Origin of the sequence: Bradyrhizobium liaoningense, from assembly GCF_018130955.1 — a bacterium.
Classification (GTDB): domain Bacteria; phylum Pseudomonadota; class Alphaproteobacteria; order Rhizobiales; family Xanthobacteraceae; genus Bradyrhizobium; species Bradyrhizobium liaoningense_C.
In genome coordinates, this window is record NZ_JAFCJM010000052.1 from 1 (window position 1) to 46,700 (window position 46,700).

The 46,700-nt window shown below is 64.6% G+C and carries 42 protein-coding genes; 17 read left to right on the forward strand and 25 right to left on the reverse strand.

Annotated features, from left to right (window positions below; translation table 11 throughout):
• Positions 1 to 265: 265 nt before the first annotated feature.
• The 3 genes from JQ632_RS29860 to JQ632_RS29870 are packed head-to-tail and all read right to left on the reverse strand — an operon-like array spanning position 266 to position 2,300.
• Positions 266 to 901 carry a GNAT family N-acetyltransferase gene (locus tag JQ632_RS29860; protein ID WP_212406231.1) on the reverse strand — a complete coding sequence of 212 codons (636 nt, stop codon included), beginning with the start codon at positions 899 to 901 and terminating at the stop codon, positions 266 to 268.
• A 21-nt stretch (positions 902 to 922) separates the two neighbouring features.
• Entirely contained in the window at positions 923 to 1,573 is a 651-nt protein-coding gene (locus tag JQ632_RS29865) for a 3-oxoacid CoA-transferase subunit B (RefSeq protein ID WP_212406232.1), read from the reverse strand.
• A gap of 19 nt (positions 1,574 to 1,592) precedes the next feature.
• The gene (locus JQ632_RS29870; protein ID WP_212406233.1) at positions 1,593 to 2,300 is read right to left on the reverse strand and encodes a CoA transferase subunit A; all 708 of its coding nucleotides are present in this window, start codon (positions 2,298 to 2,300) and stop codon (positions 1,593 to 1,595) included.
• Between the two features lie 259 nt (positions 2,301 to 2,559).
• On the opposite strand from JQ632_RS29870, the gene JQ632_RS29875 reads away from it, so the two are divergent.
• From JQ632_RS29875 to JQ632_RS29895, 5 genes are all read left to right on the forward strand, one after another.
• Positions 2,560 to 4,494: an AsmA family protein gene (locus JQ632_RS29875; protein WP_212406268.1), complete on the forward strand. Its 1,935-nt coding sequence runs from the start codon at positions 2,560 to 2,562 to the stop codon at positions 4,492 to 4,494.
• 157 nt (positions 4,495 to 4,651) lie between these two features.
• Positions 4,652 to 6,037, forward strand: coding sequence for an ABC transporter substrate-binding protein (locus tag JQ632_RS29880; RefSeq protein ID WP_212406234.1), 1,386 nt, complete (start codon positions 4,652 to 4,654; stop codon positions 6,035 to 6,037).
• Positions 6,038 to 6,112: 75 nt separating this feature from the next.
• Entirely contained in the window at positions 6,113 to 6,985 is an 873-nt protein-coding gene (locus tag JQ632_RS29885; RefSeq protein ID WP_212406235.1) for a carbohydrate ABC transporter permease, read from the forward strand.
• Entirely contained in the window at positions 6,982 to 7,833 is an 852-nt protein-coding gene (locus JQ632_RS29890) for a carbohydrate ABC transporter permease (RefSeq protein WP_212406236.1), read from the forward strand. The genes JQ632_RS29885 and JQ632_RS29890 overlap by 4 nt, the downstream gene beginning before the upstream one ends.
• A 199-nt stretch (positions 7,834 to 8,032) precedes the next feature.
• On the forward strand, positions 8,033 to 9,025 hold the full coding sequence (locus JQ632_RS29895; protein WP_212406237.1) for a hypothetical protein: 993 nt from the start codon (positions 8,033 to 8,035) through the stop codon (positions 9,023 to 9,025).
• On the opposite strand, the gene JQ632_RS29900 is transcribed toward JQ632_RS29895, so the two are convergent.
• The 6 genes from JQ632_RS29900 to JQ632_RS29925 all read right to left on the reverse strand — a co-directional run bounded on the left by JQ632_RS29900 (position 9,026) and on the right by JQ632_RS29925 (position 16,957).
• The gene (locus JQ632_RS29900) at positions 9,026 to 9,523 is read right to left on the reverse strand and encodes a DUF6622 family protein (RefSeq protein ID WP_212406269.1); all 498 of its coding nucleotides are present in this window, start codon (positions 9,521 to 9,523) and stop codon (positions 9,026 to 9,028) included.
• A 31-nt stretch (positions 9,524 to 9,554) separates the two neighbouring features.
• Positions 9,555 to 10,367, reverse strand: a complete 813-nt coding sequence (locus tag JQ632_RS29905; protein WP_212406238.1) for an ABC transporter permease — start codon at positions 10,365 to 10,367, stop codon at positions 9,555 to 9,557.
• 4 nt (positions 10,368 to 10,371) lie between these two features.
• Positions 10,372 to 11,283: an ABC transporter permease gene (locus JQ632_RS29910; RefSeq protein WP_212406239.1), complete on the reverse strand. Its 912-nt coding sequence runs from the start codon at positions 11,281 to 11,283 to the stop codon at positions 10,372 to 10,374.
• Positions 11,280 to 12,431, reverse strand: a complete 1,152-nt coding sequence (locus JQ632_RS29915) for an ABC transporter ATP-binding protein (protein WP_212406240.1) — start codon at positions 12,429 to 12,431, stop codon at positions 11,280 to 11,282. Before JQ632_RS29915 ends, JQ632_RS29910 begins: the two co-directional genes overlap by 4 nt.
• A gap of 232 nt (positions 12,432 to 12,663) precedes the next feature.
• Positions 12,664 to 14,124, reverse strand: a complete 1,461-nt coding sequence (locus JQ632_RS29920) for a glycerol-3-phosphate dehydrogenase (RefSeq protein ID WP_212406241.1) — start codon at positions 14,122 to 14,124, stop codon at positions 12,664 to 12,666.
• A gap of 142 nt (positions 14,125 to 14,266) precedes the next feature.
• Positions 14,267 to 16,957: an EAL domain-containing protein gene (locus tag JQ632_RS29925; protein WP_212406242.1), complete on the reverse strand. Its 2,691-nt coding sequence runs from the start codon at positions 16,955 to 16,957 to the stop codon at positions 14,267 to 14,269.
• 205 nt (positions 16,958 to 17,162) lie between these two features.
• Here JQ632_RS29925 and JQ632_RS29930 point away from each other — a divergent pair, with 205 nt between their 5' ends.
• Positions 17,163 to 18,266, forward strand: a complete 1,104-nt coding sequence (locus tag JQ632_RS29930; protein WP_212406243.1) for an NAD(P)/FAD-dependent oxidoreductase — start codon at positions 17,163 to 17,165, stop codon at positions 18,264 to 18,266.
• Positions 18,267 to 18,375: 109 nt separating this feature from the next.
• Here JQ632_RS29930 and JQ632_RS29935 read toward each other — a convergent pair whose 3' ends face one another.
• Positions 18,376 to 18,561 (reverse strand): YdcH family protein, encoded by a 186-nt coding sequence (locus JQ632_RS29935; RefSeq protein WP_212406244.1) that lies wholly within the window; start codon positions 18,559 to 18,561, stop codon positions 18,376 to 18,378.
• Between the two features lie 332 nt (positions 18,562 to 18,893).
• Between JQ632_RS29935 and JQ632_RS29940 the strand changes: the two genes are divergently transcribed.
• The 3 genes from JQ632_RS29940 to JQ632_RS29950 all read left to right on the forward strand — a co-directional run bounded on the left by JQ632_RS29940 (position 18,894) and on the right by JQ632_RS29950 (position 19,821).
• Positions 18,894 to 19,100, forward strand: coding sequence for a YdcH family protein (locus JQ632_RS29940; protein WP_140982229.1), 207 nt, complete (start codon positions 18,894 to 18,896; stop codon positions 19,098 to 19,100).
• 210 nt (positions 19,101 to 19,310) lie between these two features.
• Positions 19,311 to 19,556: a hypothetical protein gene (locus JQ632_RS29945; protein ID WP_249152633.1), complete on the forward strand. Its 246-nt coding sequence runs from the start codon at positions 19,311 to 19,313 to the stop codon at positions 19,554 to 19,556.
• A gap of 13 nt (positions 19,557 to 19,569) precedes the next feature.
• Positions 19,570 to 19,821 (forward strand): hypothetical protein, encoded by a 252-nt coding sequence (locus JQ632_RS29950; protein ID WP_212406245.1) that lies wholly within the window; start codon positions 19,570 to 19,572, stop codon positions 19,819 to 19,821.
• Between the two features lie 84 nt (positions 19,822 to 19,905).
• On the opposite strand, the gene JQ632_RS29955 is transcribed toward JQ632_RS29950, so the two are convergent.
• The gene (locus JQ632_RS29955; RefSeq protein ID WP_212406246.1) at positions 19,906 to 20,610 is read right to left on the reverse strand and encodes a GGDEF domain-containing protein; all 705 of its coding nucleotides are present in this window, start codon (positions 20,608 to 20,610) and stop codon (positions 19,906 to 19,908) included.
• Positions 20,611 to 20,753: 143 nt separating this feature from the next.
• Between JQ632_RS29955 and purE the strand changes: the two genes are divergently transcribed.
• Together purE and JQ632_RS29965 are read left to right on the forward strand one after the other, a co-directional pair.
• Complete coding sequence (gene purE / locus JQ632_RS29960; RefSeq protein WP_212406247.1) at positions 20,754 to 21,242, forward strand: 5-(carboxyamino)imidazole ribonucleotide mutase; 489 nt, start codon at positions 20,754 to 20,756, stop codon at positions 21,240 to 21,242.
• Entirely contained in the window at positions 21,239 to 22,342 is a 1,104-nt protein-coding gene (locus tag JQ632_RS29965; RefSeq protein ID WP_212406248.1) for a 5-(carboxyamino)imidazole ribonucleotide synthase, read from the forward strand. Before purE ends, JQ632_RS29965 begins: the two co-directional genes overlap by 4 nt.
• 146 nt (positions 22,343 to 22,488) lie before the next feature.
• Here the strand turns inward: JQ632_RS29965 and aqpZ are convergent, their stop codons facing one another.
• The gene (aqpZ, locus tag JQ632_RS29970; protein WP_212406249.1) at positions 22,489 to 23,211 is read right to left on the reverse strand and encodes an aquaporin Z; all 723 of its coding nucleotides are present in this window, start codon (positions 23,209 to 23,211) and stop codon (positions 22,489 to 22,491) included.
• A 263-nt stretch (positions 23,212 to 23,474) separates the two neighbouring features.
• On the opposite strand from aqpZ, the gene rpsU reads away from it, so the two are divergent.
• Together rpsU and JQ632_RS29980 are read left to right on the forward strand one after the other, a co-directional pair.
• Positions 23,475 to 23,777 carry a 30S ribosomal protein S21 gene (gene rpsU, locus JQ632_RS29975; protein ID WP_212406250.1) on the forward strand — a complete coding sequence of 101 codons (303 nt, stop codon included), beginning with the start codon at positions 23,475 to 23,477 and terminating at the stop codon, positions 23,775 to 23,777.
• A gap of 128 nt (positions 23,778 to 23,905) precedes the next feature.
• A complete protein-coding gene (locus JQ632_RS29980; protein WP_212406251.1) occupies positions 23,906 to 24,565 on the forward strand; it encodes a tetratricopeptide repeat protein in 660 nt (219 codons plus the stop codon).
• A gap of 20 nt (positions 24,566 to 24,585) precedes the next feature.
• Here JQ632_RS29980 and JQ632_RS29985 read toward each other — a convergent pair whose 3' ends face one another.
• The 10 genes from JQ632_RS29985 to JQ632_RS30030 form a co-directional block, all read right to left on the reverse strand.
• Positions 24,586 to 25,524, reverse strand: a complete 939-nt coding sequence (locus tag JQ632_RS29985; protein ID WP_212406252.1) for a hypothetical protein — start codon at positions 25,522 to 25,524, stop codon at positions 24,586 to 24,588.
• 89 nt (positions 25,525 to 25,613) lie between these two features.
• Positions 25,614 to 25,898 carry a cupin domain-containing protein gene (locus JQ632_RS29990; protein ID WP_212406253.1) on the reverse strand — a complete coding sequence of 95 codons (285 nt, stop codon included), beginning with the start codon at positions 25,896 to 25,898 and terminating at the stop codon, positions 25,614 to 25,616.
• 88 nt (positions 25,899 to 25,986) lie between these two features.
• Positions 25,987 to 27,084: a calcium:proton antiporter gene (locus JQ632_RS29995; protein WP_212406254.1), complete on the reverse strand. Its 1,098-nt coding sequence runs from the start codon at positions 27,082 to 27,084 to the stop codon at positions 25,987 to 25,989.
• 64 nt (positions 27,085 to 27,148) lie between these two features.
• The gene (locus JQ632_RS30000; RefSeq protein ID WP_212406255.1) at positions 27,149 to 27,949 is read right to left on the reverse strand and encodes an alpha/beta hydrolase; all 801 of its coding nucleotides are present in this window, start codon (positions 27,947 to 27,949) and stop codon (positions 27,149 to 27,151) included.
• Between the two features lie 228 nt (positions 27,950 to 28,177).
• Complete coding sequence (locus JQ632_RS30005) at positions 28,178 to 29,575, reverse strand: NAD(P)(+) transhydrogenase (Re/Si-specific) subunit beta (protein WP_212406256.1); 1,398 nt, start codon at positions 29,573 to 29,575, stop codon at positions 28,178 to 28,180.
• A gap of 39 nt (positions 29,576 to 29,614) precedes the next feature.
• Positions 29,615 to 29,932: a proton-translocating transhydrogenase family protein gene (locus JQ632_RS30010; protein ID WP_011089862.1), complete on the reverse strand. Its 318-nt coding sequence runs from the start codon at positions 29,930 to 29,932 to the stop codon at positions 29,615 to 29,617.
• An 11-nt stretch (positions 29,933 to 29,943) separates the two neighbouring features.
• Positions 29,944 to 31,071 carry a Re/Si-specific NAD(P)(+) transhydrogenase subunit alpha gene (locus JQ632_RS30015; protein ID WP_212406257.1) on the reverse strand — a complete coding sequence of 376 codons (1,128 nt, stop codon included), beginning with the start codon at positions 31,069 to 31,071 and terminating at the stop codon, positions 29,944 to 29,946.
• Positions 31,072 to 31,209: 138 nt separating this feature from the next.
• Positions 31,210 to 31,362: an aa3-type cytochrome c oxidase subunit IV gene (locus JQ632_RS30020; protein ID WP_212406258.1), complete on the reverse strand. Its 153-nt coding sequence runs from the start codon at positions 31,360 to 31,362 to the stop codon at positions 31,210 to 31,212.
• Positions 31,363 to 31,518: 156 nt separating this feature from the next.
• Positions 31,519 to 34,545 (reverse strand): patatin-like phospholipase family protein, encoded by a 3,027-nt coding sequence (locus JQ632_RS30025; RefSeq protein ID WP_212406259.1) that lies wholly within the window; start codon positions 34,543 to 34,545, stop codon positions 31,519 to 31,521.
• Between the two features lie 74 nt (positions 34,546 to 34,619).
• A complete protein-coding gene (locus tag JQ632_RS30030) occupies positions 34,620 to 35,324 on the reverse strand; it encodes a TetR/AcrR family transcriptional regulator (RefSeq protein ID WP_212406260.1) in 705 nt (234 codons plus the stop codon).
• A gap of 86 nt (positions 35,325 to 35,410) precedes the next feature.
• Between JQ632_RS30030 and JQ632_RS30035 the strand changes: the two genes are divergently transcribed.
• Positions 35,411 to 36,193, forward strand: a complete 783-nt coding sequence (locus JQ632_RS30035; protein ID WP_212406261.1) for a sterol desaturase family protein — start codon at positions 35,411 to 35,413, stop codon at positions 36,191 to 36,193.
• Positions 36,194 to 36,206: 13 nt separating this feature from the next.
• On the opposite strand, the gene JQ632_RS30040 is transcribed toward JQ632_RS30035, so the two are convergent.
• Positions 36,207 to 38,102, reverse strand: a complete 1,896-nt coding sequence (locus JQ632_RS30040; protein ID WP_212406262.1) for a M3 family oligoendopeptidase — start codon at positions 38,100 to 38,102, stop codon at positions 36,207 to 36,209.
• A 139-nt stretch (positions 38,103 to 38,241) separates the two neighbouring features.
• Here JQ632_RS30040 and JQ632_RS30045 point away from each other — a divergent pair, with 139 nt between their 5' ends.
• The 3 genes from JQ632_RS30045 (at position 38,242) to JQ632_RS30055 (ending at position 44,196) form a co-directional block, all read left to right on the forward strand.
• A complete protein-coding gene (locus tag JQ632_RS30045) occupies positions 38,242 to 39,747 on the forward strand; it encodes a sigma-54 dependent transcriptional regulator (RefSeq protein ID WP_212406263.1) in 1,506 nt (501 codons plus the stop codon).
• A 345-nt stretch (positions 39,748 to 40,092) separates the two neighbouring features.
• Entirely contained in the window at positions 40,093 to 42,282 is a 2,190-nt protein-coding gene (locus tag JQ632_RS30050) for a murein L,D-transpeptidase (RefSeq protein ID WP_212406264.1), read from the forward strand.
• A gap of 309 nt (positions 42,283 to 42,591) precedes the next feature.
• On the forward strand, positions 42,592 to 44,196 hold the full coding sequence (locus tag JQ632_RS30055) for a DUF882 domain-containing protein (RefSeq protein ID WP_212406265.1): 1,605 nt from the start codon (positions 42,592 to 42,594) through the stop codon (positions 44,194 to 44,196).
• 40 nt (positions 44,197 to 44,236) lie between these two features.
• Here JQ632_RS30055 and JQ632_RS30060 read toward each other — a convergent pair whose 3' ends face one another.
• On the reverse strand, positions 44,237 to 46,003 hold the full coding sequence (locus tag JQ632_RS30060; RefSeq protein ID WP_212406266.1) for an adenylate/guanylate cyclase domain-containing protein: 1,767 nt from the start codon (positions 46,001 to 46,003) through the stop codon (positions 44,237 to 44,239).
• Positions 46,004 to 46,160: 157 nt separating this feature from the next.
• Complete coding sequence (locus JQ632_RS30065) at positions 46,161 to 46,583, reverse strand: DUF1801 domain-containing protein (protein WP_212406267.1); 423 nt, start codon at positions 46,581 to 46,583, stop codon at positions 46,161 to 46,163.
• Positions 46,584 to 46,700 lie beyond the last annotated feature (117 nt).

The window sequence follows — 46,700 nt, forward strand, 5'->3', positions numbered from 1 at the left end:
CCGTACAGAAGCAAGTACCCGGCGAGAGGATGACGCAAAAAGGGATTGACTAACCAAGGCCCGTTACAGAAGCCCGGGTGACAAGCGCGCTAACCTATCACCGTCACCCTGAGGTGGCCGCTTCTTCAGCGGCCCTCGAAGGGCGACGGCCCGGCTGCATCTCGGCCGTTCATCCTTCGAGGCTCCCCATGCGGCGCATCGCGCCGCACGCATCGCACCTCAGGATGACGGTTCTGGCAGTTCACATCGTTGTGGAGAACGACCATCAAATCGCTCGCGCAAACATGCGAAAGCCGGGTGAGCCGACCAAAGCCTCGAACGCTTCGTCGCGCCTCTCGTCCGCGAAGGTAAAACCGGCCTTGGCATAGGCGCGCTCGGCCGGCTCGTTGCCGATCAGGAAGGAGATCGTCGCGCGGCGGAAGCCGGATGCCCTTCCCTTTGCCAGCGCGGATTCGATCAACGCCTGCACCAGGCCACGGCCGCGATAGTTGGGATCGGTTGCGACGTGCTCGATCATCCAGTCGCCCTCGCCGCCCTGAACCCAGCAATTCCGGACATAGGCACCGCGTCTGCGGATCGCCTCAAGCTCTGACGCGGTCAGCCCGGTCGCTGCGCCGACCTCCTCGATCGCAGCCCAGGCCGCGGGGCCGGTGCCGGCCGCCGGCAAAGCGCAGAGCGCGGCGGCGGGTTGGCCATCGCATTCGGCGATCAGGAAATTTGAATGGTGCCAAATCGACACCGCCTGCGCGGTCGCGATCGCTGCGATGAAGTCGCGGCACTGCTCTTCCGGCCAGCCGAGCGCGATGTCGAACCAGCCGCGCGGCCGATAGCCGCGCTGCGATGGCAGGATAGTTCTTGCGATGAAACCGGCGTCCTCGGGACGCGCCGACCGGATCGTCATGCGCGCCCCATTGTGACAGCCTCAGGTATTCTTCAGCGCGACGCGAAACTCGGCTTCGGTCTTTTCCTTGACCTCGTCGAGCGTGACGCCGTCGGCGAGTTCGATCAGGGCCATGCCGCCGTCGCCATGCTTGTCGATGGTGAAGACCGCGAGATCGGTGACGACCATGTCGACCACGCGCTCGCCGGTCAGCGGCAGGTTGCACTTCTTGAGCAGCTTTGCGCCGTCCTTGGCAGAATGCTCCATCACGACGACGACGCGCTTGACGCCGGCGACGAGATCCATCGCGCCGCCCATGCCCTTGACCATCTTGCCGGGGATCATCCAGTTGGCGAGATCACCGTTCTGGGCCACCTGCATGGCGCCGAGGATCGAGAGATCCATGTGGCCGCCGCGGATCATGCCGAAGGAGTCGGCGCTCGAGAAATAGGAGGTCGAGGGCAGCTCGCTGACCGTCTGCTTGCCGGCGTTGATGAGGTCGGCGTCGACCTCGTCCTCATAGGGGAACGGGCCCATGCCGAGCATGCCGTTCTCGCTCTGCAGGCTGACGTCCATGCCGTCAGGGATGTAGTTCGAGACCAGCGTCGGGATGCCGATGCCGAGATTGACGTAGAAGCCGTCGCGCAATTCCTTTGCGGCACGCGCAGCCATTTGTTCACGGGTCCAGGCCATGTGAATCTCCTGATTACGCTTAAGCGGCGGTACGCGGGCGGGTGTTGCGGAATTCGATGCGCTTCTGGGCGTTGCCGACCTCGATGATGCGCTTCACGAAGATGCCGGGCGTGTGGATGTGGTCGGGATTGAGCTCGCCCGCCGGCACCAGATGCTCGACCTCGGCCACCGTAATCTTCGCAGCGGTCGCCATCATCGGGTTAAAGTTGCGCGCGGTCTTGCGGTAGATGAGGTTGCCGGCAGTGTCGCCCTTCCAGGCGTGGACGATGGCGAGGTCGGCGAACAGGCCGCGCTCCATCAGATACTTCTCGCCGTCGAACTCCTTCACTTCCTTGCCCTCGGCGATCAGCGTGCCGACGCCGGTCTTGGTGTAGAAGGCCGGGATACCGGCGCCGCCGGCGCGGATGCGCTCGGCCAGCGTGCCCTGCGGATTGAATTCGAGTTCCAGTTCGCCCGCGAGGAATTGCTGCGCGAACAGCTTGTTCTCGCCGACATAGGACGAGATCATCTTCTTGATCTGGCGGGTTTCCAGCAGGCGGCTGAGCCCGATGCCGTCGACGCCGGCATTGTTGGAAACCACTGTGAGGTTCTTCACCCCGGAATCGCGGATCGCGTCCGACAGCGCCTCGGCGATGCCGCAGAGGCCGAAACCGCCGGACATGATCATCATGCCGTCCTTGAGAATGCCTGACAGTGCCGACTTCGCGTCGGGATAGACCTTGTTCATGCAGCAAACCTTGGCTGAAGGGGCGTCTTATTAGCCGGGATTATTAGGCGAAATGGTCCAAAGCCGTCAATGTACGGGGTTGGCCGCGCCCGCAGGCATGCTAGAGGGTGCCCACGCCGTGGGCATAACCGCCCGTGCGGCCTTGAAAGCGACAAGAAAACCCATCAAGTTGCGGGGGTTGGGCGAGGGGCGCACAGGTTTCCCGGCCCCGCCCCTCTGAGCACCGACAAACAGACCCGATCAGGACATGCCATTGACGATGGCCCAAGGAATGAAGCGCCTGGGGACGCCCATTGCGGCGCTGCTCGGCGTGGTGCTGATCGCCCTGATCGCGACCTCCTGGCTGATCAACCGCGACGCGCTGCGCAAGGCGGTGGAAGCCCAGATCCGCGCCGTCACCGGCCTTGAGCTCACCGTGGCCGGCTCGATCGACGTGTCGGTGCTGCCGGCGAGCTATGTTTCCTTTCATGACGTAGGCCTGAAGGGCGGCGGCGGCGCCGGCGACCCCGCGCTTCACGTTGAGGTGCTCACCGCGAATCTGCGGCTGTTGCCGCTCCTGCTCCAGCGGTTCGAAATCGCCGACCTGATGCTGCTGCGACCGAAGATCCACGTCGCGCTGGAGCCGAACGGCGAGAGCAACTGGACGCCCTTCATCCAGACCATCGCGCGCACGATGAAGCCCGGCGCCGAAAACCAGATCTCGTTCTCCGAGATCAGGATCCAGGATGGCGTGCTCAACTATGAGGACACCGCAAGCCACGCGACCGAAAAGTTCGAGGACATCGACCTGTCGCTGGCCTGGCCCTCGATCTCGCGCTCGTTCGCGGCGACCGGACAGTTCGACTGGCGCGGCGAGCGCGTCGACGGCTCGATCAGCTTTTCCGATTTCGCCGCCGCTCTCTCGGGCGACCGCTCGGGACTGAAGGCGCGCATCGTCAGCGCGCCGCTCAAGGTCGCCTTCGACGGCAGCGTCGCCAACCGCACCAGCCCGATGATGGAGGGCACGCTCACGATCGACAGCCCGTCCTTGCGCAACGCGCTGCGCTGGACCGGCCAGCCCTCGCCCGCAAGCGGCGGCTTTGGCCGCTTCGCGCTGAAGGCGCGCGCCAACGTGGTGGGCGCCTCGATCGCGCTCACCAATGTCAATGTCGAGCTCGACGGCAACGTCGCCGAAGGCGTGATGACCTACGCCAATAACGGCCGGCAGACCCTGCAGGCCACGCTCGCCGCCGACGCGCTCGACTTCACGCCCTATATCTCGACCTTCCGCCTGCTCGCCAGCGGCGCGCGCGACTGGAACCGGCAGCTGTTCGATCTCAACGCGCTGCTGGCCACCGATCTCGACATGCGCCTGTCGGCGGCGAAGCTGACGGTCGGGCCGTCAAAGCTCGGCCGCACCGCGATCGGCGCGAATTTGCGCAACGGCACGCTCGCGCTCTCGGTCGGCGAGGCGCAGGTCTATGGCGGCATCGCCAAGGGCTCGTTCAACATCGCCCGCTCCGACACGCAGGCCGACGTCAAGGCGCAATTCCAGTTCACCGATGTCGACCTGCAGGCCTGCGCGACCGAATTGTTCGGCGTCAACAAATTGTCGGGCCGCGGCAATATCAGCGTCGCGCTCGTCGCCTCCGGCTCGAGCCCGTTCGGGCTGGCAAGCTCGCTCGACGGCACGGCCACGGTGACCGGGCAGAACGGCGCGATCTCGGGCTTCAACGCCGAACAGCTCCTGAAGCGGCTGGAGCGGCGGCCGCTGTCCGGCGGCGGCAATTTCCGCACGGGATCGACGCCCTACGACAAGCTCAACGTCGCCTTGAAATTCTCCGACGGCATCGCGACCGCGCAGGACATCCGCATCGAAGGACCGTCGGCCAAGATCACGCTGACCGGCACGGCTTCCGTGCCGGCGCGCGAATACGACATGAAGGGTGTCGCGAGTCTCAACGCCACCTCCGGCTTCGAGCTGCCCTTTGTTGTGCAGGGGCCGTGGGACGATCCCCTGATCTTCCCCGATCCGGAAAGCCTGATCCGCCGCTCGCCCGCATCCGCGCCGCTGCTCGACGCGGTGAAGGATCGCAAGACCCGCGACGCCGTGCGCTCGGTGCTCGAACGTTTCACCGGCGGCAAGCAGCCCGCGAGCGATACGGCGCCGGCGCCGACCGCGGAAAACGGCAAAGAGAACGCCAAATCGAATTGATCGACACGAATTGATGCGTCGATTAAATCAATTCGTGTGACCCACGCATGATTGACCCGCGACCTTGGTCTGACAACATGCCGCTAGATCGCACTTGCGGCATGCGCTAGTGTTTTATCCAACCGGTTAAAAGATCGGTGGATTGAGGGAGAAAAACGTGAGATCCAAGGTTATTGGCGCAGTTTCGCTGGCGGTTGCAGCAGTCGGGCTGTTCGCAGTCACTGCACCCGCATTCGCCCAGCAGAAGACGATCACCGTTTGGTGGGGCAAGGGATTTTATCGGTCCGAAGACGACGCACTGATCGAGACGATCAAGAAGTTCGAGGCCAAGACCGGCATCAAGGTCGAATTGTCGCAGTACGCGATCCAGGACATGATTCCGAAGACGGTGGCTGCACTGGATTCCGGCACCGTGCCTGACGTTGCCTATTCCGACAGCTACGACGTGCAGGCCCAGGGCAAGTGGGCCTATGAGGGCAAGCTCGAGGACCTCTCCGACATCATGAAGCCGATCGAAGGCCGGTTCGTGCAGAACACGCTGGACGCGTCGATCCTCTATGACGACGTCGCCAAGAAGAAGGCCTATTACGGCTTCCCGCTGAAGCAGCAGAGCATGCACGTCCAGATATGGAACGACATGCTGGAGAAGTCCGGCTTCAAGGTGAGCGACATCCCCAACAAGTGGGAGGACTATTGGACGTTCTGGTGCGACAAGGTGCAGCCGGGCATCCGCAAGGCGACCGGCCAGCGCATCTACGCCGTGGGACAGCCGATGGGCGTGGAATCCACCGATAGCTTCCAGTCGTTCTACACCTTCATGGACGCCTATCACGTCAAGCTGGTCGACGACGACGGCAAGCTGCTGGTCGACGATCCCAAGGTTCGCGAGAACCTGATCAAGGCGATGAAGGACTACACCGACACCTATATCCGGGGTTGCTCGCCGCCCTCCTCCACGACCTGGAAGGATCCCGACAACAACGTCGCGTTCCACAACAAGACCATCGTGATGACCCACAACTTCACGATCTCGATCGCGGCGAAGTGGTTCGAGGACTCCGGCAACCAGACGCTGACGCCCGAGCAGCGCGCGGCCGGCAAGAAGGCGTATGAGGAAGACATCATCACCGCGTCCTTCCCGAAGGCGCCGGACGGCTCGACCATCCGCTACCGCTCCGACGTCAAGACGGGACTGGTCTTCAAGGTGGCCAAGAACAAGGCCGAGGCGAAGCAGTTCATCTCCTTCCTGCTCGAGGAACAGAACGTCCGCCCGTATATCGAGGGTGCGCTTGGCCGCTGGTTCCCGGTGACCAAGGAAAGCCAGGAAAGCCCGTTCTGGCAGGCCGACAAGCATCGCAAGGCGGTCTATGCGCAGTTCAAGGGCGGCACCGCCGCGTTCGACTTCACCAAGAACTGGAAGTTCACCATCCTGAACAACGAGAACGTCTGGGCCAAGGCGATGAACCGCGTGGTCAGCGAGAAGGTGCCGGTGGACAAGGCGGTCGACGAGCTGATCGCCCGCATCAAGCAGGTCGCGGGCTGATCCCGGACTGATATAGATGTATGCTAGTACCGGTCGCGGGCCTCCGCGGCCGGTTGCTTTCGGTGGGTAAGCGATATGGCGATCACACTTTCCGGCTCCGACACAATCCCGGCCCCTCCCCTGTCCTCGCGCCTGACGACGCAGCAGGTCTGGGGCATCCTGCTGCTTGCGCCCTATCTGCTCGTCTTCCTCGCCTTCGTCATCTATCCCGTCTGTTACGGCCTATGGCTGGCGCGCGATCCGCAAAACTATGTCGCGCTGTACAACGACCCGATCTTCGCGCGCGCCGCGGTCAACACGCTGATCTTCCTGGTCGTCGGCATCAACGTGAAGATGCTGATCGCGCTGTTCCTGTCCGGCTTCTTCGCCCAGCAGCGTCCCTGGATCAAATGGCTCTCGGTGATCTTCATCCTGCCCTGGGCGGTGCCGTCGATCCCGACCATCCTGTCGGTGCGTTTCATGCTCAATCCCGAATGGGGCGTGATCAACCACCTCATCTTCTCCTTCACCGGCGATGACGGCCCGAACTGGCTGAACAATCCGGCGGTCGCGCTGACCATGGCGATCGCCGTGCACATCTGGAAGTCGCTGCCGTTCTGGACGCTGATCCTGCTGACCGGACGGCTCGCCATCCCTCACGATCTCTATGAGGCATCCGAGGTCGACGGCGCCAACCCGTGGCAGAAATTCCGCTTCATCACCTGGCCGTCGATGCAGACGCTCTATGTCACCTGCACGCTGCTCTCGATGATCTGGACGCTCGGCGACTTCAACAGCGTCTATCTGCTCACTGGCGGCGGCCCGGCTGACCTCACGCATGTGCTGTCGACGCTCGGCATCCGCTATCTCCGGCTCGACCAGCTCTCGCTCGCGATGGCTTCCATCGTCGTCGCGATGCCGCTGGTGCTGCCGCTGGTCTATTTCATGATGAAACGGTTGTCGCGATGAAGCTTCCCACCCTCAAAGAAGTTGGCACGGAAGCCAAACTGCTGCTGATCGGCATCCCGGTCTTCATCTGGACCATGGTGCCGATCTACCACATGTTCCTGTTCGCGATCTCGCCGAAGGAGGATGCGTTCTCGGGCAAGCTGTGGCCGGATCATCCGACGCTGCACAACTTCCACATCGTGTTCTACCAGGAGCATTATTTCCTGCGCGACTTCTGGATCCAGTTCTGGAATTCGACGGTCATCGCACTATCTGCCGGCGCGCTGACGTTGTTCATCGCGACCGCCGCCGCCTTCTCGATCTCGCGGCTGCGGGTGCCGGGCGGACGCTGGGTGATGAATCTCGCGCTGTTCACCTACTTCATCCCGGCGGCGTTCCTCGCCGTGCCGATGTACCGGACCATGGGCAATTACGGACTGCTCAACAATCACTGGTCGCTGATCCTCGCCATGGTGACGATCGCCTCGCCTTACGCGATCTGGGTGCTGAAACAGGCTTCCGACAAGCTGCCGGTCGAGCTCGACGAGGCCGCGACCATGGACGGCGCGACCACGCTGCAATTGTTCCGCCTGGTTTACGTGCCGCTGATGATGCCGTCGCTGGTCGCGATCGGCACTTATGCGGTGCTGCTTGCCTGGAACGAATATCTCTACGCGTTCCTGCTCCTGTCCAAGGACACCAACATCACGCTGCCGGTGGCGCTGGGCAACTTCCTCGCCGCCGACGACTCGCCGTGGGAGCTCTTGATGACAACAGGCTTCATCTACGCCCTGCCGCCGGCCGCGATCTATTACGCCTTCAAGCGCTACATGGTGGGCGGGCTCACGGCGGGGGCGGTGAAGTCCTGACACCCAAGACCTGACGCCAAGACCTGATGCCCAAGACCTGATGCCCAAGACCTGATGCCCAAGACCTGATGCCCAAGACCTGACGCCCAAGACGGGCGTCGGGCGCGTCAAACGCTGCGATCACGTCGTCTCCGGCACAATTGAAAGTTGTCGGCGGCTGCTCTAGCCTTCCGACCTGTAATTCCGGCAGGTTATCGACATGCGCCGCAACGACGCGATCCACCTCGGCCTGATGCTGTTCGCGCTCGGGGCCGCCTATCTGGTGCCGTTCGAGCTTTTGCTGCTCGCTTATGTCGTGCTCGGTCCGGCGCATTATTTCACCGAGATCTCGTGGCTGCACGATCGCAGCTACTTTCTGCCCCACCGCGGCATCGCGATCGCGCTCGCGGTCGTCGCGGTGGCCGCCGCGCTGATCGACAACGCCTCGTGGTTCGGCTTCGCGATGTGGGGCGCGCTGGTGGTCTGCGCCATGCTGGCGGCGACCACCTCCGCGATCGAGAGCATGCTGTTGTTCATCGTGGCGATCGCATTGTCGGCTATCATGTATTCGAGCGGATCCTCGCTCGCCGTGATCGGCATCCTGATTCCGACCCTGATCCACGTCTCGCTGTTCACACTGATCTTCATGGTGCTCGGCGCCTACCGGTCCGGCAGCCGCGCGCAGGCCGCGCTGGTGGTCGTCTACCTGCTTTCGATCGCCGCGATCCTGCTGCTGCCTCCGACCGCCGAAATCCGGATCGCGAACTTCGCCCGGGTCGGGCAGGACTATTTCGGCAATGTCGGCCCGGCGCTGAGCCGGCTGTTCGGGGTGCCCGGCCTCGTCCTCGACACCAGGCTGACGAGCCTGCTGGCCTTCGTCTACACCTACCACTACCTCAACTGGTTCATCAAAGCGGACGTGATCCGCTGGACAGAGGTGCCGAAGGCACGGCTCGCGGCGATGGCCGTCGCCAGCACCGCGTCCACCGCGCTGTATTTCTACGACTACGCCTTCGGCTTCACCTTCCTGCTGGCGCTGAGCCTGGTCCACATTCTGCTCGAGTTTCCGCTCAACAGCCTCGCCCTGCGGCAGCTCGGCGCCACGATCCAGGGCGCAGTGCGCGCACGGCACGCCGGCACCGTCACGGCCTCCGCGGGGCGCTCGCGCCCTGTGGACACAAGGGCTTCAAAGCGCGCGTCGCGGTCGCGCTGATCATCCCTCCGCGCGTTTTCGCCTGTAAGCAAGCAGCAGTGCGATCGTCGAGCCGAGGAAATAACCGGCGGTCGCGCCCGAAATGGCGCGGCCGACAATGATCGCGAGCGCGCGGTCGTGCACGTCGATCGCCGAGATCACGCTGACGGTATATTGCAAGCCGAACACCACAAGGTTCCGGACCAGGGCAAAAATGCTCCCGGGGCGGATGATCTCGCCGGTGACATGGTCCACATCGAACGGGCGCGGCGTCAACACGCCGAGCGGCAGCAGCGCCAGCGCAGCCGCACTCCAGGCGACGAGCGGCCAGATGCTCGCCTGCGGGCCAAAGCCGATCCGCGAGATACCCCAGACGATGAACACGACAGGGACGATCAGCGCGCGCCAGATCGGTGCCTTGCGCGGCTGCATCGCCTTGATGCCCTGCCAGATCAGAAAGGCGAGCAGGAACCAGACGAAGACCGGCGTGTGGATCAGGATCTGATAGGCGAAATTCATGTAACCGGAGATCATGGCCGCTCCCTGCGCCCTACAGCGGCGCCGCGCTCTCGCCCTGCGAGCTCGACAGTTTTGAAGCCAGCGAGGCGATGACGATGACGATAGCGATGAGCCCGATCACCAGCGTGCAGATCGCGTTGATCTCGGGTTTTACCCCGAGCCGCACCTCGGAATAGATCCGGATCGGCAGCGTTGCCGAGCCGGGGCCGGTGGTAAAGCTCGCGATCACGAGATCGTCGAGCGACAGCGTGAAGGCCAGCATCCAGCCGGCGACGATCGCGGGCGCGATCAGCGGTAGCGTCACCGACAGGAAGGCACTGACAGGATTGCAGCCGAGATCCATCGCGGCTTCCTCGAGCGAGCGGTCGAGCGAGCCGAGGCGCGACTGCACCACGACGGCGACGAAGCACATGGTGAGCGTGGTGTGCGCGATCGTCACCGTCCAGAAGCCACGCTCGGCGTTCAGCGCCACGAACAGGAGCAGCAGCGACAGGCCGGTGATCACCTCCGGCATCACCAGCGGCGCATAGAGCATGCCCGAAAACAGCGTGCGGCCGCGAAAGCGTTCGCCGCGCGACAGCGCGACCGCGGCCAGCGTGCCGAGCACGGTCGCGATGCTGGCTGAGGCGACCGCGACCCGCAGGCTCATCCAGGCGGCCTCGATCATGGCGCGGTCGTTGAAGAGCTCGACATACCAGCGCAGCGACCAGCCGCCCCACACCGTCACCAGCCGCGAGGCGTTGAAGGAATAGATCACGAGGATGACGATCGGCAGATAGAGGAAGGCGAGCCCCAGCGCGAGCGAGGCGACGTTGAAACGGGAGAGCCGCGTCTTCTTGCGCATGGCTTCACCTCTGTTCCAATTGCCGGCGCTGCAAGCGCTCGTAGAGCAGCAGCGGCACCAGCAGCACCACCAGCAGCACGATGGCCGCGGCTGACGCCACCGGCCAGTCCTTGTTGGTGAAGAATTCGAGCCACAAGGTCTGGCCGATCATCAGCGCGTTCGAGCCGGCCAAGAGGTCAGGGATCACGAACTCGCCGACGATCGGAATGAAGCAGAGCAGGACGCCGGCGCCCACGCCGGGCAGCGACAACGGAAAGGTGACGAGCCAGAACACCTGCCAGGGCGGCGCGCCGAGATCGCTTGCCGCCTCCTCCAGCGCCGGCTCCATCTTCGCCAGCGTCGCGTAGAGCGGCAGGATCATGAAAGGCAGATAGGAATAGACGATGCCGAGATACATCGCTGTGTCGGTGGAGAGCCACACCACGGGCGCGCTCACCAGATGCAGCGCCAGCAAAACCTTGTTGAGCAGGCCGTCGTGCTGGAGGATGTTGATCCAGGCATAGATGCGGATCAGGAACGAGGTCCAGAACGGCACGATGACAAGCACCATCGCCACCGCCTGCCAGCGCTTGGGCAGTCGCGCCATGCCGTAGGCGATGGGATAGCCGATCAGGAGCAGGATCGCGGTCGCCGTAACAGCGACCGTCACGCTACGGACATAGGCGAAGATGTAGAGGTCGTCGGAGACGAGCAGCCTGAAATTATCGACCGACAGCGCGCCGAACGCTGTTCTGATCGCGTTCCATCCGGCTGTCAGGTCGAACACCGGTTCGTAGGGCGGCTGCGCGATCGCGGTCTGCGACAGGCTGATTTTCAGCACGAAGGCGAACGGCACCAGGAAGAACAGCACCATCCAGACATAGGGCGCGATGGCGGCGAACCGCGCGGGTCGCGCAAAGATGCGGCGCGTGCTCATTGGTCCAGTACCAGGCAATCGTCGGGCGTGAACCAGGCCACGACCTGCTGGTTCAGGCTGTAAGCGTCGACGTCGAGGCGCGCGGAGTTGGTCACCGACGACTGCACCATGCCGCCGGTGTCGAGCTTCACTTTGTAGGTGGTGGCGCCGCCGAGATAGCAGATATCGGCGATCACGCCGTCCAGCTGGTTGAGCGCCGATCCCTCGCCCACGGGCGCGCGGCGCGACAGCTTGACCTTTTCAGGGCGGATCGCGACCGACAATTTGGCTCCAGCGATCGGCTCGCGCGGCTCGGCCGCAACCAGCGTGCCTGCGCCGCCGGTCGCAATGACGAGACGGTGACCGTCGCGCAGTTTGAATTCGCCCTCGAACAGATTGATGTCGCCGACGAACTCCGCGATCCAGCGCGAGCGCGGTGCCTCGTAGAGCTCGCGCGGCGGAGCGACCTGGACGAGCTTGCCGGCATTCATCACGCCGATTCTATCAGCCATGGTCATCGCCTCCTCCTGGTCGTGGGTGACGATGACAAAGGTCATGCCGAGCCAGCGCTGCAGCTCCATCAGCTCTCCTTGCGTGCTCTCGCGCAGTTTCTTGTCGAGTGCCGCCAAGGGCTCGTCGAGCAGTAGCACCTGGGGACGCCGCGCCAGCGAGCGCGCCAGAGCGACGCGCTGCCGCTGGCCGCCGGAGAGCTGATCGGGTTTACGCTTCTCCAGCCCCTCGAGCTTCACCAGCGCCACCATCTCGGCCACGCGGGTCGCGATATCGGCGCGCGCCATGCCGGCGCGCCTCAGGCCGAAGGCGATATTGTCGTAGACGGACAAATGCGGAAACAGCGCGTAGTTCTGGAACATCATGTTGATGGGACGCTCGTGCGGCAGCGCCTGCGCGATGTCCTTGTCCGCGAGCAGGATGCGGCCCGAGTCCGGCGCCTCGAAGCCGGCCAGCATGCGCAAGAGCGTGGTCTTGCCGCAGCCGCTTGGGCCAAGCAGCGCAAAAAACTCGCCAGCCTTGATGTCGAGCGACACGCCGTCGACAGCCCGGAACGCGCCAAAATTCTTCACGACGCCGTCGATGCGCAGCAGCGGTTGCCCGGTCGCCGCATTCACCGCCCCAGCCGCCCCTTCCATTCCGTGTCGCTCGTCAGCCATGTTCCCCGCCGGCCCCAATGCGAGGCGCACGCTAGCGGCGGATCGCGCGCGGCTCAACCGGTTCGCACCCCATATGCGGATGATGTTAGCTCGGTGCGACCGGGACACAAACTCGTCATGCCCGGGCTTGTCCCGGGCATCCACGTTCTCCCTGCCGCAAGGAAGGTCGTGGATGGCCGGGACGAGCCCGGCCATGACGATGTGGAGGCGTCCGCGCACAGACCTCTCGCACCTATGTCTCAGTCGCCATAAACGCAGCCAGCGCGTCGCGGTCGGCGGGGGACATGGTCAGGCCGAGTTTTGAGCGGCGCCACAGGATGTCGTCGGGGAAGCGCGCCCACTCTGACGTCATGAGGTAGCGCACCTCGGCACCCGTCAGCTCGGGGCCGAAGGCCGGGCCGAGCTCGTCCCGGCTTTTGGCGTCGCCCAGCACCGCCGGCAGCCGCGAGCCGTAGGCGGCGACCAGGCGCCGCGCCTGCACGTCGGACAGAAAACGCCAGCGGTCGCGCGCGACATCAACCTCGTCGTCGAAACGATTCCAGGCGAAATCGCCGCCCGGCAGGGCCGCACCTGCCGTCCAGGGCGGCGACATCGGATAGAACGGCGTCAGCCGTGTCACTGCGCGCTCGGCGCGCAGGCGCATCGTCGTCACGTCGCCGCCGAAGATCGTGAGCAGCGGCGCCTTGCGCCGCCGTGCGTCGAACGCCATGCCGCCGTCGCGCCCGCGCGCGGGGTCCTGCGCCAGATTGACGCCCGACAGGGTGCGCACCACGTCCGTCGGCTCGACGCGCTCGCGAAAATAACGGCTTGCGGCCTCGCAGAGATAGGTGACGTCAGTTGCCGGCATCGCCACGATGGCGGGATCGCCTTTGAAGGGATGCGTCACCGTGCCGATCAGCGTGAAATCGCGCTCATAGGGGCTGGCGAAGATCAGCCTGCCATCGCTGTTCTGGAAGACGTAGACATTGTCGGACTCGAACAGGCGGCGCACGACGATCTGGCTGATCCGCACCGCGCTGGTGCGCGGCGGCGGCAGGCGCAGCACGGTCTCCGCCACGATCGAGGTCCAGGCGCCGGCGGCATTCGCCAGCGCCCGCGATGTGACGGCATGGCGATGGCCGCGATCGACGACCGCAAGCCGCCAGATGTCGGTCCTGTCGGCCCGCACGCAACGCGCTCCGGTGCGAATGACGGCGCCGCGCTCGGCCGCATCGAGCGCCGTGAGGACCGCGAGCCGGGAATCGTCGACCACGCAGTCCGAATATTCGAAGGCCAGGCCGAACGGCCGCTTCAGGGCGTTGCCGACCGGATGATGCGTGATGTCGATGGTCGCCGATGACGGCAGGCCGCCGCGCGGTGCAAGCCGGTCGTAGAGCAACAGACCCGTCCGCACCAGCCAGGGCGGGCGCTCGTCGGAATGCGCGGGGATCGCGAAGCGCATCGGACGCACCAGATGCGGCGCGGTCGCGAGCCAGATCTTGCGCTCGGCAAGCGCCCGGCGGACGCGCCAGAAGCCGCGGCGCTCCAGCACCGACAGATCGCCATGGATCAGATGCGGCGTCGCCGACGACGCCCCGCCGCCGAGATCGCCCTGCTCGAACAGGATGACCCGCAAGCCCCGGCCAGCCGCATCGCGCGCGAGGCTGACGCCGTTCAGGCCACCGCCGATGATCGCGAGGTCGTAGTCCGCCATGAACCCGTCGTGGGACGCGAAGAAAAGCCTTCGCAACCACTAGAGCCTTTTCCGTTCCGATGGAATCGGAACGGGGCTGCAGGTTCTTCTTTTTGACGCGTTTTCTTGACGCGAACCGGTATCCGCTTCGCTCGAAAACGCTCTAGCCGGTCTTGAGCTCGAGCTCCATGGCATCTGCGCCGGCGCGGCCGATGAGGCCGGCGTACTGCCCGATCGGCAACGGCTTGCCGAGCAGATAGCCCTGCACGCCGTCGCAGCCCTCCTTGGCGAGGAAGGCAAGCTGATCGACGGTCTCGACGCCCTCGGCGATGATCGACATCTCCAGGCCGTGGCCGAGATCGATCACAGCGCGGACGATCGCCGCGGATTGCGGGTTGCGGCCGAGATTGACGATGAAGGCGCGGTCGATCTTGATCTTGTCGAACGGGAATGCCTGGAGATAGCTCAGCGAGGAATAGCCGCTGCCGAAATCGTCCATCGAGATGCGCACGCCCAGTGCCTTGAGGCGGCGCAGCAGCGCAAGACCGCGATCAAAATCCTCGATCAGCACGCCTTCGGTGATTTCGAGCTCGAGACGGCCGGGCGCGAGCCCGGTCTCCAGCAGGATCGAATGCACGAGGCCGACGACGTCGCCATGCATGAATTGCGCCGGCGACAGGTTGACCGCGACCTGGAGCGGATTTGGCCACGATGCCGCCTCGCGGCAGACCTGGCGCAAGATCCACTCGCCCATCTCGACGATCAGGCCGCTCTCTTCCGCGATCGGGATGAACTCGGCCGGCGACACCTGGCCGCGCACCGGATGGGCCCAGCGCGCCAGCGCCTCGAAGCCGATGATCTCGCTGTCGGCGACGGTCTTGCCCGCGATGCCCTGGGGCTGGAACGCCAGTGACAGCTCGCCGTTCTTGATCGCCTTCGACAGGTCCTGATGCAGCACGCGGCGGTCGCGGATCTGCTGGTCCATCTCCGGCTGGTAGAGGCTGATCGTGCCGCGCGACTTCTGCTTGGCGCGGAACAGGGCCGCGCCGGCATTGGCGAGCAGCGAGGCACCGTCGGCGCCATTGTGCGGGAACACCGAGATGCCTGTCGTCACGCCGGCGCGCACCGCGCGGCCGTCGATCAAAAATTCCTGGGCAAGCGCGTCAATGAGCTGCTGCGCCAGCGCCATGCCGGCCTCGGGCTGCTTGCCGTCGATGATCAGGCCGAACTCGTCGCCGGACAGGCGCGCCGTCACGCCGCCGCGCGCCGCGTCCTGGAAGCGCCGGGCGACCTCGACCAGGAGCTTGTCGCCGAGCGCGTGGCCGAAGACGTCGTTGACCTCCTTGAGACCATCGAGGTCGACGCACAGCACCGCAAATTCCTCGCCGGTGCCCTCGCAGGCCTCGATCATCTGCGTCAATGCCTGGAGGAAGGCGGCGCGGTTCGGAAGGTCAGTCAGGCCGTCATGATAGGCCATATGCGCCATGCGCGACTCGGTCTGCCGGCGGTCGGTGACGTCTTCGTGGGTCTTGATCAGATATTGCGGCTCGCCCTTGTCATCGAGAACGGTGGCGCGGCGGGTCAGGAACAGCCGCAGGCCATCCTTGGTCGAGATCGGATGCTCTTCGGTGATCAGCCCGCGCTTCTTGATCGCCGCCTCGTCGCGCGCGATGATGAGCTTGGCTTCCTTGGGATTGAAGATATCGGCCGCGGTCAGGCCCGTGGCGTCCTCGCGCTTGCGGTTGAGGATCGTCTCGGCGCTGCGATTGGCGAGCAGGTAGCTGCCATCCTTGACCTGTTCCACGATCAGCGCCACCGGAATGTTGTCGACCACGAGCTCGAGGAACTTCTTGGTGCTTTCCAGCTCCTCCGAGAGCGACTGGCGGTCGGTCACATCCTCGAACAGCGCGATCAGGAATTCGGGCTGATTGTTCTGGTTGCGGGCCACGACCCGGACGGACGACAGCGTCCGCGTCTCCGCGCCGCGCTCAACCCTGAACTCGTTGCGGAACTGCCCGTCGGCCGATGCCAACGCCCTGCGGTCGGCTTCCTCGATGCTGACCGCCGTGGCCGGGCGGAAGATCTCGTTGGCCCGCTTGCCGATGATGCGGTCGCGCGAGAAGCGCGAAAAACGCTCGAAGGCGCGGTTGGCGAAGATGTAGCGCCCGTCCTCGATGTTCTTCGCGGCGACGCAAACCGGCACGTTGTCGAGCACCGATTCCAGAAATTGCTTGGTGGAGGCGAGCTGCCGCGACAGCTTGCGCTGCTCGCTGACGTCGAGATGGGTCGCCACCGAGCCGCCGTTCGGCAGCACGAAGTATTTGACCAGGATGGCTCGCCCGTCCGCCAGTTCCGTGATCAGGCCGTTGGGGCTCGCGGCCTCTTCGTAGAACTTGTCGTCTGAGACATCCAGCGCGCCACGATCGCGCCGCAACTTGAGCAGCTCGCTGCCGTCCATCAGCGGCCAAAGGTCCGAGCGCGACAGTCCGTAGATCTCGAGATAGCGGTCGTTGCAGAAGATGACCCGCCACTGCGCGTCGGTCATCACCACGCCCTGGTTGAGATTGTTCAGGGCGGAGGAGATGAAGGCGTTGCGCCGCAACTGCGTGCGCTTGGCACGGCGCAACGAGGAGTGGATCCAGAGCACGATCGCGGCCACGAACGCGCAGACGGCGATACCGCCGATCAGGGCTTCCCAGATCAGGTTGGGGTCGAGCTGGCCGATATAGCTGGGCGAGGCGAAGGCGTCGGCAAGCGCAAGGGCACGCGCAGGCGTGATGGCACAGCCCAGGCACACTACGGCCTGCACAGGAATCAGAAGCGTGCCGCCCGCATGCCAGTTCTTGTCAGCCATCAGCCACCCGAGATTTCAACTGCCGATTGTCTGGCTTCACGGGTTTGGATCGGGTAAACGCCTGTACGCGCGAAAGAAAAATGTTACGATTGGTACGGCAATTGCCCTGACATGATAAATTCTTCGTTAAAATGGAACTGCCCGGCAGCGCATTCCCTGGGCAAAGCGGCCAATTCGTCCTCAGTTTCGGAAGTTCTGTCCCACCATGGATAGAGTCGATTGCGTCGTTGTCGGAGCCGGAGTCGTCGGGCTTGCGGTGGCGAGGCGCCTTGCACACGCTGGACGCGAAGTGATCGTGCTGGAATCCGAGGAGGCCATCGGCACCGCCACCTCCTCGCGCAACAGCGAGGTGATCCACGCCGGGATCTACTACCGAGCCGGGAGCTGGATGGCGCGGATGTGCGTCAGCGGCAAGCACGCGCTCTACCGTTACTGCCAGGACCACGGCATCCCGCACAAGAATTGCGGCAAGCTGATCGTCGCGAGCAATCCGAAAGAGACCGAGAAGCTGCAGTCGATCAAGGCCCATGCCGAGGCCAATGGCGTGCTCGACATGCAGATGCTCTCGGGCGAGGCAGCGCGGGCGCTGGAGCCGGCACTCGCCTGCGACGCCGCGCTGCTGTCGCCGTCGACCGGCATCATCGACAGCCATTCCTACATGCTCTCGCTGCGCGGCGAGGCCGAAGCGGCGGGGACCTTCTTCGCATTCCACACGCCCATCCTGCGCGCCAAGGCGGCGGGCGGCGTCATCGAAATCGAAGCCGGCGGCGAAGCGCCGATGACGCTGCAATGCGGCTTGCTCGTCAATGCCGCCGGCCTTTCGGCGACGACAGTGGCGCGCAACGTCGACGGCATGCCGCTGGAGCGGATTCCGCCGGCTTATCTCGCCAAGGGAAACTATTTCAGTTGCAGCGCCAGGGCGCCGTTCTCGCACCTGATCTACCCGGTGCCCGAGCCGGGCGGACTAGGCGTGCACCTGACGCTCGACATGGCGGGCCAGGCGCGCTTCGGGCCCGACGTCGAATGGATCGAGCAGATCGACTACGCAGTCGATCCGGCGCGAGCCGAACGGTTCTACCCGGCGATCCGAAAATACTGGCCGACCTTGCCGGACGGCGCGCTGATGCCGAGCTATTCTGGCATACGGCCAAAGATCGTCCCGCCGGCGGTGGCGACGCAGGATTTCCTGATGCAGGGCCCGCGCGACCACGGCGTCGAAGGCCTGATCAATCTGTTCGGCATCGAGTCGCCGGGATTGACGTCGTCGCTCGCGATCGCCGACCACGTCGCCGAGCTCGCAAACGTCTAGCCCTCGCGCGAAATCGATCGCACGATGCGCGCCACGCGCAGGAATGAGCGCAACAGCGCTCATCCCCGCAAGCGGGGCGCGATGCCGATGTACTCTTTTACGGGGATTACTAGTGGAGCGTGTCGTCCGAGTTATGTCGGAGTCGCTCGATCTGGTCCTTGACCATCAACTTCCGGCGCTTCAACTCAACAATTTGCAGGTCGTCTGTTGAAAGGTGCACGAGAGCTTCGTGCAATTCGTTTTCGAGAAGTTTGTGTTTCCGCTCCAATTCAACAAGATGTGCCTGAATTGTCATTCGAAACCTCCTCGGTAGGGTTGAACCTCAGGATTCGATCCGGACGGAGAAGTCTACATCACCGATTCGTTCTGTCGATGGGTATCCGTCGCCGCCTCGTCATTTTTGCGAACTGGTGTGTAACGAAGCGTGAGTACGGAACTGGCGCCTAAAAATGGTCGCGATTTCAATAGGCTCGTGCGACGCCGGAGCGATCCACCGAAATATATCTTTCGCTGGAACGGTGGGAGGGGACCCAGATCGCTTGCGATCACGCCGCGACAGGACGATAATTTCCACAGGGCTTCCACAGCCTTTCGCTACCTCATCGGGTTTTTCGGCTACCGCACATCATGATCAACGAAGACGAGCGCGAACTCGAAGCCGAGCTCGCCCGGTTGCAGCAAGAACACCGAGATCTTGATGCCGCGATCGATGCACTGCATCAATCGCCGGCCCCCGACCTGTTGCGGCTGCAGCGGTTGAAGAAACGCAAGCTGTTGTTGCGCGACCGGATCGCCTTCATCGAAGACCAGATCACGCCCGACATCATCGCCTGAGACGCTGGAGCCCGTTCCGGTGGAATGGGAACGGGGCTCTGGATTCTTGTTTTGACGCGTCTTCTAGACGCGAACCGGTGTCCACTTCGCTCGAAAACGCTCTGGCCGTTCCCGGTCGGACCCGGCCTGCGTCCGCCGCGCGGGATTCCGCTTGACTCGATCAGAACAAAGAGAGAACATTTCAGCACCAGACGTTCCAGGGGAAACGCCATGTCCGCCACGAAGATGTCCGCCACGACGCCCGCAAGCCCAGCCTTCGACAGCAACCATTATGAACAGGCCTGCGATCAGGCCATTGCCATGTGCGACGGCAATCTGCGCAGCACCATCAAGGCGCTGATCATGGCCAACGAATATCTGGAAGCGGAGCTGGAGGAATTGCAGGCCGCGATTTCGGCCGGCTGCATTCCGGAATCATCGCGCAACAGGATGCGGAGCAAGAGCAGCGCCGCCTAGATGGAGCCGAACCATGTCCGATGTCACCTACTACGTGGCATTGCCGTTCCTGACCGACGAGGACGGATCGCTGATCGCGGGCACCGCGGAGGAATGCCAGACCTCGTCCGGCGCGTTGCGGCGGGCCGAGATGATGGCGCGCGTTGCGGGCCATATCGGCGCAATCGCATTCAGCCGCAGCGGCGATCCGCTGACCGGCGAATTCGGCGACGCCAAATTGCTGCGGAAGTTCGGCAACGTGCCGGAAGATCTCAGCGCACTCTAGCTCTTTGTTGGAACATGATCTCCGCGCAAACGCGCTCCGCGTTTGTCGCGAGGGAAACCGCTTCACACTTTTCCGGATCATGCTCTAACCCGCGACGATCCTGATTTGCGGCTCGTGCCGGCGCTGCGCCTTGCGCACGTACATCGCCGCGTCAGCTTCCTCCAGCGCACGGCCGGCTTCCGCATGCGAGCCGAGCAGCGCGACGCCGGCGGAGGCACCGGCATTCACGCGCTGGCCGCGGAAGGTGAATGACAATTCGTCGATCGCCTCTTCGAAGCCCGCCGCCTTGGCCTTGGCGTCGGTCTCGGTGAGATTCCACAACAGCAGCGCAAATTCGTCACCGCCAAGACGGCCGACCACGTCGGAGGAACGGACGTGCCGCGTCAGCGTCGCGGCAATCGTTTTCAAGACCTCGTCGCCGGCGGCGTGGCCGAACGAATCATTGATCGGCTTCAGCCGGTCGACATCGAGCACGATCAGCGCACCGCTCGCGCGGTAGCGCTTCATGTAGGCGATGGCGCGATGAAGCTCGCGCTCAAAACCGCGCCGGTTCGGGATGCCGAGCAGGAAGTCGGTGTCGGCGGCGGCCTCGAGTTCGTCGATCCGCCGCAGCGCCTGGGCCAGCTTGGTCCGCAGGTTCCGGATCGTCGCCTTGGTATCATCCGGCTTGGCTTCGACCGGCCTGGTCTTGCCGCCCTTCGCAGGGGTTTTGGCGAGGGTTTTGGTGAGGGACTTGGCAATGGTCTTCGCAGACTTCTTGGCAGCTTTCGCCCTTTTTGGCTTTCTCATGGGCTTCCTGCTCAATGAAGACTTGCGGTGATTCACCAAGACAGGATAGTCCATTCCCTTCCTCTTGCCACCGCCTTGCCAGCCGCCGGGCCGGACCCGATAATCTGGCCTATGGTTCTGAATTCCCGAGCACAATTGACGTCATGACCGCGCCGATCGCCATCATCATGGGAAGCCAGTCCGACTGGGAGACCATGCGGCACGCAGCCGATACCCTGACCCAGCTCGGCGTCGCCAGCGAAACCCGCATCGTCTCGGCACACCGGACGCCGGACCGGCTGTTCGCTTTCGCCAAGGGCGCCAAGGCGGCCGGCTTCAAGGTCATCATCGCCGGCGCCGGCGGTGCTGCGCATTTGCCCGGCATGGCGGCGTCGCTGACGGAACTCCCGGTGTTCGGCGTGCCCGTCGAATCCAAGACCCTCAAGGGCATGGACTCGCTTTATTCGATCGTCCAGATGCCCGCGGGCATCCCGGTCGGCACGCTGGCGATCGGCAAGGCCGGCGCGATCAACGCCGCGCTGCTCGCGGCAAGCGTGCTCGCGCTCTCCGATCCGGCTCTGTCCGGCCGGCTCGCGGCCTGGCGCAAGGCGCAGACCGATGCCGTGACCGAGCGCCCGGAGGACAAGGCGTGACCGGCACCAATCGGGTGAAGCTGAAGCCCGGCGACACCATCGGAATCCTCGGCGGCGGACAGTTGGGTCGGATGCTGGCAATGGCCGCAGCGCGGCTCGGCCTGCGCTGCCAGGTGTTCTCGCCCGATCCGGATTCGCCGGCCTTCGACGTCGTGCTCAACGCGACCTGCGCCGAATATGCCGACGTCGAGGCGCTGGAGCTGTTCGCGGGCGACGTCGACGTCATCACCTACGAGTTCGAGAACGTGCCCTCCGCCGCCGCGATGGTGCTGGACGCGCGGCGCCCCGTGCTGCCCAACCGCAAAATCCTGGAGACGACCCAGGATCGCCTCGCGGAAAAGGATTTTGTGACGCGGCTCGGCATCGGGACCGCGGCCTATGCCGATGTCACCTCGGTCGCGTCACTGCGCGAGGCGCTCTTCAGGATCGGCCTTCCGGCCGTGCTGAAGACGCGGCGTTTCGGCTATGACGGCAAGGGCCAGGCGATCATCCGCGAGGGCGACGACATCGCAAAGGTCTGGACCAGTCTCGGCACCAAGTCGGCGATCCTGGAAGCCTTCGTGCCGTTCGAGCGCGAGATCTCGGTGATCGCCGCGCGCTCGGCCGACGGCCAGGTCGAATGCTTCGACGTCACCGAGAACGAGCACCGCGATCACATCCTGAAAGTGTCGCGCGCGCCGGCGCCGATCCCCGACGACCTCGCGGAAGAAGCTCTCCACATCGCCGGCAAGATCGCCACCGAACTCGATTATGTCGGCGTGCTCGCGGTCGAGATGTTCGTGCTCGCCAATGGCACCGGTCCGAAGGTGCTCGTCAACGAGATCGCCCCGCGCGTGCACAATTCCGGACACTGGACGCTGGACGGCGCCTCGGTCTCGCAATTCGAGCAGCACATCCGCGCCATCGCGGGCTGGCCGCTCGGCAAGCCGGTGCGCCACGGCCAGGTCACCATGACCAATCTGATCGGCGACGAGATCAACCGCTACGAGGACTGGCTCACCGTTCCCGGCGCCACCGTCCACATCTACGGCAAGGGCGCACCCAAGCCGGGCCGCAAGATGGGCCACGTCACCGAGGTCGTCCGCCCTAACGGCAAGTAATCCAGCGAAGTGACGGGATCGCGCCGCGCGCGATCCCCTCTTGAGCTTCCGTTCCGATGGGGGCGGAACGGAAGCTCAAGATTCTTGTCTCGACGCGTTTTCTTGACGCGAACCGGTGTCCACTTCGCTGGAAAACGCTCTGCTGATCACGCCGTCTTCACACCCGCCACGACACCGCTCGGTTCCTCGCTGAGCCAGCGATAGACCACGCCGCCGAGCGCGCCGCCGATCAATGGCGCCAGCCAGAACAGCCAGAGCTGCGCCAGCGCCCAGCCGCCGACGAACAGCGCGGGCCCCGTGCTGCGCGCCGGGTTCACCGAGGTGTTGGTGACGGGGATGCTGACGAGGTGGATCATCACCAGCGCGAGCCCGATCGCGAGCGGCGCGAAGCCTGCGGGCGCGCGGCCGTGGGTCGCGCCCATGATGATGAACAGGAACATCATGGTCATCGCCACCTCGGTGAGGAAGCAGACCACCATGCCGTACTGGCCGGGCGAGTGCGCGCCATAGCCGTTCGACGCAAAGCCCTTTGTCACGTCGAATCCCGGCGCCCCGCTCGCGATCACATAGAGCAGCGCCGCCGCAACGATCGCCCCGATCACCTGTGCGACCACATAGGGCAGGATCTGGCCGCTCGGGAAACGTCCGCCGGCGGCGAGCCCGACCGTGACGGCCGGATTGAGATGGCAGCCGGAGATATGGCCGATCGCATAGGCCATGGTGACCACGCTGAGCCCGAACGCCAGGGAGACGCCGACCAGGCCGATACCGACCTGTGGAAAGCCGGCCGCGATGACGGCACTGCCGCAGCCTGCGAAAGTCAGCCAGAACGTGCCGATGGCCTCGGCAGCATATTTCTTCATATCCATGTGGCGTCTCCCCTGATTCCAAAGGTTTCCGGATCGATCTCCGGGAACGGCCCCGTTCCTGGCGCCAAATCTCCCAAATCGGGGCTGCACAGGGGTATTTTCGCCCCATTTAATGGCTGAACTTGGCCCGAAATGCCGCTTGGCAGGTGGACATCCCAGGTTTTGTCTGATACATCCGCGCGCTCAAGGTTAAGGGCTTGCGCGTTTCGCCATCCCCTTTGCTTTACCAGAATTCAAATCCGATCCACTGAAGAGGATGCCGCGTGCAGGTTCTCGTTCGCGATAACAATGTCGATCAAGCCCTCAAGGCGCTGAAGAAGAAGATGCAGCGCGAGGGTATTTTCCGCGAGATGAAGCTCCGCGGTCACTACGAAAAGCCCTCCGAGAAGAAGGCCCGCGAAAAGGCCGAAGCCGTGCGCCGCGCGCGCAAGCTGGCCCGCAAGAAGCTGCAGCGCGAAGGCCTGCTGCCGATGAAGCCGAAGCCCGTGTTCGGCGCCGGCCCCGGCGGTGACCGTGGCGCTGGTGGCCGTGGCGGCCCGGGTGCCGGTCCGCGCGGACCGCGCTAAAGTTTGCTGAATTTGCAAGACTGAGTTTTCGATGACGCGGGCCCTGGGCCCGCGTTATTATTTTATGGCGGTGCCTGCCAAAGGGATGGGGCACTACAGATGCGGCTCCAGCGCGAGCGAACCCCTAGATGGCGACCCCTCTCCCTGAGCGTGATCCGGCATGGCACCAAGCTTGGCGCCGACCTTGGTGCCGTTCGGTCACGCTCGCACTGACCGCGCTCGCGCTCACCGGCTGCTCGTTCGACCTCGGCTCGCTGATGCCGGAGAAGGAGAAGCCGCAGGACGCGCCCAAGGCCGCCGCCGCGGCCGAGACCGCCGTCAGCCCGGCCAGCGTCACCGAGGCGCAGACGCACGCCGCGCGCGGCCAGACGCTGGCAAAATCCGGACAGACCGCGGAAGCGCTGGAAGAGTTCAATCGCGCCGTCGCGCTCGATCCCTACAACGCGCAGGCGCTCTACGGCCGCGCGCTGATCTACCAGGCCAGCAACCAGCACGAATTCGCGATTGCGGATTTCAGCGCCGCGAGCGGCCTCAATCCGCAAAAGGCCGAGCCGCTGCTCGGCCGCGCCACCAGCTATCTGGCGATCGGCAAGGTCAAGGAAGCCGCCTCAGACCTGGACGAAGCATCCGAGGCCGATCCGCACAATGCGCAGGTCTGGACGACACGCGGCCTCGCCTATGAGCGCCTCGGCGACAAGGCCAAGGCGGCGGCGTCCTACTCCAAGGCTGTCGGCTTGCGCCCACGCGATGACGCCGCACGCAGCGGGCTCGTCCGCGTCGGCGGCTAAAAACCGAACGCGTCGGTCGATCAGTTCGGCGTGACGTTCTTCGGCAGGACCGCGTTGAACATCGACTTGACGCCCGACAGCATCTCGTCGGCCACGTTGGTCTTGGGCTTTGACACGGGGTTGGGCATCGAGCCCGCCGCGTCGGCGCGCAGGTCGAGCGGCGGCGCAAGCACCGGAACCGGAATATCGGCCGGCGGCGTCAACCGGTTGGCGTCATCGCTGCCGACCGATGCCGTGTAGGGCGGGTTCGCAGGTGACGATGCATAGGGCTCGGATGCCGGCGTCGACACCGTGATCGGCGGCGGCAACGGGCGCACGACCTGCGGAGCTGTCGTCACGACGCGCGGGGATTCCTGAACGCGGGCCGCTTCCTGCGGCGCCGCCTCGACGGGCTTCTCAGCCGATTTGCCCTCGGGAGATTTGCGCAGGCGCTCGATCGCGGCGCGCGCGAGGTCGTTGGCATCCTGGTTTGCCGGCGCGGCGGCGGTTGCCGCATTGGCCTCACCCGCGGGAGCGGCGGATGCGGGCGCGGAGACAACCGGTGCCGGGCTGGACGCCGGACTGGACTTGGCGACGGTCTTGGGGGCCGGCTGCCGGCCACGGGGTGCGGCCGGAGTTTCGTCCGCAGCCTTGGCCTCGGCGGGCTGATCCGCTGCCTTTTCCGCGGGCTTGTCGGCGGCGGGCTTGTCGGCAGCAGGCTTGTCGGCGGGGGCCTTGTCGGCCACGGGCTTGTCCATCACCGACTTCTCGGAGATGCCCTTGGCCTTGATTCCGGGCGCTGGCAGGTTGGCGACGTCGGTCGGCTTGCCGTTCTTGGTCTGGGCGGGCGCAACCGCAGCGGCAGGGGTGTCGGGCGCCGGCTTCGCGTTGATGTAGTGATTGACGATATAGGCCCCGATGATCGTTGCGAGCACCGAAGGGAAGATATCCATCGAGATCTTGGTGAGGTATTTCAGCATTCCGGCCACTCCCCGCGCAAGCTGATGCGGGAACTTTGAGGCAATAGTAAGGGGTCAACTGCGACAGATCGATGGCAATTCTTACCGGGTTACGGCTTCAGCTCGATCTCAAGGAATACGATCTCGGTTGAGGTTTCGTTAAGTACGTCGTGTTCGACCCCCGCCTTACGAAAATAGGACTTGCCGGCCGCCAGCTGGGCCTTGGACCGCTCGCCATTGGGCGCCACGATGGTCATTTCCCCCGCTGTGACGGGAACAATCACATAGTCCATGCCGTGAGTGTGATGGCCGGTGGCACTGCCGGGCGCCAGCCGCCACTCCGTGACCCGGACCTCTGATGTGTCGACCTGAACTTCGGACTTGGCGGCGAGCATCAGATTCTCCTACGGCATGATCCGGAAAAGTGTGCAGCGGTTTTCCGGAAAGATCATGCCCAAACAATAACCTGAAGCGCGATGCGCTTCAGGGCACGAACACCATGAACACGTAGACGGCAAATACCACCAGATGGACCAGTCCGAACAGGACGTTGGTCCGGCCCGTGCCGAAGGTCAGCATGCTCAAAAAGAAGGTCAGCAGCAGCAGCACGGTGTTTTGGGGGTTGAGGCCCAGCACCAGCGGCTGGTCGAGCATGTAGGTCGCGATCCCGACCGCGGGGATGGTCAAGCCGATGGTGGCAAGCGAAGAGCCCAGAGCCAGGTTGATGCTCTTCTGCAGGTCGTTCTTGCGCGCGGCTGCGACGGCGGAGACGCCTTCGGGCATCAGGATCAGGAGCGCAACCACGAGGCCGGCAAAGGCGGGCGGCGCGCCGATCATGGCCGCGACGGCATCAACCACCAGCGAGAACTTTTTGGCGAGCAGGACCACGGCCCCAAGCGAGATCAGCAGGAGCACGATGCTGACCGCCAGCATCTTTCCCGACAGATGGGCTGCGCCGCCCTTGCCGTCATCAGCGTCGTTTACGAAGTAGTCCCGGTGCAGCACCATCTGGGTGTAGAGGAACACGCCGTAGAGCACGATCGTCACCAGGTCGACGAAACCGAGCTGGAGCGCCGAAAAGACCGGCCCCGGCGTGGTCAGCGTGTAGTTCGGCATGATCAACGTCATGGTCGCCAGCACGAACAGGACGCTGAGATAAACGTTGGCGCCGGAGACCTGAAAGCCCTGCTCGCGATAGCGCAGGCCCCCGATCAGGACGCAGAGGCCGACAAGGCCGTTGCAGACGATCATCACCACCGCGAACACGGTGTCGCGCGCGAGCTCCGGCGCCGGCTTGTCGCCCAGCATGATCGTGGTGATCAGCGCGACCTCGATGATGGTCACCGCGAGCGTCAATAGCAGCGTCCCGTAGGGCTCGCCGATCCGCTCCGCGATCACCTCGGAGTGATGCACCGCCGCGAACACCGTGCCGAACAGGATCACCAGCAGGACGACCGCAAAGACGACCCCGCCGGCCGACACGGTGAAGCCGTAGCCCGTCGCGGTGACGATCAGGAACAGCAGCACGGCGAGTGCGGGAAAGATCCAGGACGACCGCGGCATCGGTCCGTGTGAGCTCATGTCGGCAATTTCCTTCGAACGCGCCCTGACCGATTATGCGCGAGAAGATCGCGCCCGTCAGCCCTCAGTTGCCGTCGATGAAACGTCGCGCCGCCTCGATGGCGCCAAAGCCGTCGAGATCATTGTGCCCGCCCCGGTCAATGCGGACGAACCGTTTCGGCTCGCGGGCGAGCGTGAACAGGCGCTCTCCGAACGCGATTGGAATGGTCTGGTCCAGTGCGCCATGCATGATCAGGAGCGGCGCCGTGACACTTGCGATGCGCTCGTCCGAGTGAAAACGGTCGCGCATCAGAAGGCGGACCGGAACGAACCGGAAGTGCGAGGCAGCGACGTCGACGAGCGACGTATAGGGTGCCTCGAGGATGAGCCGTCCAATCGGATGCTCGGACGCGAGCGCGACCGCAACGCCGGTCCCGAGCGAGAAACCCCAGAGAACGAGGCGCTGGGGCTCGTAGCGCGCCGCGGCGAATGAATACGCGGCCGCGCCGTCGCGCAGCAGGCCGTCTTCGGTCGGCGCACCGCTCGAGCCCGCATAGCCGCGATAGGACAGCGCGACGAGCCCCGTGCCGTCAGCGGTGATGCGCCTGAAGCGGCCGGAAAGCCCGGCAAGAGAATCGCCGTTGCCGTGGAAGAACAGGATCACGGGACGGCCGGGTTTTGGTGGCAGGTGCCAGACGATGACTTTCTCACCGTCGGACGTGGTCAACACATGCTCTTCCGCCCCGGACAAGCCCGCAGCGGCGGGCGCCGTGCGCTCAGCGGTCGGGATCGGAAACAGCATGGCGCGCTGTTTGACATAGAGCAGGAGAAGACCGGCGAGATAGCCGGCCGCAAGGATGATGGCGATCCACTTCAGGACTGTCATCGCTTCGCGGCCACTCCGGAATTCAGGATTTGCGGCGGCTCTTGCGCAATTTCAGGACGTCGGCGCGGATGCTCTCGGAAATCTCGCGGCAGGCGCACGCGGACGCATGTGCCGCGTGCCAAGATATGCGTTGCGCCCGCGTCGCCGCCTTGGACAAAGAATTGGGCGGCATGGGATTGGACCGGTGCCATTCCTTGTGGATGGCCACGGTCCGTTTCCCTTCGCGCCTTACATCGCCTTGACGATGTTCTCGGTCACCTTCTTGGCGTCGCCGAGCAGCATCATGGTGTTGTCGCGGTAGAACAAGGGATTGTCGATACCGGCGTAACCCGAGGCCAGCGAGCGCTTGATGAACATCACGGTGCCGGCCTTCCAGACCTGGAGCACGGGCATGCCGTAGATCGGCGAGGTCTTGTCCTCTTCGGCGGCCGGGTTGGTGACGTCGTTGGCGCCGATCACGAAGGCGATGTCGGCCTGCGCGAATTCGGAGTTGATGTCCTCGAGCTCGAACACCTCGTCATAGGGCACGTTGGCTTCGGCCAAGAGCACGTTCATGTGGCCGGGCATGCGGCCCGCGACCGGGTGGATGGCGTACTTCACCTCGACGCCTTCCTTCTTCAGCATGTCGGCCATTTCGCGCAGCGCGTGCTGGGCCTGCGCCACCGCCATGCCGTAGCCGGGCACGATGATGACCTTGGAGGCGTTCTTCATGATGAAGGCCGCGTCATCAGCCGAGCCGAGCTTTGCCGGCTTCTGCTCGCCGGTACCGCCGCCGGCAGCACCCGTTTCACCGCCAAAGCCGCCGAGGATGACCGAGATGAAAGACCGGTTCATCGCGTGGCACATGATGTAGGACAGGATCGCGCCCGACGAACCCACCAGCGCGCCGGTGATGATCAGCGCGGAGTTGCCGAGCGTGAAGCCGATGCCGGCGGCCGCCCAGCCCGAATAGGAGTTCAGCATCGAGATCACGACCGGCATGTCGGCGCCGCCGATCGGGATGATCATGAGCACGCCGAGCGCCAGCGCCAGGATGACGATCATCCAGAAGTCGAACGCGCCGCCGGAGATCACGAGCCTGACGATGAAGAAGACCAGCGCGACAGCGATCGCGATGTTGATGATGTGGCGGAACGGCAGGATGATCGGCGCACCGCTCATCCGTGCGGACAGCTTCAGGAACGCGATCACGGAGCCGGTGAAGGTCAGCGCGCCGATGGCAACGCCGAGCGACATTTCCACGAGGCTCTGGGCATGGATGTGGCCGGGCGTGCCGATGTCGAACGCTTCGGGCGCGTAGAACGCGCCGGCGGCGACCAGCACCGCGGCCATGCCGACCAGCGAGTGGAAGGCGGCGACCAGTTCCGGCATCGAGGTCATGGGGACGCGGCGCGCGATGACCGCACCGATCGCAGCACCGATGGCGATGCCGACGATGACGAGCACCCAGGCGAGAGCGTCAGCCGGCGGATGGTTGGCAAGCGTGGTCGCGACCGCGATCGCCATGCCGATCATGCCGAACAGATTGCCCTGGCGCGACGAGGCCGGGCTCGACAATCCCCGCAGCGACAGGATGAACAGCACCCCCGCCACGAGATACAACAATGCAGAGAGATTGGCGTTCATCTCAGGTCCCCATCTGTCCCTTCAGCCCGAGGTGGCCGCTTACTTCGACTTCTTCTTGTACATCGCCAGCATGCGCTGGGTGACAAGGAAGCCGCCAAAAATGTTCACGCAGGCGAAGATCAGCGCGACGAAGCCGAAGGCGCGTGCCCAGCCCGAGCCGCTCGACACGTTCGCGACGCCGCCGGCGAGCAGCGCACCGACCACGATCACCGAGGAGATCGCGTTGGTGACCGACATCAGCGGCGTGTGCAGCGCGGGGGTCACCGACCACACCACGAAATAGCCGACGAAAACGGCCAGCACGAAAATCGACAGCCGAAACACGAAGGGATCGACGACCTGTGCAGCATGCTCCATGACGGATCTCCTTAAGGCTTCGGCTGGAAGTTCGGGTGGACGACGGCGCCGTCCTTGGTGAGCGCGGTGGCCTTCACGAGCTCGTCGTCCCAGTTGACGGCAAGCTTCTTCTCCTTCTTGTCGACCATGGTCTCGATGAAGGAGAACAGGTTGCGCGCGTAGAGGCCGGAGGCGGACGCGGCGACGCGGCCGGCGACGTTGGTGTAGCCGACGATCTTGATGCCATCGGTCTCGACGACTTCGCCGGGCTTGGCGCCCTCGACATTGCCGCCACGCTCGACGGCGAGATCGACCAGCACCGAGCCGGGCTTCATCGACTTGACCATCTCGGCCGAAACAAGCTTCGGTGCCGGCCGGCCCGGGATCAGCGCGGTGGTGATCACGATGTCCTGCTTCTTGATGTGCTCGGCGGTGAGCGCGGCCTGCTTGGCCTGGTACTCCTTGGACATCTCCTTGGCGTAGCCGCCCGCGGTCTGCGCGTTCTTGAACTCCTCGTCCTCGACGGCGAGGAATTTTGCGCCGAGCGATTCCACCTGCTCCTTGGTGGCGGGACGCACGTCGGTCGCGGTGACGATGGCACCAAGACGGCGCGCGGTCGCGATCGCCTGGAGACCGGCGACGCCGACGCCCATCACGAACACCTTTGCGGCGGGAACGGTGCCTGCGGCAGTCATCATCATCGGGAAGGCGCGGCCGAAGGCTTCGGCGCCCTCGATCACCGCGCGGTAGCCCGCGAGGTTGGCCTGCGAGGACAGCACGTCCATCACCTGCGCGCGCGTGATGCGCGGCATCAGTTCCATCGCGAAGGCGGCAATGCCGGCATCCGCCATTGTCTTCAGAGCGGCCTCATTGCCATAGGGATCCATGATGGCGATGACGAGCGCGCCGCGCTTGTATCGGCCAAGCTCGGAGGCTTCGGGACGCTTCACCTTGATGATGATGTCGGCGTCCTTCAGCGCGTCGGCGCTGACGGTGGCGCCTGCCGCGGTGAACTCGGAATCCGGCAGGCCCGACTTGATGCCGGCGCCCGGCTCAACGGCGATCTCGGCGCCCAGCGCCTTGAATTTCTTCACCGTATCCGGCGAAGCGGCGACCCTCGGCTCCGACGGGTCGATTTCCTTGGCAACGGCAATCTTCATGAGGCCTCCGGCGACGCGGGACAGCGCACGCAAGCGAACTTAGCGTTACTCCCGCAACGTTGGATACCGGTTTTGCGACCGGCTTGGATGCAAATTTTCTGAGCAGCCGCCGGCGCTGGCGGATGCAGCCGACGATGGTCAGGTCAGGAAGATCGCCATCAGGATCACGATGAGCGCTACCGAGGCCGAGCCCCATTTCACCAGCTTGATGAAGCCCTCATAGGTCTGCTCGTGCGCAACGTAGTCGTTGCCGTCGGCGGTGGTGTACGCCACTTCGCTATGGTCAGCCATGTTTCGTCCCCAGTCGAAAGTCTAATCCTCGCGTGCCTTACCGCAAACAATTCGGCAGGGCAACGGCGCAACTGCCCAGTTTTCCCGCAAATCGGGTCATTTGGAATCCCAATTGTCGCGGATCCAGCGGGTCAGGCTTTGTTCGCTACGCCCGCCCTACCCCTGATCCGGCCCAATAACCGGGTCAGCCGTGATCGCGGGAGGCTGGACGACCTGCCACCCGAGGGCCCGGCGCACTTTGTCGATCGTCTCCTCGCCCGGTTGGGTGAACCGAGCCGTCCGCGGCGCGATGCCGGGGCCGACGGCCACGGGATGATCGCCATGGAGGAACCCGTGGGTCATGTGGAAGCCGAGCGCGCGGTAGACCTCGAACTGCTCCTCCGAGAAGAACTGATCGCCGGTGGTCTCGTGCGGGAAGGTGTCGTTGCGCCGCGCATAGTCGCGGATGTAGTCGTTCTCGTCGCCGGTCAGCGATGACTTGATGTAGACGAGATAGCCCGTCTGATCGCAGCCATAGTCGATGGTGCCGATCGCGACGTGAACGTGGTCCTTCTCTGCATCGTCGTCGGATTTGTCCGCCGACGCTTCCGCAGCCTTCTTGCCGGCGTTCAGCGCCATGATCGCGCGCGTGCGGTCGCGAATCTGCGTCCAGGGCAGGTCGATCCGGATGCCGAGATCGATGCGGGCGTAGCGCTGCAGCGTCATCAGCGAGCCGAAATTCATCGACGCGTCGGCTTCCGCGTCGACCGCGACGATCACCTTGCAGCGCCGGCGCAACAGTTCGTAGGCGCCGAGATTTTCGATGTGGCCGCCGTCGGTGAGATAGACCGCGTCCGCATTCTCGTAGAGCCGGCCGGTGATCTCCGCCCAGAGATACAGCGTCGAGCGGTGCTGCGGCCGCGTCAGATCGTCGACATATTGCGGATTCTTCAGCCAGTAGCCGAGCCGCACGTTGAGCAGCGCCAGCGTCGGCGTCAGCGGCTTGATCGAGTTCGCCCCCATGTTGGAGGAGGCGGCGGCGCCCGAGATCGCCATCGCGGTCGCAAGGTCGAGGCCGGTTTCCTTGCGCTCGAGTTTGGCGGTGTCGCAATAGCCGGTTGCCTCGCTGCCGGTCCACACCGGCGAGAACAGGAAGAAATCCGCATTGCGGCCGCGCCGGTTGGCGTAATCCGAGCCCTGGATGTTGAGGGCGGCATTGATCAGATGATAGGGCGCTGCCAGGCGATAGTTGTTGGCGCCGTCATCGTCCGCCGTTCGCGGACAGAGCTGGCTGAGCTTCAGATCGAGCTCCGGAAAATCGCGACCCTGATCGATGCTGGGGACGTCCTTGGCCACGCGCCGCTTCGGCATCTCCGGCATGAACAGGAACGCCTTGCTCAGCCGGTCGCGATAGAGCCGGTGCAACGAATTGGCGTTCGGCCGCATCAGCCACGACACGATGAACAGGACGACCGCGATGATGACATAGAGCAGCACCATCGGCAGGTTGATGTTGTTGGATATCCTGTAATAGCCGAGCAGTGTCATGGACCAGCGATCGGGGTTGGGATCGCCCAGCAGTTTCGCCGCCGCCAGCAGCCAGCCGGGAATGTGCGAGGCCGCGGTCACCTTGGGTACCTCGTCCGCCGGCGCGGCTTCCTTGCTGGCGATATCCGCCGAGAGCGTCTTGGCTTGCGAATCGAACTGGATCTTGCCGGACAGTTGCGGAACGCTCTCGACCGGCCGCAACATCGGAGCCGCGCTCCAACTGCTGACGTCGCATTGCCGGCTGTAGGCGCCGACCACCTTGTCGTTCGCGATGCCCCAGAAGCAGAGATAGAGGTAGCCGATCCAGATCAGCAGCGGCAGCGCGAGGCCTGCGATCCACACCGCCGCCTTGGCCACATAGGCGAGGATACGCGAGGTGAGATCGGAGGCACCGGCACCCTTGAGGAGATCGCCGAATTGCTGCCGGAACAGCGTCACGATCGCAGCGATCGGCGCCGTGATGACAGCGAGCGACTTGATCCAGCCGACCACGACCCCGGCGACGAGCCCGGCCGACTGGTCGGTGCCGCCGTCCTCGGCGACGCCGAACATCTGCGCGATCATGAACGGCTGGAATTCGAAGAAGGCGATGGCGCCGACCAGCACCAGATAGGTCGCCCCCATGGTCGGCAGATGGCTGCGGAACTCCTGCAAATGATCGTCGGGCAGGCACGACCGCCACAGCGCCCACAGCAGGAACAGGAGGAGCCCCAGGAGACCCGAGGAGAGTGTGAGCGCGAAATGCGCCACGGGGAGATAATGGGCGATGTTGCAGATCACGCCCATGACCACGGCGATGCCGGCGAGATAGGCGAACAGCTCACGCCGGTTGACCGGCGAGACGACGCGATGGATCAAACCGGCAATGAAGACGATCAGCGCTACCACGATCCCGGACAGGGTGAAGCCGAGCGTCTTGAGCGTCTCGTGATTGCCGAGGAACGAGAAGATCTGGCCGTCGCGGACCGCGACCCCGAATAAATTCGGCGCGTAGAGGCACGAACGCGCCGGGTTCGAGAAGATCGTGATCGCCGCGAGCAGCAGCACGACCGGCAGCGCGAAGCCGATATTGGCGACGAGCCCGCGGACCACGATCGCGATGCCGGTGATGAGGTCGCGCCCCCCGGCCGGGATCAGATAGTTGGAATAATTCCTGATGTGGCCGACCGCCGGCGTGTCGCTGATCTCGCTGGCCCGCACCTTTTGTCCGGGAACCGGCTTCTCGCCGAAGGCGAATCTCGAGGCCGCGGTCATGGTCGCGCTCAGCGAGCTGCCGATATAGCCACCGCCGGAGACCGTCGACAGATAGTCGATGCGCTTGATCAGATCGTGATGATTGAGCGCCTGAAGCACGCCGAGACAAAGCGCCGACGAACGGATGCCGCCGCCGGACAGCGCGAGGCCAACCACATCGACCATCTTTCCGCCGGCCGGCGCCAGCTGTGTGAACGGCTTGTCCGCATCCACAGGCGTATCGGTGCGATCGAGCCCGTCGGCCAGGCGGAGGGCTTCCAATGCGGCCCGGCGGCTGTTGACGGCTTCGAACTCGGTGTCGACGATGCGGCTGAATTGCGCGTCCCAGCTCGTCTCGTCATTGGCGGCCGGCAAATTCGGCTCGAAGAGCGGCGCCTGCGGACGGTCTCCATCGCTGGCCATCATTTGCCTCCCCAGCCGGGACTGAAATGATCTCAATCAAAAATTGTATTAGTGAATATAGGTGCCGTACAGGGTTAGTCTTGGCCCTGGCGCGAACGTTCAATGCCGGCGATCAGGATCTCGAGGCCGGTCTCGAAAGTCGCCTGGAAATGCGCGGGCTGAAAATACGGCGCGGCCGCCGCCAGATGCTTGAATTGGGCGGCGATCGTCTCGTTTGACACCGGTTCCGCCGAGGACGGGCCCTTGGCGTAGCCGGCGGTCTCGTCGAGCGCGGCACCGGTGAGGTAGTAGCCGATCTCGCGAAAATATGTCGCAGCCTCGCGATCGGAGAAGCCGGCCTCGCGCAAGATGCCGATGATCCCGTCGATATAGGCGACGCCCGCTTGCGTGTTGAGCCGGTGCACGGCGAAGAACGGAAAGAACGCGGGATGCTTGAGCGCCATGGCGCGGAAGCCATGGGCGGCGCGGCGCAGGCGCTCGCGCCAATCCCATTGCGGCTCCATCGCGACCCGCCCCTCGGCCAGCATCAGGTCGATCAGCGCATCCATCAGGTGCGCCTTGCTCGGAAAGTGATGGTAGATGCTCATCGCCTCGCAGCCGAGCTCGTCGCCGAGCCGGCGCGTCGAGAGTGCGGCGAGCCCCTCGCGATCGACCAGCGCCATGGCCGCCGCGGCGATCCGCTCGCGCGACAGGGACAGGCCCCGCCCCCGTTCGCCGGCGGCGCTGCGCTTGCGCGGGGCGGCGGGGCTGGTTTTCCGGGTGCTTGCTTTTCTGGCCATGCGCTCAAGTCCAATTCCACTTGCAACCTTACACTGGAAGGCTGTATTGTGAAGCCAGGCTTACGCCGTAAGGTTGGAGCGATGCGATGTCGGCGATCGATCTGTTCGGCCTGCTGGTGCCCGTGACCTATCTGGTGATGCTCGGAATCGAGAGCCTCGTCCCGGCGCGGCAGTTTCCGGCGATACCCTATTGGCGGCTCAAGGGCTTCGGCTTCCTGACGGTGCAGGGCCTGATCGCAACGCTCACCCCGCTGGTCATTCCCGAACCCTGGCTGGAGCGGCACCGGCTGATCGACCTGACCGGCCTCGGCGTGATCTGGGGCGCGGCGCTAGGGTACGTCGTGCTGTCGCTCGTCAACTATGTCTGGCACCGCAGCGCGCACACCTTTCCGGTGATGTGGCGCCTGTTCCACCAGATCCATCACAGCCCGCAGCGCATGGACATGTCGGGTGCCGCGCTGTTTCACCCGTTCGAGACGATCGCGTTCTTCTCGATCGCGACGGTGCTAACGACGCTGGTGCTCGGGCTCGATCCGGTGGCTGCGGCTGCGACCGGCTACATCGCCGCCTTCTACGGCTATTTCCAGCACATGAACGTCCGCACGGCGCAATGGCTCGGCTATGTCATCCAGCGGCCGGAGGCGCATTGCGTTCATCATCAGCGCGACGTGCACGCCTACAATTACGGCGACCTGCCGATCTGGGACATGCTGCTCGGCACCTTCCGCAATCCGGCAAGTTTTGAAGGCGCCGTCGGTTTCGACAAGCCCGCCACGGACCGCCTCAGTGCGATGCTCGCCTTCGCCGACGTCAACGCGGATGCCGCCGGGCCGAACAACCTCGGCCGCGGCGCAAGCCAGACGAGCTGAGCGGCGCGCCGCTTCAGCCCATCGCCTCCAGCTCGTCGATCATGCCGGCGATGACGGACAGGCCGCCGTCCCAGAATTTGGGATCCTTGGCGTCCAGCCCGAACGGACACAGCAGCTCGGAATAATGCTTGGTGCCGCCGGCAGCGAGCATGTCGAGATAGCGCTCGGCAAAACCTTCAGCAGCATTCTCGTAGACCGCATAGAGCGAGTTCACGAGACAATCGCCGAAGGCATAGGCGTAGACGTAGAAGGGCGAATGGATGAAGTGCGGGATGTACATCCAGTAGCTCTCGTAACCCGCCTTGATCTCGATTGCCGGCCCCAGGCTCTCGCCCTGCACCGACAGCCAGATCTCGCCGATGCGCTCGGCGGTGAGCTCGCCGTTCTTGCGCTCGGTGTGGACGGCGCGCTCGAAGGAATAGAACGCGATCTGCCGCACCACGGTGTTGATCATGTCCTCGACCTTGCCCGCGAGCAGCGCCTGCCGCTGCTTTGCGTTCCTGGTCTGGGCCAGGAGCCGCTTGAAGGTCAGCATCTCGCCGAACACGCTCGCGGTCTCGGCCAGCGTCAGCGGCGTCGGCGCCATGAGCGCGCCGTTCTTCGCCGCCAGCACCTGGTGCACGCCATGGCCGAGCTCGTGGGCAAGCGTCATCACGTCGCGCGGCTTGCCCTGATAGTTCATCAGCACATAGGGGTGCGCCGACGGCGTGGTCGGATGCGAGAACGCGCCCGGCGCCTTGCCCGGCCGCACCGGCGCGTCGATCCAGCGATCGGTGAAGAAGCGCTCGGCGATATCGGCCATCTTTGGCGAGAAGCCACGATAGGCCGTCAGCACCATGTTCCTGGCCTCAGGCCAGGCAATGGTGTCGGTCGCCGCAAACGGCAGCGGCGCGTTGCGGTCCCAATAAGCGAGCCGCTTCTTGCCGAACCATTTTGCCTTCAGTCCGTAATAGCGGTGCGAGAGTTTTGGATAGGCCGCGCGCACGGAGGCGACCAGCGCGTCCACGACCTCGCGCTCGACGCGGTTGTTCAGATGCCGGGAATCCGCGACGTCCTTGAAACCGCGCCAGCGGTCGGAGATGTCCTTGTCCTTGGCAAGCGTATTGGTGATCAGCGCAAAGGTGCGCTCATTGGCCTTGAAGGTCTTGGCCAGCGCTTCGGCCGCAGCCTTGCGCCTGGCGCCGTCGCGGTCCTGCAAGAAGTTGAGCGTCGGTTCGATCGCGAGCTCCTTGGCGCCGACCTTGAAGCGCAGGCTCGATATGGTCTGGTCGAACAGCCGGTTGAAGGCGGAATAGCCGGTCTGTGCCTTCTCCAGAAAAAGCTGCTCGAGCTTGTCCTCGAGCTGATACGGCTTCTCCTTGCGCAGATCCTCGATCCAGGGACGATAATGAGCGAGCTCGGATGCCTGCATCGCGCGCGCCAGAAGATCGTCGTCGATGCGGTTGAGCTCGAGCGCGAAGAACAGCAGATGGGTGGACGCTTCCGTCAGCCGTTCCGACACGTCACCGTAAAACTTCGAGATCGTGGGACTGACGCTGTCGCCGGCATGGACGAGGCCGGCATAGGAGCCGAGCCTGCCGGCGAGATCGTCGATCGCCTCATAGCGTCGCACGGCCTCGGCAAGCCATTTTCCGCCATCTTCGCCTGCACTACCTGTCGCGAGCTTGCCCTTGTAGTCCGTCTCAAACGCGACGCAATCGGCGGCCATCTTTTCCAGGTCGCGCGCCACTTCCGGCGCGTCGATGCCGGAATAAAGGTCGGCGAGATTCCACTCCGGAAGCTTGCCGGTCTTGCTCGCGGGCTTGCTTGACGACTTAGCTGCAGACTTGGCTATCGATTTGGACTTTGCCTTGGCGACGGTTTTTTTGGTGTTCGGTTTGCGGAGAGCGGAAGTGGAGCGCGGAGACATCGTGCGAAAAACCTGTGTTCAACGATCGCAATGGTGGGGATCGCAATGGGACGGGCCGGCAAGGTTTAAGAGTGCGTTAATCGGCATGGGCGAGAGTGCCCCGATTCGAGACAGATAGTTGTAGCGTGCGGGGAACACCATGGCTGCCAGTATTTTGATTGCGGACGACGACGCTGTACAGCGCCGGCTCGTCGAGAACATGGTGCAAAAATGCGGCTATGAGACGATCGTCGTCGACTCCGGCGACGCCGCGCTTGCCGCCCTCACCGCCCCGGACGCATCGGCCATCGACGCCGTGGTGCTCGATCTCGTGATGCCCGGCCTCGACGGCATGGGCGTGCTGGCAAAAATCCGCGAAGCGGGCCTCAACGTCCCCGTCATCGTGCAGACCGCGCATGGCGGTATCGACAATGTGATCTCGGCGATGCGCGCCGGCGCGGCGGATTTCGTGGTCAAGCCGGTCGGCATGGAGCGGCTCCAGGTTTCCTTGCGCAACGCGCTCAACACGTCCGCGCTCAAAGGCGAATTGCAGCGCATCCGTCACAGCCGCGAGGGGCGGCTGAGCTTCTCCGACATCATCACCCGCGCCGAGGCGATGGCAGGCGTGATGCGCTCGGCGCAGAAGGCGGCGAATTCGTCGATCCCCGTACTGATCGAAGGCGAGTCCGGCGTCGGCAAGGAAATGTTCGCGCGCGCCATCCATGGCAGCGGCGAGCGCAAGTCAAAACCGTTCGTCGCGGTCAATTGCGGTGCGATCCCGGACAATCTCGTGGAATCGATCCTGTTCGGCCATGAGAAGGGCGCCTTCACCGGCGCGACCGAGCGCCACATGGGCAAGTTCGTCGAGGCGCATGGCGGCACGCTGTTCCTGGACGAGGTCAGCGAGCTGCCGCTGACCGCGCAGGTGAAACTGCTGCGCGCGCTTCAGGAAGGCGCGGTCGAGGCCGTCGGCGGCCGCAAGCCGGTCAAGGTCGATGTCCGCATCGTCTCTGCGACCAATCGCAAATTGCTGGAGCGGGTGAAGCAGGGTCACTTCCGCGAGGACCTGTTCTACCGCCTCCATGTGCTGCCGCTGACCATCCCGCCGCTGCGGGCGCGGCGTGAGGACATTCCGCATCTGCTTCGTCATTTCCTGGCGCGCTTTGCCGCGGAGGAGAACCGCGCGATCGGCAGCGTCAGCGGCGAGGCCATGGCGCATCTGGCGCAGCTCGACTGGCCCGGCAACATCCGCCAACTCGAGAACGCGGTGTACCGCGCGGTCGTCATGAGCGACGGCGACCAGCTCGAGCTGGCCGACTTCCCGCTGCTGTCGGCCCATCCCCACGAGACGACGGACATCCCCACCGCGCCGCTGATCCTCGAGCCGATGGCCGCGCCGACAGTGCCCGCCATGGTACCGGGTAATGAAATACCGATTGCGCCACTGCCTGCGGCGGGCTCGCTTTCCATGCTGACCAACACCGGAGATGTACGGCCGCTGGAAGAGATGGAGAACGAGATCATCCGTTTCGCGATCTCGCATTATCGCGGGCAGATGTCGGAAGTCGCACGCCGCCTCAAAATCGGCCGCTCCACGCTCTACCGAAAACTGGACGAAGCCGGCGTGCCCGGACATGGCGGCAAAAACGGCGAGGAGACGCACTGAACCGCACGCCTCACGTCCTTGGGCACGGCGTTCTGTTTATGGCCTAAATCAGGCACAAGTCCTTCGCATTGCGGAGGATTTGAACCGTGTCCCGGAAGTGACAGACAGAGGGAAAAGCGCGTGGCAAAAGCGCACAATCCGTTGCAAAACGGCTAGCCTGAAGTCAGTTTGTCGTGAGTTGTCCCGGGTGCCGCTGGCTGCAAAAACGGGGCCTGTATATCGTCTGCGTAGAGAATCGTTGCGTGCAGGCGTGCAACTTTCGAGAAGCCGGCGCGGTTAGCCGAAGCTGATAGACGATAACAAAGCTGTTCCATGAGGGACAGTTCACCCGAGGGGTGCGACACAATGCGAGACTGTTTGAACCACCGTGCAGGCTTTGACCGCGTGCTGATGACGGTCGCGGCGACCTTCCTCACGGTGTCGGCGTCGTCTGCCCTGGCTCAGGACCAGGCGCGCAGCAGCGCCGCCGAACTCGCGATCGAAGCCGCGATCCCGCGCCCCGAACCCGCCAACGTTCCGCCGCCGACCGCGGCCGACATCAAGCTCGACACCACGGCCACCGTGCAGGAGCCCGCCAAGGACTCCGCGAAAGCTGAAGCAGCGCCTGCGCCCACGCAGGTCGAGAGCAAGCCCGCCGACGTCGCCACCACGCCTCCCGCCACCACGCCTTCCGCCACCACGCCTGCCGCCGATGCACCGAAGGCCGACACGGCCGCGGCGCCCGCGACCCCGGCCGCGCCTGCCGCCGCAGCTACTCCGGCCGAACCGCCGAAGGACGTCGCCAAGGAGCCGGCCGCCGAGCCCGTGAAGGCTGCAAGCAACGTTCCGGCCGCCGATCAGCCGGTTGCCGACAAGATCAAGGACGCACTGGGCGCAAAGACCTCGCGCTATTTCGACCGCAAGAACGAGCGCGCCGCCGTCGAGAAGTTTTACGGCGCCCGCGAATTCGCGCCGGTCTGGACCCAGGGCGGCAGCCTCACCGCCTCGGCCAAGGGCGTGATCGCGCGGCTGAAGGACGCCGCCTCCGAGGGCCTCAACCCGACCGACTATCCGGTGCCGGATTTCGCCGCCGCCACCTCGCCCGATGCGCTGGCCGAGGCCGAGCTCAAGCTCACGGCCAGCATGCTCGACTATGCACGCCAGGCGCAGAGCGGCCGGATGCACTACTCGCAGGTCAGCGCGGACATCCTCTATCCGGAACACCCGACCGATCCGAACGACGTGCTCGCGAAGGTCACGACCGCAAAGGACGCTTCCGCCGCACTCGACGCCTACAACCCGCCGCACAAGCTCTACAAGGAATTGAAAGCGAAGCTCGCGCAATTGCGCGGCCAGGGCGAAGGCCCGGTGATCGAGATCGCCGACGGCCCGGCGCTGAAATACACGCCCGCCAAGGGCAAGAAGCAGCCGGAAGTCGTCGTGGAAGATCCGCGCGTGCCGCAGCTTCGCACCAAGCTCGGCATCGCCGAGAATCCCGCCGACACCCGCTATGATGCCACCGTCGCCGAAGCCGTCCGCAAATTCCAGGACGGCGCCGAGATGAAGGCGACCGGCATCCTCGACGACAAGACGGTCAAGGCGCTGAACAGCCCGAAGCGCGACAAGCAGATCGACACCGTGCTGGTGAACATGGAGCGCTGGCGCTGGCTGCCGCGCGACCTCGGCACGCCGACGCTCGGCGACGCCTATGTGATCCTCAACATTCCCGACTTCACGCTGAAGGTGATGCAGCGCGGACAGCAGGTCTGGACGACGCGCGTGGTCACCGGCAAGCCAGGCAGCCACGCCACGCCGATGCTGACCGAGACGATGAAGTACATCACGGTCAACCCGACCTGGAACGTGCCGCCGTCGATCGTCTACAACGAATATCTGCCGGCGCTGCAGCAGGATCCGACCGTGCTCCAGCGCATGGGCCTGCGGCTCGAACAGAATCGCGACGGTTCGGTGCACATCTCGCAGCCGCCGGGTGAAGCCAACGCGCTCGGCCGCATCCGCTTCAACTTCCCGAACAAGTTCCTGGTCTATCAGCACGACACCCCGGACAAGCATCTCTTCGCCAGGGAAGAGCGCGCCTTCAGCCATGGCTGCATGCGCGTGCAATATCCGGATCAGTACGCCTCCGTGCTGCTGAACATCGCCCTGCCGAACGAGAAGTACACGCCGGAACGCGTGCGCAGCATGTACGGCACGAGCGAGGTCGACCTGAAATTCCCGACCCCGATCCCGGTCAACATCACCTACCAGACCGCCTTCGTTGACGACGGCGGCAAGTTGCAACTCCGCAAGGACATCTATGGCCGCGACGCCGCGATGATCGCGCTGATGAAGAACGGCCGCGGCAAGGATCTGGAGAACATGGTCGCCCGCGCCCAGCCGAGCTATGCGCGCCCGGCGACGACGCTGCCCTCGGGCGTCGCCTTCGCCAACAATGGCGGCTCCTCCGGCCCGTCCTTCTTCGAGCGGCTGTTCGGGCCGCCGACCCCGCCCCCGGCCCCGGTTGGCCGCCGGCCGCAGCGCGTCTTCACCCGCTAAGCCCTCTGGCTTGCGGCGCCAAAACGAAAATTCTTCAATGAAATCAGCGATCCCGTCCCCCGACGGGATCGTTTAACGTTAACCATTCTCCACCTGCACCGCAGCAGCCGGCCTTTTTTCGCCACACTCGGCCGGTTAGGTCTGTATTCTGACTTGGTAAGGACTTGGGTTGTTAAGGGCTTGGGGGCGGGACGGTTAAATCAAGTTTTAACCATCTCGCTTTAAGAAAGCGTTCATCCTCTTTCGCGCGCTAGCGGGGTTGGCGGGAGAGTCCATTTTGAACGCTCGTCGACTGGGTGGGCTCATTTCGTGCTGACTGGATTCGCACGCCAATTCGCTGCGTTGTCGTTGTCCCATGCGGGAGTCAGGGCCGGTTCCCGGATCGGCCTGACCTCGCTGCTGTTGCTTGCGGGCGCAGGATCGGTTCATGACGCGACCGCGCGGAACGAGACCCGCACGCTCTCCTTCCACCACACCCATTCCGGCGAAGACCTCACCGTCACCTTCAAGCGCGACGGCCGCTACGACGAAGCCGCGCTGAAGCAGCTCAATCACTTCCTGCGCGACTGGCGCAACCAGGACGAGACGGTCATGGACCGTCACCTCTTCGACATCCTCTGGGAAGTCTATCGCGACGTCGACGGCAAGCAGCCGATCCAGATCATCTCCTCCTACCGCTCCCCCGCCACCAACGCCATGCTCCGCCGCCGCTCCTCGGGCGTGGCGCGCCACAGCCAGCACATGCTGGGGCATGCGATGGACTTCTTCATCCCGGGCGTGCCGCTGGAGCAGATCCGCTACGCCGGCCTGCGCCTGCAGCGCGGCGGCGTCGGCTTCTACCCGACCTCCGGCTCGCCCTTCGTGCATCTCGATACCGGCAGCATCCGGCACTGGCCGCGCATGACGCACGACCAGCTCGCAAAGGTATTCCCGGACGGACGCACGGTGCATCAGTCCACCAGCGGCCCGATGAAGGGCTATGAGCTCGCCCGAGCCGACATCGAGCGGCGCGGCAATGGCGATGACGCCGCGACCATCAAGACGCCGAACTTCCTGGCCGCGCTGTTCAAGGGCAAGTCGGCCGCGCCAGCCGACGAGGACGACGAGGGCGCACCCGCCGCAACCGCCAAGCCGGCCACCCCGATCGTGGTTGCAGCCAAGCCGGCTGAGAAGCCGGCCGACCTCGTGCCGGTGCCGCGCGCGAAGCCGCAGGTCGCCGCATCACTGCAGCTCGCCTCCGCTGACGCGCAGATCGTTGCCCCGCCAAAGGCCAAGTCCGCTCCGGTCGCCGAGAAGACGGCTGAGGCAAAACCGCAGACGCCGGCCGACATCATCAATGCCCGCGGCTTCTGGGATACGCCCACGACGCCGCAGCAGGCCACGCCGGCCCAGGTCGCCGCCCTCAGGGCGCGCCAGGCCGTCGCCTCCGCCACCGACCCGCAGCCGACGTCGAGCGTTTCAGCCGCCTATCAGGCGCTGGCCTATGCGCCGGCCGCCGCCTCGCCGGTCGACCGCGCCAACGTCGTTGCCGCCTCCGCGCCGATCCCGCGCGCGCCCCGTCCGGCCGCGGCAACCCGCGGCCTCGCGCCGGCGACCGAGATCAACACCGTCGTCGCCAAAGGCGGCCAGGGCATGATCTCGACCTCGGCCCGGCTTTCCGCCGCCAAGGGCGAGAGCATGTGGCTCAAGATCGTGATGCTGGCCCCGAGCGCGAGCCGCGCGATGTCGGTGACGCTGATGGGCGACGTCGACATGGGCGCGATGCGCGCCTATTTCGTCAAGCCGCAGGCCGTGATCGCGATGGGCTTCACGGACGATCCGATGCAGGGCATGTCCTGCGACAGCTTCTCGGGCACCGCCACCGCAAAGCTCGAGACGACGTCCTTCGTCGTCCGCACCGCCGCGCTGCGCTGACGGCTCATCGGCTCGGAAGGCTCGGAAGGCTCGCGCCAGATCAGGTCGGCAAGCCAGCCTTGAGAAGCCCTGTCTCGTGGCGCTGACGGTCCCCTTCGCGCTTGTAGTGCTGGGTGGCAAGGTAGACGGCCGCCGAAAATCCCGGCTCACGCTTGAGAACCTCCGTCGCGTGAGCGCCAGCCGCGACCGCGTTGCCCATCTGCGCGAAAACCGCCGCGAGGAAGGCGTGATGGGTGTAGTCGGGCCGGGATATCCGTGAAAAGGCTTCAGCGGCTTCGGCGTACTTCTCGGCGCAGTAATAGGCGCGGCCAAGATGATTCCAGAACCGCTCCGGGTGATACGGATTGAGCCGCATCGCCTTCTTGATCCAGTCGATCCCTTCCTCCGGCCGGCCAAGCCAGGTCAGGAGTTCGCCCTGTTGCACGACGACGAGGTCGTAGTTCGGGTTGAGTGCGAGCGCCCGCTCCTGATGATACGCGGCCTTGTCATGGTCCTCGCGGTTCAGGTTGAGCGCGGCGAGGATGCGGTGGACGTCGGCATCATTATCGTCGAGCGCCAGCGCGATCTCCAGCTCGGAAGCGACCTGCTGGAACGTGGCGTCGCGATCCGCGCACCAGCCGTAGACCCAGGTCTGGCCGAGGACGCAGGCCTTCCAGGCGTGAGCGTGCCCATAATTCGCGTCGAGCGCGAGCGCCCGGTCGAGCAGAATCTGCGCCTGCGCATTGTCTTCGCGATTGGAGCGGTGGTGCAACAGCTTGGCGGCCAGCACGCATTCATAGGCGACCATATTGTCGGTCTGCTTGCGCTTCGCCCGGTCATGGCTGGCTGCCTCGACCCGGCCCGGCAATGTCGCGACGATCGCGCGGGTCATCTCGTCCTGGATGGCGAAGATGTCCTTTAGCTCGCCATCATAGCGTTCGGCCCAGATGTGCCGGTCGGTCTCTGCATCGATCAATTGCACGGTGACCCGAACGCGATCGCCGACCTTTCGCACGCTGCCCTCGATGACGTAGTCAACGCCGAATTCGCGACCGACCTCCTGCACTTTGACGGCCTTGCCCTTGTAGACGAAGGTCGAGTTGCGGGAGATGACCAGCAGATCGTGGAAACGCGAGAGCTCGGTGATGATGTCTTCGGTCAGACCGTCTGCAAAGAACTCCTGCTCCGGATCGCCGCTCATATTGGCAAACGGCAGCACTGCGATGGACGGCTTCTTCGACTTGGCCGCCGCCTTCGCGGCGCCCTTGTCGCCGTCTGGAGCGCTTGCCGGCTCCTCCCCCAGTCGAATCCGGTAGACGCGAATTGGACGGGCGATGTTCTTGACGTGTTGCTCGCCGATATCCTCGAATGCAACGCCGTCAAGGCGCTGACCGAGTTGGTCGCGCACCGCACTCGAGATACAAATTCCTCCAGGCTCGGCCAGCGACTCCAGCCGAGCCGCGACGTTGACGCCGTCACCAAAAATATCGTTCTGGTCGACGATCACGTCGCCCAGATTGATGCCGACGCGGAATTGGATCCATCGCGGCGGCGGAACGTCGGCATTGCGTCGCCCCATCCGGCTCTGAACCTCGGCTGCGCACAGCACCGCGTCGACGACGCTGTGGAATTCGACGAGCATGCCGTCGCCCGTCGTCTTGATGATGCGGCCGCGATTCTTGGCGATGGCGGGATCGATGAGCTCGATCCGGTGGGTCTTGAGACGCGCGAGGGTCCCCTCCTCGTCGACCTCCATGAGCCGACTAAAGCCGACCATGTCAGCGGCGAGGACCGCAGCAAGCCTGCGCTCTGGACCCGGCACATCCATTGCTCGGTCCCTTCACCGGGCAGTCTAGCAGACCAGCGGATTTTGCCCAAGCTTGCCGCGCGGCGACTGCGGACTCGGCCAGGTTCCTTGCAGCCGTCCGGGTGCCGCGCAAGGACAGGTCACTGTCAGTCCGCATCACAACTACGGCCTGTACGCGCTATCTCCCGACGTTGCGATCAAGATGATACGTTAGAGCCAACGACAGGCAGATCGACAGCGGACGCTTCGGCAGCGCGCCGGAGACGTTCAGCAGCACGGCCCTGTTTTGCCGGTACGCGAAGTCATCGGGGAAGCGCTCGCGAAACGTCGCGACCAGCGTCGTCCGGCAATTGAACAGGACCGCCGCATGCGTCTCGGAATCCTTGACGCGGCCGAGCCTGATCGTGCTGCCGCTGCCTGTCTCCTCGGTCAGGTAGGCGGGCTCGCCCCATTTCAGGGTTTCGGTCAGCCGGCCGACCTCTTCATGCGCGCTGGCGGTCGCAAAGATCACCTCGCGCACGGCGAGCAGCCGCCGGCGGATCGGCACCGGGAAGGCCTCGAAGGCACGGCCCACCTCACGCGGCAGCGGCGGCGCAGGCACGATCTCTCCGTTCACAAACGAAGTGCAACACGCCCGATTTGTAGATGGGGTAACGGGCCCCCTCGGCCTTCCAACCAAGCCGCGCTAGCTACGGCGCGATTTGGTGGCGCGCGTCGC

Coding starts and splice junctions, on each gene's coding strand:
- JQ632_RS29860 (WP_212406231.1), bottom strand. CDS start 901: ATGACGATCCGGTCGGCGCGTCCCGAGGACGCCGGTTTCATCGCAAGA.
- JQ632_RS29865 (WP_212406232.1), bottom strand. CDS start 1,573: ATGGCCTGGACCCGTGAACAAATGGCTGCGCGTGCCGCAAAGGAATTG.
- JQ632_RS29870 (WP_212406233.1), bottom strand. CDS start 2,300: ATGAACAAGGTCTATCCCGACGCGAAGTCGGCACTGTCAGGCATTCTC.
- JQ632_RS29875 (WP_212406268.1), top strand. CDS start 2,560: ATGGCCCAAGGAATGAAGCGCCTGGGGACGCCCATTGCGGCGCTGCTC.
- JQ632_RS29885 (WP_212406235.1), top strand. CDS start 6,113: ATGGCGATCACACTTTCCGGCTCCGACACAATCCCGGCCCCTCCCCTG.
- JQ632_RS29890 (WP_212406236.1), top strand. CDS start 6,982: ATGAAGCTTCCCACCCTCAAAGAAGTTGGCACGGAAGCCAAACTGCTG.
- JQ632_RS29895 (WP_212406237.1), top strand. CDS start 8,033: ATGCGCCGCAACGACGCGATCCACCTCGGCCTGATGCTGTTCGCGCTC.
- JQ632_RS29900 (WP_212406269.1), bottom strand. CDS start 9,523: ATGAATTTCGCCTATCAGATCCTGATCCACACGCCGGTCTTCGTCTGG.
- JQ632_RS29905 (WP_212406238.1), bottom strand. CDS start 10,367: ATGCGCAAGAAGACGCGGCTCTCCCGTTTCAACGTCGCCTCGCTCGCG.
- JQ632_RS29910 (WP_212406239.1), bottom strand. CDS start 11,283: ATGAGCACGCGCCGCATCTTTGCGCGACCCGCGCGGTTCGCCGCCATC.
- JQ632_RS29915 (WP_212406240.1), bottom strand. CDS start 12,431: ATGGCTGACGAGCGACACGGAATGGAAGGGGCGGCTGGGGCGGTGAAT.
- JQ632_RS29920 (WP_212406241.1), bottom strand. CDS start 14,124: ATGGCGGACTACGACCTCGCGATCATCGGCGGTGGCCTGAACGGCGTC.
- JQ632_RS29925 (WP_212406242.1), bottom strand. CDS start 16,957: ATGGCTGACAAGAACTGGCATGCGGGCGGCACGCTTCTGATTCCTGTG.
- JQ632_RS29930 (WP_212406243.1), top strand. CDS start 17,163: ATGGATAGAGTCGATTGCGTCGTTGTCGGAGCCGGAGTCGTCGGGCTT.
- JQ632_RS29935 (WP_212406244.1), bottom strand. CDS start 18,561: ATGACAATTCAGGCACATCTTGTTGAATTGGAGCGGAAACACAAACTT.
- JQ632_RS29940 (WP_140982229.1), top strand. CDS start 18,894: ATGATCAACGAAGACGAGCGCGAACTCGAAGCCGAGCTCGCCCGGTTG.
- JQ632_RS29945 (WP_249152633.1), top strand. CDS start 19,311: ATGTCCGCCACGAAGATGTCCGCCACGACGCCCGCAAGCCCAGCCTTC.
- JQ632_RS29950 (WP_212406245.1), top strand. CDS start 19,570: ATGTCCGATGTCACCTACTACGTGGCATTGCCGTTCCTGACCGACGAG.
- JQ632_RS29955 (WP_212406246.1), bottom strand. CDS start 20,610: ATGAGAAAGCCAAAAAGGGCGAAAGCTGCCAAGAAGTCTGCGAAGACC.
- purE (WP_212406247.1), top strand. CDS start 20,754: ATGACCGCGCCGATCGCCATCATCATGGGAAGCCAGTCCGACTGGGAG.
- aqpZ (WP_212406249.1), bottom strand. CDS start 23,211: ATGGATATGAAGAAATATGCTGCCGAGGCCATCGGCACGTTCTGGCTG.
- JQ632_RS29980 (WP_212406251.1), top strand. CDS start 23,906: ATGGCGACCCCTCTCCCTGAGCGTGATCCGGCATGGCACCAAGCTTGG.
- JQ632_RS29985 (WP_212406252.1), bottom strand. CDS start 25,524: ATGCTGAAATACCTCACCAAGATCTCGATGGATATCTTCCCTTCGGTG.
- JQ632_RS29990 (WP_212406253.1), bottom strand. CDS start 25,898: ATGCTCGCCGCCAAGTCCGAAGTTCAGGTCGACACATCAGAGGTCCGG.
- JQ632_RS29995 (WP_212406254.1), bottom strand. CDS start 27,084: ATGAGCTCACACGGACCGATGCCGCGGTCGTCCTGGATCTTTCCCGCA.
- JQ632_RS30000 (WP_212406255.1), bottom strand. CDS start 27,949: ATGACAGTCCTGAAGTGGATCGCCATCATCCTTGCGGCCGGCTATCTC.
- JQ632_RS30005 (WP_212406256.1), bottom strand. CDS start 29,575: ATGAACGCCAATCTCTCTGCATTGTTGTATCTCGTGGCGGGGGTGCTG.
- JQ632_RS30010 (WP_011089862.1), bottom strand. CDS start 29,932: ATGGAGCATGCTGCACAGGTCGTCGATCCCTTCGTGTTTCGGCTGTCG.
- JQ632_RS30015 (WP_212406257.1), bottom strand. CDS start 31,071: ATGAAGATTGCCGTTGCCAAGGAAATCGACCCGTCGGAGCCGAGGGTC.
- JQ632_RS30020 (WP_212406258.1), bottom strand. CDS start 31,362: ATGGCTGACCATAGCGAAGTGGCGTACACCACCGCCGACGGCAACGAC.
- JQ632_RS30025 (WP_212406259.1), bottom strand. CDS start 34,545: ATGGCCAGCGATGGAGACCGTCCGCAGGCGCCGCTCTTCGAGCCGAAT.
- JQ632_RS30030 (WP_212406260.1), bottom strand. CDS start 35,324: ATGGCCAGAAAAGCAAGCACCCGGAAAACCAGCCCCGCCGCCCCGCGC.
- JQ632_RS30035 (WP_212406261.1), top strand. CDS start 35,411: ATGTCGGCGATCGATCTGTTCGGCCTGCTGGTGCCCGTGACCTATCTG.
- JQ632_RS30040 (WP_212406262.1), bottom strand. CDS start 38,102: ATGTCTCCGCGCTCCACTTCCGCTCTCCGCAAACCGAACACCAAAAAA.
- JQ632_RS30045 (WP_212406263.1), top strand. CDS start 38,242: ATGGCTGCCAGTATTTTGATTGCGGACGACGACGCTGTACAGCGCCGG.
- JQ632_RS30050 (WP_212406264.1), top strand. CDS start 40,093: ATGCGAGACTGTTTGAACCACCGTGCAGGCTTTGACCGCGTGCTGATG.
- JQ632_RS30060 (WP_212406266.1), bottom strand. CDS start 46,003: ATGGATGTGCCGGGTCCAGAGCGCAGGCTTGCTGCGGTCCTCGCCGCT.